This is a genomic window from Paenibacillus sp. PsM32 (genome assembly GCF_030433815.1).
GTDB lineage: Bacteria > Bacillota > Bacilli > Paenibacillales > Paenibacillaceae > Saccharibacillus > Saccharibacillus kyungheensis.
Map to the genome: position 1 here is coordinate 1 of NZ_JARUWY010000013.1, position 57,671 is coordinate 57,671.

58 protein-coding genes and 1 riboswitch (1 of these 59 running past the window's edge) are annotated in these 57,671 nt (G+C 38.9%); of the genes, 14 read left to right on the top strand and 44 right to left on the bottom strand.

Annotation, left to right across the window (positions count from 1 at the left end; genetic code table 11):
* Positions 1–383: 383 nt before the first annotated feature.
* The 18 genes from QCD85_RS19825 to yyaC all read right to left on the bottom strand — a co-directional run bounded on the left by QCD85_RS19825 (position 384) and on the right by yyaC (position 16,561).
* On the bottom strand, positions 384–1,268 hold the full coding sequence (locus QCD85_RS19825; protein WP_273613551.1) for a nucleotidyltransferase-like protein: 885 nt from the start codon (positions 1,266–1,268) through the stop codon (positions 384–386).
* A 209-nt stretch (positions 1,269–1,477) separates the two neighbouring features.
* Positions 1,478–3,100 carry a glycosyl hydrolase family 18 protein gene (locus QCD85_RS19830; RefSeq protein WP_441005635.1) on the bottom strand — a complete coding sequence of 541 codons (1,623 nt, stop codon included), beginning with the start codon at positions 3,098–3,100 and terminating at the stop codon, positions 1,478–1,480.
* A 209-nt stretch (positions 3,101–3,309) separates the two neighbouring features.
* Positions 3,310–3,744, bottom strand: coding sequence for a peroxide-responsive transcriptional repressor PerR (perR, locus tag QCD85_RS19835; RefSeq protein ID WP_204827141.1), 435 nt, complete (start codon positions 3,742–3,744; stop codon positions 3,310–3,312).
* 143 nt (positions 3,745–3,887) lie between these two features.
* Positions 3,888–5,294, bottom strand: coding sequence for a DUF4097 family beta strand repeat-containing protein (locus tag QCD85_RS19840; RefSeq protein ID WP_301263671.1), 1,407 nt, complete (start codon positions 5,292–5,294; stop codon positions 3,888–3,890).
* Positions 5,284–5,859 carry a hypothetical protein gene (locus QCD85_RS19845; protein ID WP_273613554.1) on the bottom strand — a complete coding sequence of 192 codons (576 nt, stop codon included), beginning with the start codon at positions 5,857–5,859 and terminating at the stop codon, positions 5,284–5,286. Before QCD85_RS19845 ends, QCD85_RS19840 begins: the two co-directional genes overlap by 11 nt.
* Positions 5,860–5,888: 29 nt before the next feature.
* A complete protein-coding gene (locus QCD85_RS19850; RefSeq protein ID WP_273613555.1) occupies positions 5,889–6,596 on the bottom strand; it encodes an MgtC/SapB family protein in 708 nt (235 codons plus the stop codon).
* Complete coding sequence (locus QCD85_RS19855; RefSeq protein WP_301263672.1) at positions 6,596–7,090, bottom strand: GNAT family N-acetyltransferase; 495 nt, start codon at positions 7,088–7,090, stop codon at positions 6,596–6,598. Before QCD85_RS19855 ends, QCD85_RS19850 begins: the two co-directional genes overlap by 1 nt.
* A gap of 116 nt (positions 7,091–7,206) precedes the next feature.
* Positions 7,207–8,640, bottom strand: coding sequence for an Asp-tRNA(Asn)/Glu-tRNA(Gln) amidotransferase subunit GatB (gene gatB, locus QCD85_RS19860; RefSeq protein WP_273613557.1), 1,434 nt, complete (start codon positions 8,638–8,640; stop codon positions 7,207–7,209).
* Between the two features lie 30 nt (positions 8,641–8,670).
* Complete coding sequence (gene gatA, locus QCD85_RS19865; protein ID WP_137226276.1) at positions 8,671–10,125, bottom strand: Asp-tRNA(Asn)/Glu-tRNA(Gln) amidotransferase subunit GatA; 1,455 nt, start codon at positions 10,123–10,125, stop codon at positions 8,671–8,673.
* Between the two features lie 48 nt (positions 10,126–10,173).
* Positions 10,174–10,461: an Asp-tRNA(Asn)/Glu-tRNA(Gln) amidotransferase subunit GatC gene (gatC, locus tag QCD85_RS19870; RefSeq protein ID WP_273613559.1), complete on the bottom strand. Its 288-nt coding sequence runs from the start codon at positions 10,459–10,461 to the stop codon at positions 10,174–10,176.
* A 129-nt stretch (positions 10,462–10,590) separates the two neighbouring features.
* Entirely contained in the window at positions 10,591–10,968 is a 378-nt protein-coding gene (locus QCD85_RS19875) for an ATPase (RefSeq protein ID WP_273613560.1), read from the bottom strand.
* 252 nt (positions 10,969–11,220) lie between these two features.
* Entirely contained in the window at positions 11,221–11,856 is a 636-nt protein-coding gene (locus QCD85_RS19880) for an MBL fold metallo-hydrolase (protein WP_373461988.1), read from the bottom strand.
* A 6-nt stretch (positions 11,857–11,862) separates the two neighbouring features.
* The gene (locus tag QCD85_RS19885; RefSeq protein ID WP_273613561.1) at positions 11,863–12,432 is read right to left on the bottom strand and encodes a thioredoxin family protein; all 570 of its coding nucleotides are present in this window, start codon (positions 12,430–12,432) and stop codon (positions 11,863–11,865) included.
* Positions 12,433–12,436: 4 nt separating this feature from the next.
* On the bottom strand, positions 12,437–13,048 hold the full coding sequence (locus QCD85_RS19890) for a DedA family protein (RefSeq protein WP_273613562.1): 612 nt from the start codon (positions 13,046–13,048) through the stop codon (positions 12,437–12,439).
* A gap of 235 nt (positions 13,049–13,283) precedes the next feature.
* The gene (locus QCD85_RS19895) at positions 13,284–14,465 is read right to left on the bottom strand and encodes a class I SAM-dependent methyltransferase (protein WP_301263673.1); all 1,182 of its coding nucleotides are present in this window, start codon (positions 14,463–14,465) and stop codon (positions 13,284–13,286) included.
* A 29-nt stretch (positions 14,466–14,494) separates the two neighbouring features.
* On the bottom strand, positions 14,495–15,148 hold the full coding sequence (locus QCD85_RS19900) for a DUF6483 family protein (protein ID WP_301263674.1): 654 nt from the start codon (positions 15,146–15,148) through the stop codon (positions 14,495–14,497).
* A gap of 19 nt (positions 15,149–15,167) precedes the next feature.
* Positions 15,168–15,965, bottom strand: coding sequence for an alpha/beta fold hydrolase (locus QCD85_RS19905; protein ID WP_274171894.1), 798 nt, complete (start codon positions 15,963–15,965; stop codon positions 15,168–15,170).
* A gap of 41 nt (positions 15,966–16,006) precedes the next feature.
* Positions 16,007–16,561 (bottom strand): spore protease YyaC, encoded by a 555-nt coding sequence (gene yyaC / locus QCD85_RS19910; protein WP_301263675.1) that lies wholly within the window; start codon positions 16,559–16,561, stop codon positions 16,007–16,009.
* 176 nt (positions 16,562–16,737) lie between these two features.
* Here yyaC and QCD85_RS19915 point away from each other — a divergent pair, with 176 nt between their 5' ends.
* From QCD85_RS19915 to QCD85_RS19935, 5 genes are all read left to right on the top strand, one after another.
* Positions 16,738–16,962: a DUF1128 domain-containing protein gene (locus QCD85_RS19915; protein WP_204827128.1), complete on the top strand. Its 225-nt coding sequence runs from the start codon at positions 16,738–16,740 to the stop codon at positions 16,960–16,962.
* Positions 16,963–17,078: 116 nt separating this feature from the next.
* Positions 17,079–17,807, top strand: a complete 729-nt coding sequence (locus tag QCD85_RS19920) for a phosphatase PAP2 family protein (protein ID WP_273613567.1) — start codon at positions 17,079–17,081, stop codon at positions 17,805–17,807.
* Positions 17,808–17,927: 120 nt separating this feature from the next.
* Entirely contained in the window at positions 17,928–18,185 is a 258-nt protein-coding gene (locus tag QCD85_RS19925; protein ID WP_273613568.1) for a GlsB/YeaQ/YmgE family stress response membrane protein, read from the top strand.
* A gap of 170 nt (positions 18,186–18,355) precedes the next feature.
* Entirely contained in the window at positions 18,356–18,922 is a 567-nt protein-coding gene (locus QCD85_RS19930) for a YtxH domain-containing protein (protein ID WP_273613569.1), read from the top strand.
* A gap of 118 nt (positions 18,923–19,040) precedes the next feature.
* Positions 19,041–19,412, top strand: a complete 372-nt coding sequence (locus QCD85_RS19935) for a DUF5665 domain-containing protein (protein WP_273613570.1) — start codon at positions 19,041–19,043, stop codon at positions 19,410–19,412.
* Between the two features lie 229 nt (positions 19,413–19,641).
* Here QCD85_RS19935 and QCD85_RS19940 read toward each other — a convergent pair whose 3' ends face one another.
* The 10 genes from QCD85_RS19940 to QCD85_RS19985 form a co-directional block, all read right to left on the bottom strand.
* Positions 19,642–20,418 carry a sigma-70 family RNA polymerase sigma factor gene (locus QCD85_RS19940; protein WP_069325602.1) on the bottom strand — a complete coding sequence of 259 codons (777 nt, stop codon included), beginning with the start codon at positions 20,416–20,418 and terminating at the stop codon, positions 19,642–19,644.
* Positions 20,415–20,867 carry an anti-sigma B factor RsbW gene (gene rsbW / locus QCD85_RS19945; protein ID WP_204827123.1) on the bottom strand — a complete coding sequence of 151 codons (453 nt, stop codon included), beginning with the start codon at positions 20,865–20,867 and terminating at the stop codon, positions 20,415–20,417. Before rsbW ends, QCD85_RS19940 begins: the two co-directional genes overlap by 4 nt.
* Positions 20,868–20,885: 18 nt before the next feature.
* Positions 20,886–21,224, bottom strand: coding sequence for an STAS domain-containing protein (locus QCD85_RS19950; RefSeq protein WP_069325604.1), 339 nt, complete (start codon positions 21,222–21,224; stop codon positions 20,886–20,888).
* Between the two features lie 213 nt (positions 21,225–21,437).
* Complete coding sequence (locus tag QCD85_RS19955; protein WP_301263676.1) at positions 21,438–23,108, bottom strand: response regulator; 1,671 nt, start codon at positions 23,106–23,108, stop codon at positions 21,438–21,440.
* Between the two features lie 18 nt (positions 23,109–23,126).
* Positions 23,127–23,960 carry a CheR family methyltransferase gene (locus tag QCD85_RS19960; protein WP_273616357.1) on the bottom strand — a complete coding sequence of 278 codons (834 nt, stop codon included), beginning with the start codon at positions 23,958–23,960 and terminating at the stop codon, positions 23,127–23,129.
* 164 nt (positions 23,961–24,124) lie between these two features.
* Positions 24,125–27,832: a response regulator gene (locus tag QCD85_RS19965; RefSeq protein ID WP_301263677.1), complete on the bottom strand. Its 3,708-nt coding sequence runs from the start codon at positions 27,830–27,832 to the stop codon at positions 24,125–24,127.
* The gene (locus QCD85_RS19970) at positions 27,829–28,998 is read right to left on the bottom strand and encodes a PP2C family protein-serine/threonine phosphatase (RefSeq protein WP_274172869.1); all 1,170 of its coding nucleotides are present in this window, start codon (positions 28,996–28,998) and stop codon (positions 27,829–27,831) included. Before QCD85_RS19970 ends, QCD85_RS19965 begins: the two co-directional genes overlap by 4 nt.
* 200 nt (positions 28,999–29,198) lie before the next feature.
* Positions 29,199–29,543 (bottom strand): general stress protein, encoded by a 345-nt coding sequence (locus tag QCD85_RS19975; protein WP_273616358.1) that lies wholly within the window; start codon positions 29,541–29,543, stop codon positions 29,199–29,201.
* An 84-nt stretch (positions 29,544–29,627) separates the two neighbouring features.
* Positions 29,628–30,206 (bottom strand): hypothetical protein, encoded by a 579-nt coding sequence (locus QCD85_RS19980; protein ID WP_273613574.1) that lies wholly within the window; start codon positions 30,204–30,206, stop codon positions 29,628–29,630.
* Between the two features lie 96 nt (positions 30,207–30,302).
* The gene (locus QCD85_RS19985) at positions 30,303–30,812 is read right to left on the bottom strand and encodes a DUF948 domain-containing protein (RefSeq protein ID WP_273613575.1); all 510 of its coding nucleotides are present in this window, start codon (positions 30,810–30,812) and stop codon (positions 30,303–30,305) included.
* 333 nt (positions 30,813–31,145) lie between these two features.
* Between QCD85_RS19985 and QCD85_RS19990 the strand changes: the two genes are divergently transcribed.
* Positions 31,146–31,310, top strand: coding sequence for a DUF1328 domain-containing protein (locus QCD85_RS19990; protein WP_083243274.1), 165 nt, complete (start codon positions 31,146–31,148; stop codon positions 31,308–31,310).
* Between the two features lie 95 nt (positions 31,311–31,405).
* Here the strand turns inward: QCD85_RS19990 and QCD85_RS19995 are convergent, their stop codons facing one another.
* The 11 genes from QCD85_RS19995 to isdC form a co-directional block, all read right to left on the bottom strand.
* Positions 31,406–32,002, bottom strand: coding sequence for a hypothetical protein (locus tag QCD85_RS19995; RefSeq protein ID WP_301263678.1), 597 nt, complete (start codon positions 32,000–32,002; stop codon positions 31,406–31,408).
* Positions 32,003–32,036: 34 nt separating this feature from the next.
* A complete protein-coding gene (locus QCD85_RS20000) occupies positions 32,037–32,912 on the bottom strand; it encodes a cation diffusion facilitator family transporter (protein ID WP_273613577.1) in 876 nt (291 codons plus the stop codon).
* Between the two features lie 349 nt (positions 32,913–33,261).
* Positions 33,262–34,887: an ABC-F family ATP-binding cassette domain-containing protein gene (locus QCD85_RS20005; protein ID WP_301263679.1), complete on the bottom strand. Its 1,626-nt coding sequence runs from the start codon at positions 34,885–34,887 to the stop codon at positions 33,262–33,264.
* A 323-nt stretch (positions 34,888–35,210) separates the two neighbouring features.
* Entirely contained in the window at positions 35,211–36,215 is a 1,005-nt protein-coding gene (locus tag QCD85_RS20010; RefSeq protein WP_273613578.1) for an MBL fold metallo-hydrolase, read from the bottom strand.
* A 127-nt stretch (positions 36,216–36,342) separates the two neighbouring features.
* Entirely contained in the window at positions 36,343–37,119 is a 777-nt protein-coding gene (locus QCD85_RS20015; protein ID WP_301263680.1) for an ABC transporter ATP-binding protein, read from the bottom strand.
* Complete coding sequence (locus tag QCD85_RS20020) at positions 37,109–38,173, bottom strand: FecCD family ABC transporter permease (RefSeq protein ID WP_301263681.1); 1,065 nt, start codon at positions 38,171–38,173, stop codon at positions 37,109–37,111. The genes QCD85_RS20015 and QCD85_RS20020 overlap by 11 nt, the downstream gene beginning before the upstream one ends.
* Before the next feature lie 24 nt (positions 38,174–38,197).
* Positions 38,198–39,094, bottom strand: coding sequence for a heme ABC transporter substrate-binding protein IsdE (isdE, locus tag QCD85_RS20025; RefSeq protein WP_301263682.1), 897 nt, complete (start codon positions 39,092–39,094; stop codon positions 38,198–38,200).
* 96 nt (positions 39,095–39,190) lie between these two features.
* Positions 39,191–43,195: an NEAT domain-containing protein gene (locus QCD85_RS20030; protein ID WP_301263714.1), complete on the bottom strand. Its 4,005-nt coding sequence runs from the start codon at positions 43,193–43,195 to the stop codon at positions 39,191–39,193.
* 109 nt (positions 43,196–43,304) lie between these two features.
* Positions 43,305–43,796, bottom strand: a complete 492-nt coding sequence (locus tag QCD85_RS20035) for an NEAT domain-containing protein (protein ID WP_273613583.1) — start codon at positions 43,794–43,796, stop codon at positions 43,305–43,307.
* A 122-nt stretch (positions 43,797–43,918) separates the two neighbouring features.
* On the bottom strand, positions 43,919–44,401 hold the full coding sequence (locus tag QCD85_RS20040) for an NEAT domain-containing protein (protein ID WP_273613584.1): 483 nt from the start codon (positions 44,399–44,401) through the stop codon (positions 43,919–43,921).
* A 28-nt stretch (positions 44,402–44,429) separates the two neighbouring features.
* Entirely contained in the window at positions 44,430–44,906 is a 477-nt protein-coding gene (gene isdC, locus QCD85_RS20045) for a heme uptake protein IsdC (RefSeq protein ID WP_273613585.1), read from the bottom strand.
* 393 nt (positions 44,907–45,299) lie between these two features.
* Between isdC and QCD85_RS20050 the strand changes: the two genes are divergently transcribed.
* The 7 genes from QCD85_RS20050 (at position 45,300) to QCD85_RS20080 (ending at position 52,579) form a co-directional block, all read left to right on the top strand.
* Positions 45,300–46,265, top strand: a complete 966-nt coding sequence (locus QCD85_RS20050; protein WP_301263683.1) for an ABC transporter substrate-binding protein — start codon at positions 45,300–45,302, stop codon at positions 46,263–46,265.
* 1 nt (position 46,266) lies between these two features.
* The gene (locus QCD85_RS20055; RefSeq protein ID WP_301263684.1) at positions 46,267–47,271 is read left to right on the top strand and encodes a FecCD family ABC transporter permease; all 1,005 of its coding nucleotides are present in this window, start codon (positions 46,267–46,269) and stop codon (positions 47,269–47,271) included.
* On the top strand, positions 47,268–48,098 hold the full coding sequence (locus QCD85_RS20060; RefSeq protein WP_301263685.1) for an ABC transporter ATP-binding protein: 831 nt from the start codon (positions 47,268–47,270) through the stop codon (positions 48,096–48,098). The genes QCD85_RS20055 and QCD85_RS20060 overlap by 4 nt, the downstream gene beginning before the upstream one ends.
* Positions 48,095–48,430 carry a heme oxygenase gene (gene isdG / locus QCD85_RS20065; RefSeq protein WP_273613589.1) on the top strand — a complete coding sequence of 112 codons (336 nt, stop codon included), beginning with the start codon at positions 48,095–48,097 and terminating at the stop codon, positions 48,428–48,430. Before QCD85_RS20060 ends, isdG begins: the two co-directional genes overlap by 4 nt.
* A gap of 158 nt (positions 48,431–48,588) precedes the next feature.
* A complete protein-coding gene (locus QCD85_RS20070) occupies positions 48,589–49,350 on the top strand; it encodes a DUF4253 domain-containing protein (protein WP_301263686.1) in 762 nt (253 codons plus the stop codon).
* A gap of 123 nt (positions 49,351–49,473) precedes the next feature.
* On the top strand, positions 49,474–50,619 hold the full coding sequence (locus QCD85_RS20075; RefSeq protein WP_301263687.1) for a virulence factor: 1,146 nt from the start codon (positions 49,474–49,476) through the stop codon (positions 50,617–50,619).
* 136 nt (positions 50,620–50,755) lie between these two features.
* A riboswitch (Lysine riboswitch) is annotated at positions 50,756–50,953 on the top strand.
* A 147-nt stretch (positions 50,954–51,100) separates the two neighbouring features.
* Entirely contained in the window at positions 51,101–52,579 is a 1,479-nt protein-coding gene (locus tag QCD85_RS20080) for an amino acid permease (protein WP_274171880.1), read from the top strand.
* Between the two features lie 190 nt (positions 52,580–52,769).
* Here the strand turns inward: QCD85_RS20080 and QCD85_RS20085 are convergent, their stop codons facing one another.
* The 5 genes from QCD85_RS20085 to QCD85_RS20105 all read right to left on the bottom strand — a co-directional run bounded on the left by QCD85_RS20085 (position 52,770) and on the right by QCD85_RS20105 (position 57,554).
* Entirely contained in the window at positions 52,770–53,702 is a 933-nt protein-coding gene (locus tag QCD85_RS20085; protein WP_273616359.1) for a glycoside hydrolase family 43 protein, read from the bottom strand.
* Positions 53,703–54,227: 525 nt separating this feature from the next.
* The gene (locus QCD85_RS20090) at positions 54,228–55,349 is read right to left on the bottom strand and encodes a transglutaminase domain-containing protein (protein WP_273613593.1); all 1,122 of its coding nucleotides are present in this window, start codon (positions 55,347–55,349) and stop codon (positions 54,228–54,230) included.
* Between the two features lie 241 nt (positions 55,350–55,590).
* Positions 55,591–56,688, bottom strand: coding sequence for an alpha/beta hydrolase (locus QCD85_RS20095; protein WP_301263688.1), 1,098 nt, complete (start codon positions 56,686–56,688; stop codon positions 55,591–55,593).
* 253 nt (positions 56,689–56,941) lie between these two features.
* Positions 56,942–57,271: a DUF3139 domain-containing protein gene (locus tag QCD85_RS20100; protein ID WP_273613595.1), complete on the bottom strand. Its 330-nt coding sequence runs from the start codon at positions 57,269–57,271 to the stop codon at positions 56,942–56,944.
* Positions 57,272–57,287: 16 nt separating this feature from the next.
* Positions 57,288–57,554 carry a hypothetical protein gene (locus QCD85_RS20105; protein ID WP_301263689.1) on the bottom strand — a complete coding sequence of 89 codons (267 nt, stop codon included), beginning with the start codon at positions 57,552–57,554 and terminating at the stop codon, positions 57,288–57,290.
* Between the two features lie 75 nt (positions 57,555–57,629).
* Between QCD85_RS20105 and QCD85_RS20110 the strand changes: the two genes are divergently transcribed.
* Positions 57,630–57,671 carry the start of a GrpB family protein gene (locus QCD85_RS20110; RefSeq protein ID WP_301263690.1) on the top strand. 216 nt of this gene lie beyond the right edge of the window, so the window shows 42 of its 258 coding nt (coding positions 1–42); the start codon lies at positions 57,630–57,632; its stop codon lies off the right edge, out of view.

Genomic DNA, 57,671 nt, shown 5'->3' on the forward strand with positions numbered 1-57,671 from the left:
AAACTGGCGAGAACCGAAGTTCTCTATTTTGTAAAGGTCGGCTAAGACCTTCATTCACTCACTCGTTGTTCAGTTTTCAAAGATCAAACATTTCGTTTGTTTTGCTTTTGTGCACCGACGCGTTATCGCATCAGCAACTCTTATAATATATCATGCTCATTTCATTTCGTCAACACTTTTTTTCAAGAAGTTTTTTTCTTCCTTCGTAATCTTTCATTTACTTATAGAAGAATATATAGTGTTAATCGCTGTATCCGTTGAAGCGGAACGTTTTATAATTTATCACAGATTATTGATACAAGTCAACTACTTATTTAGCAAATTATTATAGATTGGATATTGCCGTATTCCGCTTCGTTGGTGAACGTTGATTTCTTCAGTTGTTATCGGTTAAGCCAATAGCGAATTTCTCTTTCTCCACCTGCTTGTTCTGGTCTCCATGATACGACTTCATTGATCAATGACCGAAATACAAGTTTGCGAATAACCATAGGTAGCATATTGCCTACATGAGATAAGTCAGGATGCTGTAATAGTTCTTTGACACTCCATGGTTGCTTACGGCTGCGAAGCACTTGGAATAGTATAGATGAACATTCTCTCATTTTGGACATGACTGAAAATTCGCATGCTAGTAATACTAACTCTACTCGCTGCTCCATCGTCTCTGTACTGAATGCTAGTTGTTCATATAATTTGTAAACGTCTAGCTTGCATGTCCTTACTTGTTCCCATACTGCTGATTCAGGATAGATTCCTTTTTCAGATAGATCAATTCTTGCCCAGTGTTGTAATGCTTGAAAAATACTATTATAAGCATCCATGACTTGATTCTGTTTCATATGGTGCTTGGCTTCTACGTATTGTGTTAGAAATTGTGTAAATTCTAAAAATATACGACGCTCACGCAAAGGGCTGGAAAAGTGTATAAATTGTTTTCTTAAATGATCTACTTGTTCATTGGTATCCCAGAGCAATTCCCCTTTGAGGAAATGTTCGATCATAATACGGTTATCTCCAGTGATCATACATTGTTCTAGAATGTCTTGATCGACATAGATGACTTGTACATGTGTATTTGATCCATCAATACGATGTTCGATAACTTCTACCTGCTCATGATAACTGCATACTACAATAATAAGAACTTCAAAATCATGTAAAAGTGAACCATTGAATTGCTGGTTTTGGCCTTTCGATGCAACCGCCCCGATAATCTTATGGTTATTGGAATGTGCATGTAGAAAAGAAAGATTAGTTAATTCCACGTTGTCCTCCTTCATTTGGTTGAAAGTTGACTCATTGTTTTTATCGCTATAGAACTTATTTCTACAATTTGGAATCCCTTTCCTGCTTGAAATGTAAGTATTTCTATAAAAAAGGCTAGAACGCCTATAGATGGATACTCTATAGATGCTCTAGCCTTATAAAAGAAGATTACTTTATTGATGATGAAGTCTTATTGATTCACCATGATTTATTGCTCTATCTTGGATAATGTACTCCATGCGCGATCATCACCTAAGCTACGTGTCCATGAAGCGACTCCACCTAGATTAAGCTTTTGAGCAAGTTCTACTCTGGCTTGGAGTGACACTTCATCTTCGATCCAAATTCGCTTGAGCGCTCCATCTTGTTGATACTCTACATAATTCTGTCCTGTGCTAGAGTCTAACTTCGGTGATAATTTCTTTTCTTTGATTAATTCTGCAATGCCGTTCATGCCTAATGCTTTGGATGAGACTTTTGTTTGACCATCTTCAGTCTTTTCTGTCCATACACGCGCATATAAAGGAACACCCAGAATCAATTTGTTAGCTGGCACTTCGTCTTCTTCCAGAACACGATTTACTGCTTTTTCTACCCACGGTAATGAAGCTACTGAACCGGATTTGGGGCTTGCTGCCCAGTGTTCATCGTACGCCATAAGCATCATATAATCTAACGAAGGAGCTAATGCTTCACGATCTAAAAATTTCGACCATAGCTCACTATTGGACTTTGGTGTTACATCCATAGAAAGTACCAGGTCTTTTTGAAGAGCAAGTGGTCGTAGTTCACGTACAAATTGAGTTACGTTAGGACCGTCTTTGGTATGCACACTTTCAAAATCAATATTGATCCCGTCTAGTTGGTACAGATTAGCATATTCTAATAGTTGTGATATAACACGACTTCTATTCTCATACGTTGATAGTGCTTTTGTTGTCATATCAGCATCAAAATTGTTAGTGATCAATCCCCATACTTCTTTGTTGCGGTTGTGTGCCCAATTTACATAATGCATATCGGCTTTACTGCGTACATTTCCTGTATTATCAACAATCTCAAACCATGTCGGACTAACGACATTAACTCCTGGTAACTCGCCAATCTTTGTAGTATCAGGTTGACGTTCATATACTGCTTCCCATGTTAAATTCACTTTTTTACCAGCCCAGTCTCTATTGACTCGACTATCGGGCATCTGTGGCACTGATACCGTTTCTAAATCGTCTAGAACAACGTTATCGCTCTGTATATAACCAACATACCCATTATCTAACTGAACGGTATACCAACCTTCTCCAGTCTCCCAAATACGTAAACGTGCGTTATCAGGAACGTCTTTGTAAATACGAGAATGAATATCTGCTTCTGCTCGCAATGCTACTGTCTGGTCTGAACCTCCTGTGACTGTGTGAGCGTATTGAACTTTTTCGCCTGCTTTTAACAAAATCACAGCACCGGTAGTCGGATCTTCATATACATTAATGCCATACGTTTCTTTGAGTGGAGCTAGCGGTACATACAAAATGTCTCCTTCTTGTTGAGGAGCAAATCGCAATTGTACCAATTTCATATTCAGTTGTGCATCTTTACTTCCACTTTGTAATTGCACTAGATTGCGATCTGTTGTTAAAATGACTGATTGCGTTGCTTCTTCATAGCGAATCTTAGGATCTATCTGTTCTTGCAAAACAGGCAAAGGTAACTGTAAAGAATCTCCTGTACCTATTGCGGAATAAGGAAGGATCTCTCCTTTGATAAAAATAGGCTTGGTTAGGCCTTTCCAATCTGGGTCTTTATGTAAAGGGTTAGGGAAAATCTCAAATATCATCCAACCTACAACTAAAAAAGCAGCAAACCCTAGTATCCACCAACGACGTTTGTTTGATTTGCGTAGACGTGCTCGTTCTTTTCTATTCAAAGTATCCTCCTTGTGCTACGTGATTCAGGCTCATGCTGTTCTTTTCTACTTTTACCCTGCTAGTTGCACATCTAATAAAAAAAGCGCGAAAAACCATACGGTTTCTCGCGCTTTGGAAATTACTGTTGATTCAAGCCTCTGCAATGTGCGCAAGTTCCATAGAGCTCCATCCGATGCCCAGAAATCTGAAATCCTGTATGCCTGGCTGCTTGTTGTTCTACTGCTTCTAAAGAAGGATAACTAAAATCTTCGATTTTGCCACATTGCTGACAAATGACATGATAATGATCTGTGATATTCGCATCGAACCGACTGGAATTATCACCGTACGTTAATTCGTGCACCATACCTGCTTCAATAAACATTTTCAAATTATTATATACCGTAGCTACACTCATACTTGGAAACTGAGGTTCTAACGAACGATAAATTTCATCTGCTGTTGGATGTTCCATTGATTCTAATAAATAACTTAAAATCGCATGACGTTGAGGTGTAATCCGTACGCCACTGACTTTGAGTTGTTCTAATGCGTGTTGAACACTTGTCGTCATCTTATTCACCGCCTTATTGAACTTTCCGAAAAAAACTGTATGTCCGGTAAGAACTAATAAAAGAAGAAAGTGACCAGACAAGGCAGACATTCGTCAGCTTTAATTGTACGGTTAGATGAAGAGGATTGTCAACGCGACCTCTTTTAGTTGGCTGAGGTGGACTCTGTGACCGCTTCATCTGTGTTGGTTGTATTGCTTTTTGGTATATTGCTAGAAGATTTCGAATTGGTGGATGGATCAGTCTCTTCAGCATTGGATGGATCTATCGTCTGATCGTCATTATCTTTGATCATTGCATCACTGTTACGCATAATATTCAAATCACCATTACCATCTACCTGAATCGAATGATCTGCTGTACCAAATTCACCTGTGATTGTTCTTTTTTCAACTTTTAACGGTAAATCTGTATTGATCGTTCCATAACTATTAGATCCTGAAACTTTGTAATCGCCTGTAGGTGGTAAATACAGATGAATGACACCAACAGCGCTATATACCGACCAATCTCCGCCAATACTGACAGAACGAATCTCTATATTTCCATTTAACGATTCAGCTTTGACTGCAAAATTGGCTTCATCCACCATAACATTACCATTTCTTGTGTTGACATCAATATCACCAAGTCCACCGATTAATGAAACATCACCTACTTGGGTATACAATTTGGCAGCGCCGCTAATATCGCTAGCTTTATATGTGCCTTGCTTCGTATCTGCTTCGACATTACCTAAAATAGACGAAATGTCCATATTTCCATTAACCGTCTGAGCTTTGATATCCCCTACAAGGTTACGCATAATTAGACTACCATTTCCTGAACGTACAGCAATATTGCGTAATGCTTCAATATTGGTCATCGTGACTTTACCGTTGGTTGTCTGCACATTGATATCTAGCCGACTTTTTTCAGGTAATGTAATCTCCATATTGATTCGTGGTTGCCGATTGTTCGATTCTCCATACGTCTGGGTCTGTGGACGAATTGAAATCTCATCGCCTTCTGAAACTTCGATACTTGTAGCATCTGCAATTTTCTGTGCTTCCTCTGCTTTGATCTCATCGATCCAGACAACAGGGCGAACTTCGATTTTTTCGACATCCCCGCGATGAACGATTAAATCTCCGTTGATGCCTTCTACTGTTAATTCATCAGTATCTTTATCTATCGGAATCTCAACCGGCGTTAATTCTATTCGATTGCCAGATGCTTCGCTAAATTCAGAAGAAGCGGCGGTTAAATCTAAGCTTACTTTGCTCCATAAATATAAATACTGATTCTGCTCGGTCACGAAAAAAATAGCCGCAGTCGCAATCACAGCTGTCAGTATTCCTTTGATATCTAAACGGAATCTCATACGGTTACGCCGGGACAGCATATAAAAGATAATATATTCCAAACCCCAGCATACGAAAATAAGCGGCCACCATTGTAGAAGGATCATTAATTGGCTACCACCGCTCCATTGATCTATCCAGATTAATATACCCAATGCTATCCATAACAGGGAAGCTGTAATTCGTCCTACTCTAATTCTACCGGTCATTGCTAGCACCTCCTACCGCTTGAGATGTAGCAGAAGACTTGTGTTTCTGAATCGTACGATAGATACGTACCATTTGAAAAGCAAGCAGTCCTACTCCAATAACTATACAAACGACGGCGATAATATAACCGCCCCAAAAGCTTACGATATTGCGTAGCCAATACGGTCGTACTAAAAACATACAGATTAATAATCCTTCAGCCATCAATACTAAACCGAATGAAATGCCACGTACACCTGCAAATGACTTGCGGCGCTTGTACTTGGGAATCAATGCTTTTATATGATCGTTAATCCAATCTGTTGATTGCAAAACATCATATACATTATAAAAATAAATGACAGGAATCATTAATGCTAACAATATTAAAAGAGGTACGTTGATCTGAATGCCTTTCGATGTGAAATAAAAAAGGGCAGCAATATCAAGCAGTAAAACAGCAATAAACTGTATTCCCCTTTGCGCCAATCCTAGATACATATGACCAAATCCAGGAAGAATAGCAGCAATAAGAACAGCGATAAATTTACGTTTGAGAGGTAGCTTGGCAGGGGATTTCTTCACTGTTGATCATGCCTCCTTCTTCTTTGCTTTTACTCAATAGCAACTGCGGTGACTCCCTCAATCTTCTGAATACTGCCTATCAATTCTAATGAATCGTATTCGTGCTTGATCACTACGCTCAAACGAAGTTCAGTAACTAACAAATCAGATGTCATACTGATCCCGCCTCGTTCTTTAACATAAGTGACTTTTCTGATCTGGATATGTTCGCTATCCATAAAGCGAGAGATTTTATCTAATGTTAATGTCCCTGCTATGCCTTCAATCGTAATCTGATGATCTTTGCTACGACGAATATAACGTTGTTCTACGATATTAAGTACCCACAAATTCAAAAGAACGATCAATGTACAGACAAAAGCTGCAAAATAAAAACCAGCTCCAATCGCTAAACCAATCGCAGCTACTACCCAAAGTGAAGCGGCTGTAGTCAGACCAGTGATCGCTTTACCTGTAAATAAAATCGTACCTGCACCCAAAAATCCGATACCTGAAATAACCGCTGTAGCTAATCGAGCTGGATCAAGTCGTACATTCGGTTCTTTGACAAATTCAGCAAATCCATAGACTGAGAGCATCATAATCAAAGTAGAACCTACACATACTAAAATATGTGTTCGAAGTCCTGCTGCATGGCTAGAACGCTCTCGTTCCCAACCGATCAATCCGCCCATCAGCATAGATGCAACTAAACGAAGTAAAATATGAACATTGGTAATATACCAGGGATCAGACATTAGTCAACTGAGTCCTCCCTTACTTGAGAAAGAGAAGGATTTAACCGATGAAATGTTGTTAATTTCACTCCTGGTGCTACTTCAAATGTCTCTACCGGGCGAAATCCATATTTTTCATATAAAGCGACAGCAGGTTGATTTAACTTCCCTGTCGATACAATATATAAAGGAACATTAGGATATTGTGCAAACACATGCTCAATCAATTGACTTGCAATCCCTTGCCGAAAAGCAGTCGGATGCACCATCATTCGAGCGATTGTTAATGTATCATGTTCTTCTTGCTCTATAGAAATAACACCTTGAATTTCTTCGTACTCATTCACATACGCATAAAATGTTTCACCAGAACGACGAATACTTTCCACCGTATCCATTAATGGTGGAAGTTCTTTGAACCCGATCAATTCAGCTTCTAATCGATAAGCAATATGTTGTAACGCCCATATTTGTTGAACGGTATTGTCATCTTCTAATACACACTTTTGAATCACAAGATCACTCCTTGATCGCCAGATATAATGTATTCAAAAGCAAAAAAAGAACAATAAAAGAGACATGCCATATGGCATGCCCCTATATTCCTTTATCATTCCGGGATGATGCCAGATTAGCGAGGCAATAATTCAGCCAATAGTTTGTTAACCATACCTGGATTCGCTTTGCCTTTACTTTGCTTCATGACTTGTCCAACTAAAAAGCCAATCGCTTTGTCTTTGCCTGCTTGGTAATCTTCAACAGACTGCGGATTCGCAGCGATAACTGCTTCAACAATACCTTTGATTGCACCTTCATCACTAATCTGAGTTAATCCTTGCTCTTCTACAATTTGTTGCGGTAATTTGCCAGACTGTAGCATTTCTTTAAATACGGTTTTGGCAATTTTATTACTGATGGTTCCTTTTTCGATCAGTCCAATCAATTCACCTAGTGCTTGTCCTGTTAAAGGAACAGAGGCTAATTCAAGACTATTTGCGTTCAAATAACCTAGCAATTCCCCTTGCATCCAATTTGCTACCGATTTGGCATCACTGGTATACGTTAGGCTATCTTCAAATAGATCAGCTAAAGGTTTGGAAGAGGTGATAACACCTGCATCATATTCAGGCAATCCGTATTCTGAAGTATAACGAGCTTTACGTGCATCAGGTAATTCAGGAATAGAAGCTTGAATACGATCTTTCCATGCTTGATCGATATGCAATGTCACTAGATCTGGATCAGGGAAGTAACGATAATCATGCGATTCTTCTTTGCCACGCATCGATAATGTTTTGCCTTGAGCTTCATCCCAGCGACGTGTTTCTTGAATCACTTTGTCGCCATCATCCAAAATCTCAGCTTGACGATATTCTTCATACTCTAATCCTTTTTGTACACCACGGAAAGAGTTCATATTTTTAAGTTCAGCACGAGTACCAAATTCTTTTTGACCTGCTGGACGTAGACTGATATTCGCATCACAACGAAGTGATCCTTCTTCCATTTTCACATCAGATACATCGCAATACTGCATAATCGCACGAATCTTTTCCAAATAAGCACGCGCTTCTTCTGGTGAAGAAATATCAGGTTCCGATACAATTTCAATAAGAGGTGTACCGACACGGTTAAAATCAACCAAAGAGTCATATCCACCGGATGTATGTGTTAATTTACCTGCATCTTCTTCTAAATGCAGACGTGTAATCCCGATACGCTTGGTTGTACCATTCACTTCAATATCAACCCAACCATGTTCGCCGATCGGTTGGTCAAATTGAGAAATCTGATACGCTTTGGGAGAATCAGGATAGAAATAGTTTTTGCGATCAAACTTACTAACATCGCCTATTTTACAGTTAATCGCCATTGCTGCTTTCATTGCATAGTCAACAGCTTGACGATTTAGTACAGGCAATACACCTGGATGACCGAGACAAACAGGGCAAGTATGTGTATTGGCAGGTGCACCGAATGCTGTAGAACAGCCACAAAAGATTTTGGACTTGGTATGTAGTTCAACGTGAACTTCCAGTCCGATTACTGTTTCGTATTTGGACATACTGATAGGTTCCTCCTTCTTCATACGGTTTTAGAGCTGCGGCCGTTGTTGATGATTGGTATTTTGTTCAAAAGCGTGTGCCACGCGCAAAACCGTCTGTTCGTCGAAGGCTTTGCCGATAATTTGCATCCCTACAGGTAATCCAGAAGCAAATCCACAAGGAACACTGATTGCTGGAACACCTGCAAGACTTACAGGAATCGTCAAAATATCATTAAGATACATTGTCAATGGATCATCTAATTGCGAACCTAACTTAAAGGCTGTTGTCGGCGCAGTAGGTCCAATAATAACATCATATTTTTCAAATACATTATCAAAATCACGTTTGATCAATGTACGTACTTTTTGTGCTTTCAAATAATAAGCATCATAATAACCAGAACTTAACGCATATGTTCCAAGCATAATACGACGTTTCACTTCATCTCCGAATCCTTCACTACGCGATTGATGATACAACTCTAATAGATTGCCAGGATTCTCTGCACGTACACCATAACGTACGCCATCAAAGCGTGCTAGGTTGGAAGAAGCTTCAGAAGAAGCAAGCAGATAATATGTGGCTACTGCATATTCAGTATGTGGTAAAGATACTTCTTCCCACTCTGCACCCAATCCTTCTAACACAGCCAAAGCATCCATAATCGATTGCTTCACTTCTGCATCGACACCTTCACCGATGTATTCAGAAGGAACTGCAATTTTGAGACCTTTGATTTCACCGGACAATGCACTTACATAATCAGGAATATCCACTTTTGCAGATGTTGAATCTTTAGCATCATATCCTGCGATTGCTTGTAAAACGTAAGCCGAATCTTCTACATTTTTGGTCAAAGGGCCTATCTGGTCTAACGAAGATGCAAAGGCAACTAGACCAAAACGAGACACAAGACCGTAAGTCGGCTTCAATCCTACAACTCCACAATAAGAAGCAGGCTGACGAATTGATCCACCTGTATCTGATCCTAGCGTAAAGTAAGCTTCTCCTGCTGCTACAGCTGCTGCTGAACCACCACTTGAACCTCCAGGAACATAATCCAAGTTCCACGGATTGCGCACAGGTGCAAAGCTAGAGTTCTCATTAGAACCGCCCATAGCAAATTCATCCATATTTAGCTTGCCGATCGTAACAGCGTCTGCTTGACGAAGCTTGTCCGCTACGGTTGCGTTATAAATAGGATCATAATTTTTGAGAAATTGACTACCACATGTTGTGCGTAGCCCTTCTGTCACAATATTATCTTTAACCCCTACTGGAAGTCCAAACAGTAATCCGCGCGCTTCTCCGCTCACTAGCTTTTCATCTAGTGCTTTGGCAGACTCTGTTGCGCCTTCTTCGTTAAGTGTAAGGTATGCTTGTATTTTGTCGTCTTGTTCACCGATTGTCTTGAATGCTTGAGCTACAAGGTCGGTGACTGCCAAGTCTTTGGCATGAAGCCGATTATGTATTTCATTCAGACTCAAATCAAATAAAGTCAATGCAGGTTCCTCCTTCAATTCTGTTGATCACAGTGGTTGATCTATAGTCTATTCCAGTACAGCAGGTACTTTGAATTGTCCGTCTTCATCGTCTGGTGCATTACGCAACACTTTTTCAATCGGAAGACTTTCGTGAACTTCATCTTCACGCATTACATTACTTAAATGCAATACATGAGTAGTCGGCTCTACCTCTTCTGTATCTAATTCTTTTAATTTTTCTGCATATTTCAAAATAGCACTCAACTGCGCAGTAAACATTTCTTTCTCCTGCTCGCTCAAATCCAAACGTGCTAGCTTGGCTACATGCTCTACATCATTGATATTAATACTCAATTGTGGTTCCTCCCTCGCTGAAAATAACTTTTTTAATTATAGGGTAGATAAGGTGACAATTCAATTGAAGTTCTATAATAAATCGTTAGTTATTTGTAGATAATAAAAAAGAGCCGGCAAGCCGACTCTTTAAATCCATGCACGCAAATTAATTTGTTTTACAAAATCTGCTTGCGCTACAGTATCCGTCAAAGGTTCTTCCACAAACGGAAGTTCTTCGCCATTCATAATATGATAAAATAATTTCTCATTATGTGTCGCTAGAGCATAATCGATTAGCGCCTCGCGTCCGACTCGTTCAGCTTCCTGCCGGAGCAACCGTTCTTCTGGCTCAATATCACCGGAAGGAACAAAAAAATTACGATTGACCTTAGGAATACGAATGACATAATCGAAGGCATTATCAGGGTTACGGTCATATGCAATAACATATCCGTAATCTCCTACAGGCAGACTTTGCTCAAAGGTATCAGCGACAACTACGATTTTTTCTCCTAAATGCAGCATCGTGTAACTCCCCCTAGCTTTATCTACTTTATTTCTGTATCATACTAAAAAAAAATAACGATGTCCAATTTTATTACGAAAAATCAGGCTAATTACACTTGCATAACGTTTATTTCTATATCCAAAGTCGATTCATGTCATTTACTGGTCAATTATTAATCTTATTCAATAAAAAACACGCAAACCAGAGAAATGATCTCGATTTGCGTGTTGGAACTCTTTTCGAAGATTGTAATAGATTATGCCTTCAAATTAAGCAGGAACGTAAGGATTACTGGATTTCTCTGCACCGATTGACGTTTTGGGTCCATGACCTGGATATACCGTCACATCATCTGCCAAACGATATAGCTTGGTACGAATAGAATCAATCAATTGGCGTTCACTACCACCTGTAAGATCAGTACGACCTACACCCATACGGAATAAGACATCACCTGCAAATAGTTCTTTACCACAAAGGAAGCTTACACTCCCTGGTGAATGACCTGGCGTATGGTATACGGTGAAGGTATGACCGATTAACTTCAATTGTTGTCCTTCATCTAAAGCATATTCAGCAGGTTCGGCTGTAATCGGCGGTGTCACTTGAGACCAATTAGCAGAACCGTTTAATTTGGCATTGGTTAACCACTCTGCTTCTAGATCATGCAGGTATACAGGGCAGTTGCATAATGTACGCACTTCTTCTAGTCCACCCATATGATCAAAGTGAGCATGAGTTAGCAAAATCGCTTCTACGTTGAGGTTCAGTGATTGGATGCGGCGAACTAACGCGCCTGGATTCATACCTGGATCAATCACTATCGCATCGGAACTATTTTCAGCAATGAGTAAATACGCATTGGTCTGTAAAGGGCCTAACGAAAAACTTTCTATTTTGAACAAAATGTATTACACCCCCGATAAAATTTCACGCAATTCACGAATAATCATAGCGTGAGAAGCAGAACCTTCACCATACCGTTCAGCCATACCTTTACGGACAACAGCCATTTTTTCTTGATAGTCTGGTGCTTCACGATCTGGATTTTCCTGTTTGAAAGCGATCATTAATTCTTGTACGTGTTCTGGACGAGGTCCCCACTGAGCAAGCACATGTCCACCTGTATCTGTAATAATCACGACAGGTACAGAGCGACCACCCATTGTTAAATAGTCATCCATCGTATCAAAATGATCTTCCAAAATTAAAATTTTGGTTGGAATCTCTGCTTCTTCAAATGCACGGAATACGACAGGAACGTTACGAACGACATCTCCGCACCAATCTGCTGCTAGAATTAATGAGCGCAAATCATCACGATGAGCAAGCAATTTGAAAAACTCATGATCATCTAAATCCGTCCAGTTAAACAATTCGTATCCATGATGAAATTCGTCTTTATTTTGAGTCATCCCCTCCATAAATTCCTGAGGAGAAATTCCTTTTTCCCATTTATCTGCTAAGTTTGGTTTGTTCATAAGATTAGCCACCCTTCTTTTTGTTCTTCATCTTCCATTTAACCAAAAAGTAAGCTGCCAATAGCACAATAGCTGCAACAATCAATGGTACTGTATATTTGCTAGCGATATCATCAATATGTTCCCATTGACTTCCAAGTACCATTCCTAGATAAACAAATAGCGCAGACCATGGAATAACTGCAAGGGTAGTCAATAAAATAAAGCGCATATGTGACATTCTAGAAATGCCTGCCGGAATCGAGATCGCATGACGAACAACAGGAATAAAGCGTGCTGTAAAAATAACACCTGAACCATATTTATCAAACCATGCTTCGGCATGATCGATATGGCTTTTTTTGATCAAAATGTATTTGCCGTACTTTTCCAAAACAGGTCTACCGCCATACCGTCCTATCCAGTAAATAAATAGCTGAGCAACAACGCCCCCTACTGTTCCGAAAAAGACAGCTCCAAAATAATTGATCGCTCCTGTGGAGACGAGATATCCTCCATAAGCCAGTACAATCTCACTTGGAATGACTTCAATCATCAATCCAAGCATAATTCCAAAATACCCAAGTTGTTGAACCCAATGCAATAATTGGGCAATAATATCAGATATAATTTCCACCAATCCTCCTTAACCCATTGTTTGATGTGTATTGTTCTGTATCTTTGTATCCCATATTTATGTATTCCCATGTCAGTACAAGTAAGCCAGCTATCACGATGTTCTGTTATTTTAGCACAGCCCATAGAAGGCATTCCACTATGTACCAGAGTGACTGAATCCCCTCTGCCCATGAAAAAAGCTGAACTCGCTGTTAAACAACGAATCCAGCTTGGATTATACCATAAAATATAGATTATACTAATGATTTTTGATAATGCTGTAGCAGATCTTTGCATGCATTTTCAAGATATGGCTTGGCTTGAATCATATCCCGAAATGCTGTATATTCCTGCCACATTTCCGCCGATTGCTCTGTATCTGCTTTGACAGCACGAATTAAAATATTTTTGGGCGTATGCTCCATATCTATAAATTCAAGCAATTGCGTTTTGTATCCTAACAGATCAAGCAATTTGGCACGTATCGCATCGGTAGCTAGTGCAGAAAAACGCTCTTTTAAAATACCATGCGATAATAGTGGACTCATAGTATCGTTCTGAATCTGGCTGAATAATTCATGCTGACAGCAAGGAACCGATAAAATAACAGATGCGTTCCAGCGTACTGCTTTTTCTAACGCGGCATCTGTTGCTGTATCGCAAGCATGCAATGTCACTACCATATCGACTTGTTCTAGCTCATTGTAATCTGCAATATCACCGACTAAAAACTTCAATTGATCATAATGAAGTTTTTCTGCTAATTGGCTACAATGTTGGATCACATCTGCTTTGAGATCAAGACCGACAATATTTAGCGGACGATGTTGTTGGATATTCAGATAATGATAGAGCGCAAATGTAAGATATGATTTACCACATCCAAAATCAACAATCGTTAACTCTTTGTTAACCGGTAAAGAAGGAAGTACATCTTGTACCATTTCCAAAAAGCGATTGATCTGGCGGAACTTATCATATTTACGAGCCAATACTTTGCCGTCTGCATTCATAATACCTAGTTCAATCAGAAAAGGAACAGGTTCGCCATCTTCAAGAATATATTGCTTTTTGCGATTATGATTAAGATCGGTCGATGTTTTGGTTGGTGTTTTGGTCAAAATAGATACTTTATACTTTTTGCTAATCAGCACTTGATAATCCGCTTCTTTGGTACAGATAAGCCCCTGACGCATCGTTTCTTGTAATAATGCAAATAATGTCGTTATGGCTTCTGCTGGTAACAGATTATCATGAGTCACTTTGTTGCTGTAATGATATGCGAATTGGTAATGAAGTTGCTTTTTCAATTCGACAGGTTTGATGATGACTTTGGTAAAAGCATCATTATCTTTTTTACGAAGTTGGCTTAGAGTTGCTGTAATTAGCTCGCCAGCTTCGATACATTGAGTAATTAATCGTTGCAGTGAATCCATGGTGTACAGCTCGCTTTCTGTCTTTCAACTTAATTTGACTGGGCTTCAAGCTCGGCATGTGCTGTAGTCAGCTCTGCACGAGATACGCCACCTTCTTCTAACTGTTCATCGCTTAATAATAGTAGACGTTGATACAGCGCCTGACCTTCTGTATGACCTTGTGCAGGATAAAGCTCGGTAAGACGCTTCAAAGCATCTACTGCATTATCGTAGTAGCCTTCTTGCTCTTCATACTGGACAAATAGATGCTCAACCGCAGCCGGCAGTGCATAGTCTGCTAATTCATCGGTTAATTGATCGATCTGCTCTGGATAATCAAACATTGTCCGATCGGCATCATTAACTGCACAATATAAAAATAAATGTAAAGACTTAATTCGGCGTACGGCTGCTTCTTGTTCTTGCTCGCTTAATTCGTAAATATCTGCTTCTTCACGCATCAATCTTGCTAATGCTTGCAGACGATCGACTTCAACCACTGAACCGATACGGAATAGTTCTATTACTTCTTCTGCTGGCAATCGGTTAATCAATCCATTATTCAACTGGAACTTCTGGCGAACCATATCATCCAATTCCCAGAGCGCTTCTGTTAATTTCTTTTGTTGCTTTAATCCGAATACTTTCGAAATTACCGATGCCATATCTTCAATCATACCCATAAGGTAATCATTTCTGAACATTCCTATCCCGCCTTTAATATTAATCTTTTCGTTGATTTTCCATAAAATCATGAATAATATTGACCAATTGTTCAGGTGCTTCCATCATACTCATATGTGCAATATCTGGAATAACTGCTGTTGTAATATTCGTAGAATCTGCAATAAACATTCGATCAGGTGGAGCAATCGGATCATCTGCCCCGGCTACTAATAATACAGGAACATTTGCGTTTTGGATAATATGCAATCGTTCAGGACGTTCTCGCATCGCCGCCGCTGCTCCACATGCACCTTCTGGAGAAGTAATATAACCGATCTCTTTTACCTTTAATACAGATTCAGGTAATTTGTAGACTAAATGCGAAGCAAATAACCCTTCAGCAAATCCATCGACAAAGTCGATAATACCTGTTGTACGAATCTGTGTAATAGTATTCAAGCGCTTCTGCTTCGCTTCTTCTGTATCTTCGTATGCTGTGGAATGTACAAGTCCCCACGCTTTAATATATGAAGGATATAGATCGACCAACGCTAATGTAGTATATCCACCCATCGAGTGCCCCAGTACGGTCACTTGTTGTAGACCAAGTTCATCTAATACGTTCACCACATCAGCCGCCATGTCTTCTATTGTATAAGGATCTGTTGATACAGGGCTATGACCATGTCCACGCAGATCCGGCACAATACAACGATAATGTCTTGATAAAAGAGGAATTACTTCATCCCAATACGCTGAACTTCCTAGAAAACCATGTAATAATACAATCGGCTCTCCTTGACCAGTATCTGAAAAATGTAATTTGATCGGTTGCTGTTCTGTTGGTTGACTCATATCCTCATCTCCTATCAATAATGAAATAACGTTGATTCCTTTTATTTTAATATACCTAGCCCTTGAACAACAGCTTGGACAATATCTTGTGACATATTCATCACTGTATGCAGTGAAGTGGTCTGAAGTGTCCAATATGGTTTGGGGCCATTTTCATTGACAATCGCTGCGATACTATAATTGCCTACTCCAGGAAAACGTCCTCCTACCGATAATGCAGGAAATAGTGGAGTTGCTCCTATACTATACAACCCCACAGTATGATGTCTACCCAGACACGCATCAATAGCTATCACTTGGAGATGCTCTTCAATTTGGGGAATACGTTCATGAAGATTATGAGCATCACAAGGAAAGTCCATCGTACCTATAACATGAGGCAGTCCATAAGCGACTAGCCCGCTACCGGTTAAAGGCCCTAACGCATCTCCTGTAGAACGATCTGTACCAATACACACAAAAGCTAATGTATCTATAGCATGAGTAGCTCCTATATCGCGAAAAAAATCAGTCAGTCCATCTTGATTTACATTGCGACGATCTTGATTATCATAAGGAAGCAGACTGGAACGACGATTGATCATAATAAAAACCATGTCCCTCCTTTTATCAACATATATACGTACTTGAGGTACGATTCGATAGCGTATCTTATCGATACTCATTTTACCTTATGCAACAAGTTACCGCAAAATAATTGGTTCCCCATCATTATCCATGATACAATACAAAAAATAAGCTAATGCTTAATGAAGAAAGGAAGAACCCATTCATGGATTTGTCTCAACCTACCCAAGAAAATATCGCTTTTATGATTGAAGGCATCAAAACCAAACTTCGGATGGCCAGCGGAGCAGCAATGCAAGCTTCTGCTTTTTCAACCGAACAATACGAAGATATTCAAGAAGTATACGATATCGTGATCAATAAGCCGAACTTGAGTATTAGTGAAGTAGAAGCTTTAGTGTCTGAATTAGGACGTTTACGTAAAAAATAAATAAAATGAATGAGTCTTTCCTGAATAATAAGGAGAGGCTTTTTTTATATTCGATTCATTTGTTAAACTAGGGTTAAATTAAACATAACTCTATGTAAAGAAAGAAGGCGATACAGATGTCATCCGAGCAGTTCTCTAATTCCAAACATGAACAACCCCAACGATTTTCTTCTATTCCGATCTGGCTCCTTATTGTTATGGTATTGGTAGGTGGAGGTGTAGCTTCCTTCCTATTATTAAGAGGAATCGTATGGATTGTTGAATCGATAGCATTATATGATATACACACATGGGAAAAAGGGCTTCAAGCGTATGTACGTACATTCCATGAAGAACCTGTACGAACGATTATGTTATTTTTCACTTATATGGGTTCATTTTATTCTACAGTGTTTGTAGCATTATCATTTTCGATCTTATTTATGTTCCATAATATGTATCGTGAAGGATTGGCTCTGCTCGTTACAACAGCAGGCGCATGGCAAATCAATGTATTGCTCAAATCTTTCTTTATGCGTCCACGTCCTGATCTTGAATTTTGGACGCATGCTTCAGGTTATAGCTTCCCCAGTGGTCATTCTACAATTGCAGCCGCGATGTATGGTATGCTTTTTGTCATCTGGTCGATGCATCGTAGAAGACGTCACTTGTCGATTGCCCTTCCAGTCATTTGTGGTATTTTCCTCATTGTAGGTATAGGTCTATCTAGAGTATATTTGGGTGTACATTACCCTACAGATATTATTGGTGGCTATATTGCTGGTTCACTTTGGCTGTCTGCTTGTGCTTATTCTTTACACTTATGGAGACATTCCGATGAACAAAGGGCTTCGATTCGCTATTGAATAGAAGAAATGTAATGTTTCACCTTTTGGTACTGGGTTTATATACGAAGTAAGACAAACTGCTAACTGATTGATATTACGACAGGTGTTTTGACTTGTTCAGCAAAGGAGGCGATTACGATGTGGGGCATTATTATCAGTATTGTTATGGCGGTTATTATCGGCGTTATTGGTAATGCACTTGCAGGTAATGAAATGCCAGGTGGCATTATCGGGGCTGCTATTGCTGGATTTGTAGGCGCTTGGTTAGGCGCTCTCGTATTTGGTCATTTTGGACCAACGATTGGAGATTTTGCTATTATTCCTGCAATACTAGGAACTGCTATTTTTGTGTTTTTGCTTGGTCTGGTTTCCAGATTGTTCAGAAGAACAGCCTGAACCTTTACCAGCATCACATATATAAGCCATACTTAACGTGAGCTACACATAATACCTGAACTTCGAGAACAGCTTTATTAAGGAATAACATATGGCTAATTTTTTTCTTACTTACAAAGATTGATCTGTTCAGACAAATCGATCTAAATTAAATCAAGGAGTGATTAATAATGAATGAAGTCGAAAAACAGTACCCAGTCCAAACAAGTTCTACATTTGTAAAAGGTGTATTTATCGGAGGATTGTTGGGAGCAGCAGCAGCATTGTTGTTCGCACCAAAACCAGGTCGTGAACTACGCGGCGATATTTCTGAAAAATTTGTAGAAGCTTCTGATAAAACGAAAGAAGTTGCAGGTAATGTAACTGATCGTACGAAAGAGATTGCTACTACTGTAGCAGATCAAACTTCTCAAGTAGCTGGTCTAGTAAGCGATTCTGCTGTTTCTTTAGCTCAAACGGTATCTACTAAAGCTAAAGATGTAGCTAGATCTATCACTGAAAACAAAGAAACAGTAAGTAACTCTTTGGCTGATGCTGCTCAAAGCGTAGCTAAAGACGTTAAAGAAGCTTCTGATAATGTAAGCAAAGATGTAAAAGATGCTTCTAACGACGTTGCTAAAGACGTAAAAAGCGCTTCTAACGATGTAGCTAAAGAAGCTCAAAATAAAAGCAATGAAGTGAAAAAAGAAGTGAATTCTACAACGGGTAGCAACAACACAAGTTTCCCTACACGTTAATAGGTATTCACCAATAGCCGGCTCATTGCAGTCGGCTATTTTTATGTCCGGTTCATAGAACATCTGAAATATATACTTAATTGATCTTATTATTTATACGAAAGCGAGGGAATATCCGATGGCTCATGACACCAAAGACAAGGAAGTATCACCACGGTCTCCAGAACTCGTCAAACCTCCTAGTGAAATTGGAGAGCATCCTTTTGAATTACGCCATGAAGTAAAACGACTCAATGAACGTCTGGATCAGATTGCAGAAGCGTTGGATAAAGCAGAGATTCAGGACATTATTGAGAACTATAGTAGTGTCAAACGCAGACTGGTTGTTAACTTTATTGCGGGTGCAGCACGTGGTCTAGGGCTATCTTTAGGAACGATTGTTATTCTAGCGATTCTGGGTTTTATACTAAGCCAATTGGTTTCTCTTCCTCTGATCGGAAACTATATTGCTCAAATCCTAGATTATGTGAAAGCTTCCCAAGGTAGATAAGACGATATAATTTTCTATCAAAGTCAAAAAACCTCTATGTTCAATATATCCCCTACATAGTATAGGGATTGAATATAGAGGTTTTTTGATGTATTTAGCTCTATATACTTACAAAAAATGCGCTTTTACTATTCCATTGTTCGGAACAATAAAGCGCATTTTAACAATCTTCTATTTTCCAAAGTATCCTAGCATCATTGCTGCACTTCGTGGCATGTATAAAATGCATTTAGCCTGAAGTGGAAGCATTTGACATGATCTGCTTCAACTTTTCAGTTGCCCGTTTTTGGATACGGGATACACTCATCTGAGATACACCAAGCTTTTGAGCAATCGCGCGTTGAGATTGACCTTCCTGGAAAGCCAATAACAATACTTTTTGTTCTTGCTCTTTCAATTGACTAAGCGCTTGTTGTAAATCCATACGTTTCTCGACAGAATCGTAATCATTTACATCTGCACTAATCAATTCACCTAGTGTAGCCGCACTCTCCTCTTGTGAAAGTGGAGAATCCAAAGATACATAGTGATAGCATTCACGTCCAGCTAGAACCTCAATTGTTTCTTCTTCAGATAGATCTAGAAAATGAGCAATCTCACGCACATGGGGCGAACGTTCCAATTTCATGGTCAATTCATCGATAGCTTGTTGTACTAATGCTCCCTTTTCTTTAATACGACGGGGAACCTGTATGTACCAAGATTTATCGCGCAAGAAATTTTTCATATGCCCGATCATACTCTTCATCGCATATGGTTCGAAAGGAATCCCAAGTGAGATATCGTATTGCTGCAACAAACGGATTAATGCCATCTGACCTACTTGATACAAATCTTCGTACAAGTCCGGTCGGTTACGGGCAATTTTACCCGAAGCCATTTTGACCATAGGCTCGTACTTTTTGATCAGTACTGTAGCGATGTCATTATCTTTTGTTTGTTGATACTCCCAGATCATACTGATTGCCTCGTCCATAGACTCGGGGGGAGTTAATCTTTCACTCATACAGTTTCCTCGCTTAGAGCAAGGTTTTTAGATAATACTACACGAGTACCTTGACCAGCAGAATTTTCGATACTCACATTGTCCATCAATGCTTGCATCAAATAAAAACCTAATCCACCGATTTGTACATCGTTTAGGTCTTTATCATGAAGTGTATTGTTCTGTCCCATATCCTTTACTGATTCGAAGCTCTCCCCTTCATCTTCGACAATAATGGATAATGTTTCTTCACCAACTTCAAAAGTCACTTCCACATGTCCTCCCTCTTGTCCGTACGCATACAACACAGAGTTATTACAAGCTTCAGAGACAGCTACTTTCATATCTTCAATATCTTCATAAGAAAAGCCCATTTTAGAAGCAATTCCATACAAATTTAGTCTTACAACGTCCACAAATTCTGCCGTCGCAGGCAAATTAAGAACTACTTTTTGAGTATCAGCATTCATTCGATGTTCGATCCTTTCCTATTGGGAATTCTCCTGAGGGACAAAAAACTTAGCAATACCAGTCATTTCAAATAACTTTTGAATCTGTGGAGGAACTTCTTCAACAGTAAAGCTGGCATTCATACCGTGCCGTGCTTTTAGAATCGAAAGTAGAATACCAATACCAGTACTGTCAATATATTTCAGGTCTTTCATATTGATAATTAAATCTTGTTCTGCTTCCCCAACAAGCGGTTCCATAACAAGACGGAATTCCGGAGCAACCGATAAATCCATTTCCCCACTTAAAAATACGGTGCATGCTCTTTCATCCATTTCAGTTACAACATTAAATTTCTCATTTTTATTAGTAGTCATAGACATTCTCCCCTGAACAATGGTTTCTTTACTAATAACCCAACTGCAAAACTTCTGAAACATCCAAAATATAACATAAAAAATAGAGCAATAAAACTACTTTAATTCATTGTCTCAACAAATGTATAAATAAGAAAATAATTCTATCTCTTGTAAGTATACGCTCACTACAGGACATAAACATTATTTTCTTATCAGCAGATCTTATTTTATTTAAAAGACTGTTTTTTTGGTTTCATAATTATGAGGATTGGCAGAGTAATGTTCAAGCATATTTTTAACACTCATTAATTTGACAGGCTTGCTAATATAATCATCCATACCTGCTGCAAAGCAGCGTCCTTTGATACCTTCCATAACATCAGCAGTCATTGCAATAATAATAGGATTTTCTTCTTTTTGAATACTTCGAATCATTCTTGTTGCTTCTAGGCCATCAATATTAGGCATTTGAACATCCATAAAAATATAATCGTATTGATGAACCGAAGCCATTCGAATCGCTTCTTCTCCATCATCTGCCATATCCGGATTGTATCCTAGACGATTAAGCATACTTACCATTAATTTCTGATTGATAGGGTGATCATCTACAACAAGAATATTAGGAGCCGATGAATGTCTATTCGACCATAGATGCTCTGCACGCTCTTCTAACAATCCAAGCGTGGGATCCTCCATAACATATTCGCCTGTGCAAATCGTAAATACAAATACAGCACCTGAGCCTTCATGAAGCGGTGTATTCTCTAATCGAATATCGCCATCCATCATTTGAACCAAGTTTTTGCAAATAGCTAAGCCAAGACCTGTACCACCGTACTTTCTTGTCATCGAAGAATCAAGCTGTGAAAACGGTTGGAATAATTGTTCACGTTTCTCTTCAGCAATGCCAATTCCAGTATCTTTCACTCTAAATTCAAGTTCTAACCGATCTGCTAGTTTATCTTTGATCATGACTTCTAGATAAACTCCGCCTTCATCTGTAAATTTAATAGCATTCGCTGTTAAATTGATCAATACCTGGCGCAAGCGAGCCATATCTCCATACAGATAAGCTGGTACATCTTCTGTTACAGAATACATTAACTCTAGATTTTTTTTGCCAGCATCGACAGAGAACAGACTGAATACTTCTGAAATACAAGCTTCCAGTGAGAAAGGATGTTCTTCCAATTCCATTTTACCGGATTCCATTTTAGTAAAATCAAGAATATCGTTAATGACCATAACCAATGTATCTGCACTGCTTCGAATAATCGAAGCATATTCTTTTTGTTCTTCTTGAAGTTCAGTATCCATCAATAGATCAATCATGCCGATTACACCATTCATCGGTGTACGAATCTCATGACTCATCATTGCCAAAAATTCTGTTTTTGCTTTGGCTGCGATTTCTGCTGCTTCTTTGGCTATCGTTAATTCTTGATTGATTTTTTCCAATTCCAATGTTTTTTGTTGCAATAACATCGATTGCGTTTTATGACGTTTATTGGTCAAATACATACTTACAAATCCTTCAATTTTGGACTTGAGGATCTGTGGAATAAATGGTTTGACCATATAATCAATTGCACCCGCAGAGTAACCTGCGAATAAGTGCTCAGATTCTTTGCTATTTGCAGATATAAAAATGATCGGAATTTCTTTTGTTTTTTCACGCGCTTTGATTAGTTTGGCCGTTTCAATCCCGTCCATCCCTGGCATCTGTACATCGAGTACAATTACAGCAAATTCATCTTTTAGCAAACAGCGTAATGCTTCTTCACCGGATGTTGCTTTAACCAGATTATAACGTTCACTCTCAAGAACGGCTTCCAGAGCGAGCAAGTTTTCAGGTCGATCATCTACTAATAAGATATGAATCGGTTCATGAAACCTCATGGAATCCCCCTACAATCTCTAATTAATTTTGCGATATACTTTCTCTACGCGATCCAATAATTCATAACTATCACTGTATTCTGTAAATTGCATCGATTCTTTGGAGCCTAGTACTAATATGCCAAAACGACTCAAGCTCTCGTTAAACAATCCGTGAACTTGATCACGTAATTCATCATTAAAATAAATCATAACATTGCGGCAAAGAATAACGTTAAATTCGTTAAATGAACGATCTGTTGCTAGATTATGCTCAGCAAAGATCATATTTTTTCGTAAAAACGGTTGAAAGATTACAGAACTATATTTCGCTGTATAATATTCAGAAAACGAACGCTTCCCGCCCGCTTCTAGATAATTTTTAGTGTAAAGTTGCATACGTTCTATTCCAAATACACCTTCACGCGCTTGTTGCAAAGAACGGTTATTCATATCCGTCGCATAAATTCTTGCTTTATCTAACAAACCCTCTTCATGCAATAAGATTGCCATTGAATAGACTTCTTCTCCTGTAGAACATCCAGCATGCCAGATCCGAATATAAGGATACGTCCGTAATAAAGGAACGACTTTCTCACGAAACATACGAAAAAGAGAAGGGTCACGAAACATTTCAGTGACCGGTATCGATAAATTCTGTACTAAGCGTTCAAAACAAGCACGATCATGCAGTACTTTTTCTTGAAGTGCTGAGATAGATTTAAGATTCTCTGCATGCACATGATGCCAGATTCGTCTGGTTAAAGAAGCTCTGGCATAATTGCGAAAATCGTAACCATATAGACGATGAACTCCATCCATAAGCAAATCAACTTCGATATTTTCGCGTTCTGCCAGATTATTGACAATCATTTCATCCGCTTGGGGCGGTTCGGATTTGATTGGTAATTGGTCACGTTCTGTCTGTGTCATTATATTCAGCCCCGATTCAATATTTCTTGTATATTTTTCAAGTGTAAAATGTCTGTGAAAGATATAAAACTTCAGTATTACTATCCATTACCCAAATTATTCACTTACGAATACAACCATACACGCATTAATGATAAAAGTTGGTCCGTTTGAATCGGTTTTTTCACATAATCGGAAGCACCGGCTTCAATACATTTCGCTCGATCATCTTTCATCGCTTTCGCGGTCAGTGCAATAATTGGTAATTTCTCATAAGCTGGAATTTGGCGAATAATACGCATCGCTTCGTATCCATCCATTTCTGGCATCATCATATCCATCAATACCAGATCAAAATCATCCTGCTGTAAAAGTTCTATCGCTTCCCGTCCATTTTCAGCAAATGTAACATCCATCCGATATCCTTCTAACACACTGGATAAAGCAAATACGTTACGCACATCATCATCGACTAACAAAATGCGTTTGCCTTCAAACAATGTTTCTTTATTATGCAGCTTTTGTAAAATACGACGCTTATCTTCTGGTAAATCAGCTTCGACACGATGTAAGAACAACGTAGTCTCATCTAACAAACGCTCTGGAGATTTCACATCTTTAATAATAATAGACTCTGCATATTTGCGTAATTGTGTTTCTTCTTTATTATCGAGTTCTTTACCTGTATAAATAATAATCGGTAGATCACTCAATTGTTGATCATCACGAATACGATCTAATAATTCGAAGCCTGTCATATCTGTAAGCATTAGATCCAGTACCATACAATCATAACGCTTGCTTCGTAGTTCATTAAGAGCTTCTACGCCTGTAGATACAGCAGTGATCGCAACATCATCATGTCCTATCAATTCAATAATCGATTTACGTTGATTTTCATCATCTTCGACAATTAATAATTGTTTGAGGCTTTGATCTGTATAAGATTCCAAATGAGAGAATGCTTGTTCAAGCGATTCTTTGCTTGATGGCTTTTTGAGATAGGCAATCGCTCCCATCATTAATCCTTGCTTCACATCATCGACGACAGAGATCACATGAACAGGAATATGACGTGTATGAGCATTACTTTTCAGTTCACTCAAAATTGACCAACCATCCATAATAGGTAGCTGGATATCAAGAATAATCGCATCCGGAATATACGTTTTGGCCATATGCATACCTGTATCACCTTGCATAGCGACTAAAGCTTTAAATCCACGACCACGAGCCATTTCTAATAAGATTTTAGCAAAATTCACATCATCTTCGATAATCAAAATAACTTTATCGTTTTTACTCAAACGATCTCGATCATCTGCTAATGGTTGTGGAATAATCATTTGTTCTTCATTCATACTATTTTTGTTAGGTGTTAATGAACCTGGTGAATTGCGAAGCAATTGCTCTGTAAAGTCAGCTGGCGTATATACATCACGGTTCGCTGTATTTGTGTCCGATTCTTCTGCTTGTGTTACCTGTTCATCGGTCAGTGCATCTTGTCTTGGCAAATAAAGTGTAAAAGCACTGCCTTTATTTTCTTCCGATTCCAGTCCGATTCCCCCACCAAGTAGACGGGATAATTCACGACTGATCGATAATCCTAATCCTGTACCACCGTACTTACGACTGGTTGTACCATCTACCTGTTGGAAAGCTTCAAAAATAATATCTTGTTTATCTGCTGGAATACCAATACCACTGTCTTTTACTGTAATAGCTATATAATCATGCTTGCGATTCAGATAAGAAGGTACTTGTTCCGCAGCAGGAATTTTAATATTGACATCAATATGACCTTTATCTGTAAATTTGAACGCATTCGATAACATATTACGCAACACTTGCTTCACTCGATGATCGTCTGTCACTACAGCTTCTGGAACATTATCATCAATATTGATATTTAGATCTATTCCTTTTTGGATAGCCACCGGAGCAAAGTTCATATTTACAAATGTTTCGATCGCTTTCATCGGTACAGCCTCTAGATTAATATCCATTTTACCTGCATCTACTTTGGATAAGTCTAAAATTTCATCAATCATTTTCAGTAGATCCGCTCCGGACATATAGATCGTGCTTGCATACTCTACCTGTTTCTCGGTCAGATTACCGCCTTTGTTCTCTGTAAGCAATTGAGAAAGAATCAATAAACTGTTGAGCGGAGTACGTAATTCATGAGACATATTAGCAAGGAATTCTGATTTGTATTTACTGCTTATTGATAATTGTTGTGCTTGTTGTTCTAATCGGTGACGACTTTGTTCGATCTCTTGATTCTGCTCTTCCACTTGTTGTACTTGTTCTTGTAATTCACGTGTCTTCGCAATTAATTCCGTGTTGAAATGTTCCAACTCTTCTTGCTGACGTTGTAACAAATCTTCTGAACGCTTCAACTCTTCTGTTTGTTCTTCCAGATTTTCGTTGGTGCGTTTTAGTTCTTCTTGTTGCATTTGCAATTCTTCAGACTGACTTTGCAATTCTTCCGTCATTGCTTGCGATTCACGCAATAACTCTTCGATATGCAATCGACGATTAATATTATTCAAAATCACGCCTAAATTATGGCACAACAGCGCAAGTAATTGTTTTTGTAACTCTGTAAATGTGCCTAAAGAAGCTAATTCAATAACACCTAACAATTCATCATCAAATAAAATCGGATAGATCATAATACTTTGAGGTGGGTTCTGCCCTGTTGCTGAATGAACAGAAACATAATTATCAGGTACATGATCTAACATGATAGGGTGTTGATCAGAAGCACATTGTCCTGCAAGACCTTCTCCCAACATCAAAGTAGGCTTCGCTTGTAATATACCTTCGCCTGCATAAGATGCTTGCAAAGCAAGTTCATTAGGGTTGTTAATCTTACGTACATAAAGTGCACCAAAATGTGCGCCCAATGTCGGAGAAAATTCATTGATAAATGTCTGTGCACTCTGCTCTAATGTGCTAACGCCACGTAATAACTCTGTAATGCGTGCACTGTTCGAGTTGAGCCATGATTGATCTTGTTGTGCTTTTTGATAACGATGCTCTGCTTCTCGTTGCTGTTCCAGATCGGTTGCCATCTCTTGAAACACACGAGCTACATCGCCGATCTCGTCTTTGGATTGAACTTTAATTCGGCTGATCGCCCGCAAACGCCCTTCCGAAAAACCGTTGATCATTAAGGAAACTGTCCCCAGTCCTTTACTAATACTTGGAATAATCCATAACATAATCAGTAGACTCAACAAAATGCCACCTAACATCACAAAGGTGGTTGTCTGAATAGAGTTCTGATATGCTTGGTTCGCATTTTTTATTTCTTGATCGATAGCAAGGTCTTGATAGTCTGCTAATGCGTTCGCTAGAGCACCCAAATTATTCTGAGCAGCTAGCCCTGTGCCGGTACGATAATTGTTAGCTTGAGCAATCTGATTATCTTCTAATAGATTCAATACTTGATCGCCATAAGCATCAAAGTCTGTCCAAGCATCAGCGACTTCATTAACCATTTGCTTTTCTTCTAACGTTTGAGCACTCTTTTGTAATAAATCTACATTTTTTTGAGCATCATCACTTAACTTCTGTACAGTAGCACGACTTTCGGATACAGATTCTGATGAAGCGCTTAGCAATTGATTCGCTAACGCTTTGGCAATACTATTCATATCCCCGCGCAAGCTTGTAGAATATCTTACTTTTAAATACCGATCTTGATACACTTTATCTAACTGTGCATTCATGTAATTCATTCGATCATAACTGATAAAAGCCAGCGTCATCATTGTCAAAATGATAACGCTGAATCCTATAACCAGCTTCGTTCTAATTTTCATCCAAGCTCCGCTCCTTCAGCCAAAGAAATCCATACTAAGCATTTATCATCATCACGTTCTTGTGAAGATATCTCGTCAAAAAATACTTTTTCAATCTGTTGTTTATTGATGTGATGACTGGATTTCAATTCATTGATCAAGAATTCTAATTGTACATCTTGATCACCTTCAACCATTTCCAGCAAACCATCGGTATAAAGGACAAGGTGAGCAGCGCCTTCATATGAAAAGCTTTTCGGTTCTGCTTCAATACGATCAAATAATCCAACCGGGAATGTAGTGGTAGACAATTTGGTAATCTCCCCATCGTCATGGAAAAATAGTCCTGGTGGATGACCCGCATTTACATAATCTACCCGTTTGTATTTGGTATCGACAACCAGATAAATAGCGGTAAAGTAGTATTGCACCAGTTGATTTTCGATATGCAATTGATTAAAGCGTCGATTCAGCTCCTGGATTACTTTTTCTGGTTCTACATAAGTCGTTACTGTATCTTTCAATACAGAAGCGATAAACATACAGAATAAAGAAGAAGAAATACCATGTCCCATCATATCTAACAAAATAACTCCATATCGTCCTTCACCTAACGGATACCAGGCATACAGATCTCCTGCTAGTTCAAATGAAGGCTTGTAAAGTGCTTCAATTTGAATATTGGTTTCTTGAATAGGTACACTTAATACAGCATGCTGTACCTGACTTGCTAATTTCAACTCATCTTGAATATGTTGATCACGCTCTTTGTGCCAATCTTTTTCATGTTTTAGACGTAACGCAAGGCGAATTCTTGCTAACAGTTCCACTTTGTTAATCGGTTTGGTCACATAATCGACTGCCCCTGCATCCAAAGCTTCAGCTAACTTTTTAGAATCCCCTACAGCGGTAACCATAATAATCGGAATATCACGTAGTTCATCATGTTGTTGTACTATCCGACAAGCTTCAATTCCATCCATTTCCGGCATCATCATATCTAGCAATACCAGATCCACTTTGTTCATCTTCGGTACATTGACTACACCTGAATCTTCAATCCCTAAATATCCAAACATTTCACGTGCAGAAGAAGAAGTCGTTATATTTGTATATTTTTCTCGCTTAAGAATTTCACGAATAATAATCACATTAGTAGGGTTATCATCAACTATTAATATATGCATAATTTCTCCTTGTCGCCTTATTTCAGCTTTTTTAGACGTATACTGATTGATATACATTACCAAATGCAGTTTCTATTATAGATCAAATACCTCTTTTGTCCAAAAAGAAGCTGTATCAAAACTCGTCAAAAAACCTTCAATTCTACTAAAAAGTAAAATTGAAGGTAGACGATTCACTGTTATATTTTGATACAACTTCTTTATGATTTACGATTGGCAATAACAAGTACTTTGCCCAAATCGAGTTCACTTTCATAGAAATCAGCCTCTTCTTTCGTAAAGCCCATAGATGTAATTTTGGAGCGCAATTCGTCTCCCCGTGAACGGAAAAAGTTAGCTACAGAATCGAACATTCCTTCTTCTTTCACGCCAACTTCTTTGGCATTAGCTGTTTCTGCAATTTTTTCAGTACGGTCTTTTTGATGTGCAAGTACATAAATCTCTTCAACGCTATATCCTGTATTACGCAGGTTTTTAGCTTCTTCGACTGCTTGTACACCATTTTCGACTACTTTAGCATAAGCTTTGGAATCTGTTGAACTCATCATTCTCCACTCTCCTCTATATACTTATGATTGAATAGTATTAACCTTACTTATCATGGAATGAAACATTTAAACGATAGGCTGTTATTCTGAAGTTGCATCAAATATGTCTACGCTACGAATAGCGCCTGTGCTGGAATCATAAAACACTTTTAGAGCAGATATACCATTGGTATAACCTTCTCCATCTTCTGCTGAAAAATCAGGAGTACCTAGTTCTTGTCTGATCTCGGCTTTGTCTATCGTTAATGTCCGACCATCTAGTGTAAATCTGCCTGCTTGTTTAGGCACACTAATATAGGTAATCCATTGATCTTGAAAACCAACACTTACATCTTTGTATTGATATTCTTGATCTCCTAACTCGTTGGTCACAATATTCATCGGTTTCCCTTTGATCCGTAGAACATCTTCTCTGGTATCTGCCAAAGAAATTCCATTCAAACGGCTATATTGTTCATCATAAACAGAGTCAGTCGTTGAATACACCGCAGTCGAAGCTGTTAACTTAGGTGTCGCTACTTCAGTATAAGATACTGGTGTTGCTTCATAATCAGCAGTTTGTACAGCTGTAACAGCTTGTACTGGAGTAGCAGCGGATACTTGAGCAGAACCGGAGTAAGGGGACAATATGCCAGCAAGTAACATCATGAAAGTAATCATCGTCTCACCCTTTCTTACGGTATAAACTCTCAATACAATATACGTTGTTATCGGTTATACCTTTGGTTAATGATCTTAAAAATGTACAAATTCCTTTTATTTACGATATCTTTGCCATACTGTAGCCGCTGTATCTACCCATTTCATCCAGTTGGTAGCTTTACTGTGGCTATATGTAGCTGAGTACGATTGCAATGTACGTTGTTGAGGTGTAGAAGCAGTCGCTTGATTGCTTACGCCTGTTTTTGTAGAAGCAACCGGTTTTGGTTTACTTTCACCAATATGTTTTACTTTTTCAATAACACGTGTCGACAAATCTTTAGAAGACAATGTTACTTCGTTTAAGATTTCGCCCAAGTTTTTTACAGTTTCCATTAAAGGATCAACCTGTTTTAGTTTGTGTTCAACATCCACTGTAATATCGTTCACGTTACGGATCGTTTGTTTCACTTCATACGTTAACTCTTCGATCGTTTTTTGTACGTCTACCAAAGTAGAAGATACATTGTCTAAAGATTTTGCTGCGGATTGAAGCACTTTAATTAGGAAGATAACAAGTGCTACAAATGCTAATGCGATAACGGCTACACTAATCTCAATAATCATGGCATTCCCTCTCTTTTCTTCACAATATGATTTGGTGTTACTACATTTCTCTAGTAGAAAATGTATCTGTCAACATTTCAAGATGTTACTCAATAACTACCCTTCAGTTTTGTCACCGAAACATGATGGCGTTATGAGCATCAAGATACGCTTGCTTAAACAATGTAAATTGTTTCAAGCTAAACTTTGTCGGTTAAGATACAACTACCAACGACATCATAACATTGAGTCATCGTAGATTACACATACATATCTACTCAATAGAAGTCGTTTTACGATTATTTCAATCGTTATTTAATTATACTTAATATTGAAAAGGAATGGTGATTACTTATGTTGAAATGGTCTGTTATCCTACTAATCATTGCATTAGTAGCTGGTATCTTCGGATTCTTCGGAATTGTTGAAGCTGCTGCTTCTATTGCTAAAGTATTATTCTTTATCTTCTTAGTATTGTTCGTGATCAGCTTGTTTACAGGCAGAAAACGTAGTTTCTAACAAAGCACTAATCGGTTAGAAATGACTATAATACACCAAAAAACGCTTATCTCTTCAAGAGATAAGCGTTTTTGTTATGTAAGTACCCGTTATCATTATCGCAATAACAATCGGGGTAGACTCATCAAATTGAGCTTGAATGATACTTGAATATGATCTTGTTCAAATTCCATCTGGCTTACATTTGCTATAGCAGGGAAATATTTAGTTAACGATATTCGAATAGGAGAAATCAGTGCCCCTTGCACATTTCCATGACGAACATGAGTCGCTTGATGATCCAAAATCAAAAAATTATCTTCTCGTCTAATATGAAAATCAAGTATTGCTCCAAAAGGAATACCAAAATATGTTCCTGTTAGATCAGCTTTGACCGTATCATGATACAGAGTGAATTGCGCTCCGGTCATTTTCAGACCGACCGGAAATTCATCTTCACGATCTATCAATTCCTTTTTGGCTAATTGATTAAATTCATCTTCAGAAATAGTCGTCTGTAACTTTTTGGTCTCGATCATTGCTAAAATTTTGGATGTTGTATCTATATCTGTATAGTTCAGATTAAGCTGGCGTTCAGGCGCTGCTGCCCAATATAATGTAGCTGCTCCTGCAATCCCTATTACCAAAATGATGCTGATTATCCAAATGATCCACAAATGAATACGCCGAGTGGTAGAACGTGTACCGGACATGTAAGCTGCCCCTTTATACAATATAATGTAGTGTTTATTTGATCGTTTTTGGTTCTACATGTACATGAACATATCGGATATTATGAACTAATTCCATTTTGGCTTCAATCTCATCCGTAATATCATGACTTTCGATAATCGTTAAATCCGGCTGTACCTCGATCACTACATCTAACAACGTCTGACTTCCATTCACACGAGCTTTGATATCTTTGATATGCTCAACTCCATCAATCGATTCGATCGTTTGACGCAGTCCAGGTAATTCTTTTTCGTCGAATCCATCAGTTAAGCGATGCATTGATTCACTTAGAATTTCCCAGGCAGTTTTGCAAATAATTAATCCGACGGCAAGAGCGGCTACAATATCTAACCACGGCATACCAAATTGAGAACCGATAATCCCTACTGCTGCTCCTATACTCACCATCGCATCAGATAGATTGTCTTTAGCCGCCGCTTTGAGCGCTTGACTGCCCGTTTGTCTTGAAAGCTTAATATTATAGCGATATACGAAATACATCACTACAGCGCATAGTACAGCTACACCTGCTGTCCATAAAGCCGGAGATTCTTCACGTCCTGCGAACAGGGATTGTACACCATCTACGAGCACCTGTATGCCTACCATCGCCATAATAAAAGAAGCAATTAACGCGGCAACTGTCTCTGCGCGGAAATGTCCATACGCATGATCAGAATCAGGCGGTTTTCTCGAAATTTTCAACCCGATCAGCACAGCTAATGAAGCTACAATATCTGTTAAGTTGTTAAGCCCATCGGCTTTGAGTGCACTTGATAAAAAAAGATAACCAATAACTAATTTGAAAGCAGACAATACCAGATAGCTAATAATGCTAACCCATGCTCCGCGTTCCCCTGCCTTAATATTTTGATATACATCAACCATTTTGTTCCCCCTGCTATAAATTAAGCATTCAAAAATGCTGAGATTATCTTTTTTAAATATCCTGTGTACATATACGTCTGTAGAGCTTGTTTATCTTATCAAACGAATACATAGTGGGTCTAGAGAAACGTTTTAGGTTAGGTCAAACGTTGTGAGACCAAGCAAATGTTGTATGACAGACGAAATCTTGTAACGACTATACAACATTTTTGCCCATAGGAAAAATGAGCCGAATTTTTCTATATAGATCACTATCTTCTACACAAAAAAATCCTTCTCTGAGCGCAAATAAAAAACGGCTCTCCGTAAAGAGCCGCTGTTTCACTCTAATCTTATCCTTTTGCTATCCTTATACTTGTACAGGGTACATCCGTTCACGCATTTCTTTAACTTCTTTGTTTTCCAAGTATTCATCATAGCTCATCATACGATCGATCAGACCTGTTGGTGTGATTTCGATAATACGGTTTGCAATCGTTTGGATAAACTGATGGTCATGAGACGTTAGAATAATCGTACCATCAAAATCAGTCAAACCGTTATTGAGTGCTGTGATAGATTCCAAGTCCAAGTGATTGGTAGGTTCGTCTAGTAGCAATACGTTACCGCCCATTAACATCATACGGGACAACATACAACGTACTTTTTCTCCTCCAGATAGAACGTTCGCTTTTTTCAGCGCTTCGTCACCAGAGAACAACATACGTCCTAAGAAACCACGTAGGAATGATTCGTCTGGATCTTTGGAATACTGACGTAACCAGTCTACTAATGTATCTTCTACGCCATCAAAGTAAGCCGAGTTATCATTCGGGAAATAAGCTTGAGAGGTGGTAATTCCCCATTGGAATGTACCTGAATCCGGTTCAATCTCACCCATCAACAATTGGAATAACGTTGTTTTTGGTAATCCATTTGGACCAACCAAAGCAATTTTATCGCCTTTGTTGACTGTGAATGTTAAGTTGTCGATTACTTTTTCGCCATCAATAGATTTCGTCAAACCATCTACTAACAATAACTGTTTACCTGCTTCGCGTTCACCTTTGAAGTTGATAAATGGATATTTACGGTTCGAAGGACGAATATCATCAAGCGTAATTTTGTCGAGCATTTTTTTACGAGAAGTCGCTTGTTTGGACTTGGACTTGTTCGCACTAAAACGCAAGATAAAGGCTTGTAGTTCTTTGACTTTGTCTTCTTTTTTCTTATTCTGTTCACGACCCAATTGTAGAGCAAGTTGACTGGATTCGTACCAGAAATCATAGTTACCCACATACATTTGAATTTTACCAAAGTCGATATCGGCAATATGCGTACATACGGTATTCAAGAAGTGACGATCATGGCTGACTACGATAACTGTACCATCATAATCGGCTAAGAAATTTTCTAACCAGTGAATCGAATCGATATCCAAATGGTTGGTAGGCTCATCCAGTAACAGGATATTCGGATGACCGAACAATGCTTGCGCCAGCAATACGCGAACTTTTTCGTTACCGCCAAGCTCTTTCATTAATTTGGATTGCATATCGGTTTTGATATCCAGACCGTTTAGCATTTCTGCTGCTTCGGATTCTGCTTCCCAACCGTTCATTTCAGCGAATTCAGCTTCCAATTCGCCTGCACGCATACCATCTTCATCTGTAAAATCAGCTTTGGCATACAATGCATCTTTTTCTTTCATAATATCGTACAGACGCTTGTGACCCATCATAACAGTCTCTAGCACCGGAAATTCATCATATTCAGATTGGTTCTGTTTCAAAATAGCTAAACGTTCGCCCGGTGTAATATGGACTTCACCCTGGTTAGGCTCAATTTCACCAGAAAGAATTTTTAAAAATGTAGATTTACCTGCACCATTCGCACCGATTAGACCATAGCAGTTACCCGGTGTGAACTTGATATTAACATCTTCAAAAAGCGCGCGCTTACCATAGCGAAGCGTGACACCTGTTGTATTGATCATGTATTCATTACCATCCTTATCGTTAGTGAAGTATTTGTTGTAGACGTGTTGACCTCTATGAAAATAAGCATCGCTGTTTTCATAAAATTGCCGATGGCAATAGTATACCACACAACACCATCTAATCGAACAGCAGTATTGAGGAAACTGGAAAAAATGTGCTGGAATATTTGAAGTGAGTTGCTCAGTTAAAATATCACTTGATATATCACGATCATCCAGCAAAGCAAAAAACCGTTTAACTTCAACTCAGTTAAACGGCGAAATATGCCATATTTATTGCTATCTTATCAATACATGTATTCTTTCTACATCTTATCTGTTTATAGCTTAGACTGAGCATTACCATGCACAATTAGAGTCTCGCCATGAGCCAGTACACGAATACGTTCTTCAGCGATCTCCAGACGTTGTCGTTCGGCTTCTAATCGATCTAATGCTTCGCGGGCAGTATCGTCAGCCAGACGGAATGTACCGTAATGCATCGGAATCATCGTTTCGGCTTGTACATCGCAAAAAGCACGAATTGCTTCTTCTGGTGTCGTATGTTGAGAGCTCATAAACCATTCAGGTTCATAGGCTCCTATCGGCATCAATGTAATATGAATCTTGTAGCGTTTACCAATTTCAGTGAACCCCGGGAAATAACCGCTATCTCCAGCAAAATAGATCGTTGGCGGCACTTTCTCTTCAATAGAATGATGAGTAGGATGTTCCGCCTGCTCTGAACTCACAGGATGATGCACAGGTTCTATAATATACCCGCCCCAGTGTGATGTATTGGTATCTAACAATGTACGCCGACTCCAGTGCTGAGTGGGTACAAACGTAATATTGATCTCGCCTACTTTAAACGTTTCCCACCACTGCATTTCATGGCAACGTGCAAATCCTTTACGTTTCATTTTGGCTTTGAGCCCTTGTGGAACGATAATCAGTGTAGAACTACGGTAAAGCTGACGAATCGAACTAATATGCATATGATCGTAATGAGCATGAGAAAGTAAAATAATATCGATTGGAGGAACATCTACAATCGGAATTCCGGGCTGTCCTATTCTTTTTTGAAAGCCCATTCGACTTGCCCATACAGGATCAGTAACGATATTCAATCCTTCGTATTGTATAAAAAAGGTAGAATGCCCTACCCATGTAATCGAAGCATCTTCACGATTATGATGTAAATAATCCATCTCAGGTGGATGATTAGGCACTACATAGGAATAGTCTTTATTTTTGAGTCGTCGTTCTTCACGCCATTGCCGTAGTTGTTTGAGGGTCTTATCCGTACTGACATTATCCATATTGTTATAGCGAATCTTCGGCATGTGCTACTCACTCTCCTCAGTGCTTTTCTTTTTCCACTATTACCCTATTTTCAAAAAAGCGTATCAAGCTACACTTCGTCAAGCCTAGATCCAATAGACAAAAAAGCACTACTTACAAGCGATCCTATTACTGCCCTATCCCTATCGGAATTAGATGCAGACCTGCTTCAAGATCGCGTCTAACAAGCACTTCGACTCCATAAATATCACGAATAAGATCGGTAGTGATCATATCTGTCGGCAATCCACTGGCGACAATCGCGCCTTCTTTCATCGCAATCAGATGATGGCTGTATCGAATCGCTTGATTGATATCATGTAATACCATCACAATCGTCAGTTGATGTTGTTCATTGAGATCGTGAATCAATTCCATAATTTCTAATTGATAATACATATCCAAATAGGTCGTTGGTTCATCAAGAAAAAGAATCGGTGTTCGCTGTGCAAGTGCCATAGCAATCCAGACCCGTTGCTGTTCGCCACCAGATAATTGATCAAGTGTACTGAACCTTTTACTTTGTAAATTCGTACAGTCTAGCGCCCACTCGATCGCTTGTTCATCTTCTTCTTGAGAACTGCTAAATAATGTACGGTGTGGTAATCGCCCGAAGCTAACTAGCTTTTCGATCGTAAGATCTGCTGGTGCTTCATTTTGCTGATGCACTACAGCTAATTTACGTGCTAATTCTTTGGGTTTGTACTGAGCAATTTGCTTGCCATCCAGTATCACTTGCCCGAGACGGGGTACAGCATTGTTAGACATCACATGCAGTAATGTAGACTTGCCACATCCATTAGGCCCAATAATGGTAGTGATTTTACCTTCCTGAATCTGAGCATTCACTTGATGTAGTCGATCAATACGACTATCATACGAAAAAGTAATATCGTTAACGTCCATAGATACGGTCACTCCTTGTAATGAGGAAAATCAGAAAAGGGCCGCCAATGACCGCCATAATAATCGAAGCTGGAATTTCATTAGGAGCCAGTACGGTTCGACCTAGTGTATCTGCTAGTAGTAATAATAAGGCTCCTGCTACTGCTGAAAAAGGAATCAACCATTTATGATCTGATCCTACCAGTTGCCTTGCAATATGAGGAATCAATAGTCCGATAAATACAATCACTCCAGCAATAGCTGTTGCCGTGGCTGCCAAAATAACAGCAATCACTGAAATGATAAGCCGTGCACGAGTCACATGCAGACCTAAGTTTTTGGCTGTTTTTTCTTGTAACGCTAGAAAGTTACACCATGAGTAAACAAGCATTGCTAGAATCAGCCCGAGTCCACCATACATCAAAATAATCTCAACATCGACCCACTTTTTCATCGCTAATGTAGAGGTGGTCACCTGATTAATACTGGTGACTGCATAACTTCCCCGATAATTAAATGATTGCCCGAGCCCTGAAAAGATCGCATTAACCGCTACACCGATCAATATTAAGCGAATCGGATGCAGTCCAGATTTCCATGAAAATCCATATACCATTAGACATGCCAGCGCACCGCCAAAAAACGAAAACAAAGGCATCCAGAAATATAAGGTTGGAAATACAGTCACAGCAATCAAAGACACCAAAGCCGCTCCAGAAGATATTCCGATCACACCAGAATCGGCTAACGGATTCTTCATCACAGCTTGTAACAACACCCCTGCTACTGCCAGTGCCGCTCCTGCCATCATCGCTACAATAATGCGAGGCAGACGCAAATCTCGGACTACATTGACCTGATTATCAGTACCTGTCCATAGACCGTGTACCAATTGCCATGCCCCTACTTTAAGACTACCGGTCATTGCTGAAAATAAAACAACCCCGATCAGTAGTAAACATACGACAATAAAGCTCCATAGTCGTTTGCGGTTTTGACGAGAATACACAGGTTGGTGAGATACATTATATTCAGTTTCTTGTTGCACATATTCAGTAGATGGTTTAGTTATCATTAGTAACATCCTTCATATGATCGATTAGGAGGAAGGGTACATCATTTTCAATAATTCATCAAAAGCTTGCGGAGCAGAAAGACTTGCGGTCGTACCAAATAACGGTTCAGGCAGATCATACACTTGCCCTGTTTGGACTGCATTAAAATGCTTCCAGATATCATTACTTTTGAAATCTTCGTCAAACATCTTCACGACTTCTTCTGGCATACCATGAGCAGCACGCAAAATAATGTCTGGATTAGACTTTTGCAAATATTCAGTATTTGAAGCTAAATATTCTACACTTTCTCCTTGTACAATATTGGTTCCACCTGCAATTTTGACTAGATCGCCAATATACGAATGTTCGGTAGCTACTAAATAACTGCCCGGTACGCCGAGAAGAATTAATACTTTAGGTGATTTTTTGCCTGCGGTTGCCTTTTTTACTGCGGCTACTTTGGCATCTAGCTGACCTGTAATTTCTTTAGCTTTAGCTACGCGATCAAATTTGGTTCCCATTTTCAAAATTTCATTTTCCATTTTTTGCAGACTTTCAAAATTTAAAAATTCAGCATTCATATTTAAATCTTTAAATTTGGGTTCAAGATCATATTGAAGCGTAGTTACAGACAATACATCTGTCGGTTGTAGAGATAATACTTTTTCCATATCAGGGCTCATCGGGTTACCGACATCTGGAATATCTTTATATTGTTCAGGTAATGTTTTGGTACTGGTTGGTTTACCGACTAAAGGAAGATCTAACGCAGACATAATTTCGGTAATGGCTACAGTGGTAGCGACAATTCGTGCAGATGAAGCTGAATCGGTTGCAGATGGATTAGCGGATGTAGATTGTTCTGCTCTAGCACCTGTTGAACACCCGGCTAATACAAGAACAATGACCCACAACCATGCTGTATATTTTACATTCACTGATTTCCCCTCTTTCTATCGATTGTCCCTTACATGCCTACAAGTCCTGGCACAATCGCACCAAGACTCACAGACATGATCATTAGATTGATCGAGTTACTGCTCTTTTTTGCTTGCTAGATCAAACTGGAATTGTACGGTGTACCAGTGATCATAAGCGACACCGCCGATAACTAATCCAGGCACAATCACATGGGTGTATGCACTGATTTTTTGAGATAAATCACCTACTTCAAATTGCACTACACGCTGATCACCTGATGTTGAGATCACTTCAACATCTTGCAAAGTACCGTTTTGCTTCACTTGCAATACCGGCATCCAGCTACTTTTATCCAGTGTAATTTGAGCAAATGTTTTACCGTCTTTTTCGATTAAGGTCGCTTTTTTGTTTACATAGTCATTCATCACGGATAGTTCGTTACTTTGATCTTTGTATACTTTATAAGCAATCGTGTATTTTTGTTCTGTTGTAGCTTGTGGTTCTGTTACTTCTGTTGTCGGATGGCTTGGTGTTGATACTGTTGGTTGTGTGTCTTGAGCAGGTGCTGTTACTGTTTCTTCGATTCCATTTGCTTTGAGTGTATTGCGATCAAATATAATTTGTCCGCCCATTTTCTCATTGTTCATATAACGATCTGGAATAGACACTTGACTGAAAATACTTAGCTTTTGATCCAGATTAGGCACTTCAAATGTAATCGTACGAGCGTTGTCTGTTGCTGTGTTTGTCACAATCGTTGGATCGGTATATTTCCCTTCGAAATCAGTCTGGAATGTAGGTACAGCCTGACTATTTTTGATCGTAATCGTGGCATAGACTTTGCCATTTTTCGCAGTCAGTTGAGCCGTCTGATCTACATAATCAGCCAGTACAGAATCTTGTTCACTACCATTTTGTAAAATGCGATATTGAGCGGTATACTCACCATCTTCGATGGTATTGGTTCCTTTTTCTACTGTTGTGGTCGTCTCGGTTGTATCTTTGGTGACTTTGGCAGTATCAAATTTAAATTCAAAATCATAGACTGTCTCGTTCTTATTGTCACTATCTGTCGGAGTACTCGCTATACTCACTCCACTGCTTGTGACTAATTGCGCAGCAATATTCTTTTTAAAATCAGCTACACTGAAACGTACTGTTTTGGTGTTGGCTTGCTCATCGGTTGCTGTTACTTCTGCATCTGTATAGACTCCATTATTGCTAACACGTAATGCTTTTACTTCTTTGGCATCTTGAAGAGTTACGATCACATACCGTTGATCTCCTTCAACTACGAATTGAGCAGGTTCATCTTTAGATAGAAAACGTTGCACAGGAGACACTGCATCTGAAGATGAATTAGGTACAAGAACCTGGAAAGGCATTTTGTACTTACCATTGCTTAATTTATCGTAATCCAATGGAATAACTGGCGTAGATGTGGTGGATGCTTTTGGTTCTTCATAAGGTCCTAGCGGGCCAAATTTGAAATCAACATTGTACGTATGATCATAGACACCTAAACCTGCAACTTCACCTTCTGGAATAAAAACATGTGTATTAACAACGATCGTCTCTGACAAGTCTTTCACTGGAAATTGAACTACACGTTGATTACCACTTGCCGAAATGACTTGCGCATCACTTCCGCCTACTTTAAATGTTTTGATCCAATCGCTTTCTTTTAAAGTAATTTGCACATATAGCTTACCTGAACGTTTGATGACTGTTGCTGGATGTAATACATATCCATTCATCACCGATTCTTCTTTTTCTTTAAATTTATAAGCTACAAAGTTAGCACTATATTTCCCGTCTGCCACTTCACCCGGATTCGTAGGTACTGTTGGTGTAGTTGGCTCTTCTGGCGTAGTAGGAATCACTGTCATATTATCTAGATCGAATTGAAGACGAATAGCATAGTCAGCTTCATATACGGAGCCTGCATATGCTGTTTTGATATGCACTTGAGCATTTAGTGGACGGCTCGGATCAGTCACAGGGAATGTAACGATTCTTGTGTTGTTGATCTTATCTTCGCTAACGATTTGAGTATCTGTAAGTGTGCCTTTTTGCTCTGTTTTAAAAGCCGTAATTACTGAACTATCTTTAATCACTTTTAGCGTAGCTTGATAGTTACCATCGACTGCGGTCAATGTCACTTTGGAATCGAAATAACTACCCATTGTCGATACCGCATCTGATGTTGATTTTAACGTAGACATCGGAATACTATACGTTCCATTGTCCAGTACTACAGGTGTAGGCACTGTTGGTGTTGTCGGTTCTGGTAATTGCATACTGTCAAATTTGAATTGAATCGTATAGTAATGATCATAATCAGGTGTAACTTCAGGTGGAACCACTACATGTGTATAAGCATTTAAAACAGGATTCGTTTTGGATAAATGTTCTGCTTCAAATTGAATGACTCTCGTATTTTTTGCTACATCCGTCGAAATAACAGTCACATCGGTATAATTTTTCCCACCGTTGCCGTCGACTTGTAATGACTTGATCCAAGCACTATTTTTAAGTGTAAGTTGGATATACTTTTTCTCATCTTTGATAATGAATGTAGCTGGTTTTTCTACATAGTCATCCATGACGGATATTTCGCTACTGTTATTTTTGAATACTTGATAATTAATTGGAGTCGTTTGATCTGGAACAGGCAGGACTACCGGGCCAACACTGTTTGTATCCCATTTAAAACGAATTGGATAATCGGCTTCATACACTGAACCTGCATATGCTGTTTTGATATGCACTTGGGCTTTGACTATCGATTCTAAATTAGCGATCGGGAATGAAACGACTCGCGTGTTCGCTGTGGCGTCTGTACTGACGATACTCGTCTCGGTCAATGCTCCATTGTATTCTGTTTGAAAAGAAGTAATCACTGAACTATCTTTGACAATATTCATAATGACTTGATACTTACCATCTTTAGCTACTATTGTTGCGGGATTACCAAAATAGGCAGCCATTGACGAAGGATCATCTGTTTTTTCTTTTAATGTCGCAACCTTGAGACTATACTGCCCATCGGGTAACGATAACGGAATCGAAACTTTGTCAAAATTAAATTGAACCGTATACCATTGATCATAAGCTCCCATATTGGGAATCGTACCTGCTGGCATTACAACATGCACTTTGGCATTGATAACCGGATTGGTTTGGGATAATGAATCTGCTTCAAACTGTACCAAACGTGTATTGGCTGTTTCATTTGCAGAGATCAATCCTACATCCGTATAGGTTCCATCTTTATCGATATCTGTCTGTAATGCTTTGATCCAACTGCTCTGATTTAATGTCAGTTGAATATACTTTTTGGTTCCATTGGTGATTAATTTAGCTGGCTTTTGCAAATAGCTATCCATCATCGATGTTTCATTTGTTCCATCTTTTAATACTGTATATGCAATAGAAGTTTCCGTTCCTGTCGCAGGTTCAACTGGAATAACAGGCGGTGTTTTGTCTATAACTTTCAAAGTGGAAGGATCAAGTGTTAACCGTTCATTATAAGAAGATCCGTTAAATGTATAAGCAATATTGATTTCTTTGGACATGTCATATACATCAAAAGCAACTGTCCCTTTAGTCGTACTTCCATCATCTAAAGTTACTTTGGCATCTTGAGTCTGATCGTTCTCAGTAGCTTTGAATTGGGTAAATAAATAGGCATTTTCGCTTGCAAATAAGAAATGATATTGACCATTTTTGATAATCATTTGTCCTGGAGTCTTCGCATTGGAAGGATATTTAAATATATTAGAAGCAACAACTTTTCCAGAAGCATTCGTGCGCGTCACCTGGTAAGCAATAGTGTATTCACCGTCTGCATAAGTGTCATATGTAGCGGTAGTGACTGAATTTTGACTCGATTGTACTGTAAATAATGGCTTTTCTGTAGCAGGGGTTGTTGCCGGACTTGTTGCTTCAGACGTTGCGCCTGAAGAAGAATACGTATCGTCAGTTACACTTGATCCTGAAGCACTGCTTGATGAAGGGCTTGTCTCTTCTGCAAAAACAGCCGATAACGTCGGAGATACCAACGATAACATCATCAAAAATACAGTACATACGATCAAATAAGTTCTAAATTGCATTTTCAAAGTTCATAATCCCCCTGTTAATAAAATAGACTTCTCTAGAACATAAAAGCTCCAGAGAAGTACGTTGTATTTTGGAATACTTTTTTACATAGATGAAGATATGTTAGATGCTATCTTCGTCAAACAAATATTGCACTGTGTACGTATGGTCGTAAGGAACGCCAGCGATTTCGGCAGGAACTACGACATGAATTTGCGCGTTCACTTTAGCAGATAAGTTGCTTACCGGAAATTCAAAGGTTTTAGTATCGCCACTTGTTGTCGTGGTCGCTTCTACATACGTACCATTTTGTTGTGTTTTAAATGATTTGATCCAGTCTTTGTGCTTCAATGTTACTTTGACTTTAGCTACACCATTTGTAACGACAAGAGTCGCTGGTTTGACTGAATACTCGGAGCTATCCATATACGAAGCATTAGTAGTTCCATCTGCATATACAACGTAATCAATAGAATACGTACCATTAGGAATAGCAGCATGTGCTGATTTTGCAGAAAATGGAGATAGTCCTGCAAATACTAGAGCCGCCATCATCAACATCATGACTACTTTTTTGAATGAAAATTTTTCTACTGTATTTATCATCATATTCATCGATATATCCTCTTTTCTACAGGTAGTGGTCTACATATTTGAAGCCATACATCTAACCATTCAAGCCAATCCGTACTCATCTATCGCACCCCACTGCCAATAGAATAGTATAGCGTTCTAAATTAGATACTGTCTGTGTCAAATTGCAGTTGTACGTTATATTTACCTGTGTAATTAATCACAGGGATTTTGATTTCTGCATACGCATTTACTTTGCTATCCAAGTTAGCTACAGGGAACTCAACTACTCTTGTGTTAGCAGACGTATCTGTACTTACTACAGTCGCATCTACCAATTGTCCATTTTGTTCTACTTTGAATGCTGTAATTAAATTACTGCTTTTGATCGTTAAGCGAACAGTGTTCACGCCATTGACTACTGTTACTGTAGCTGGCTTCACAACATAACTATCTAGACGAGACGTATTTTCTGTACCATCTGCTAATACTTTATAATCTACGCTATATGTTCCGTTTGCTAGAGCTGCATGTGCTGATTTGGCTGACAATGGAGCCAGTACTGCAAATGCTAAAGCTGCCATCATCAAAACGATTAATACTTTTTTCAAATCCCATTTTTCCATACGGTTCATTACTGCGTTCATTATTCAACACACTCCTATTAGTTTTATTTTATTTTTTGATCGCTTTCAGACTTTTTGAATCTAAAGCTAAGCGAATCGTATAGTCATGATCATAATTGTATGAACTCACTGTTACATGAATTTTAGATACAATAGGATTTTTGAGATCGGCAATCGGAAATTGCACAATCCGTGTATCTTTTTTGCTATTGCTTTGAATCACTTTCGTATCCACAATCTTGCCTTTGTATTTCACTTTGAATTGCGTGGTCCACTCACTATGATTGAGTTGTACCTGCATCGTCATTTTTCCATTTTTCACGTATAACTTGGCAGGTTTCTCAAAGTAATCATTTGCCATGGAGACTGAATTATTTTCCGCTTTTAATACGTCGTACTTGAGGGTATATGTACCGTTAGCCAATTTGGAAGAAGCCGCTTGTATCGTATTGATAGGCGTTATCCCTATGACGAACAGACTAACCATCAAGAGCGAAAGTATGATTACGGAATATCGTTTATACATATGGACAGCATTCCTCCTAAAATCTTTAATTTTAAATGATTATCATTCTCAATTAAGATTAAAAAAATAAGCTCTTACCGAGCGATTCATTCTCTCCTTTCACGATAAAAGATCGCAAATCAAAGTGGATACAACTCCGATATTAGAGCAACCTTCCAGTGGTTGTCAATACGTTAATATCATCATAAAATCTGTGATATATGAATTTTAATTATCTTTTTTCAAATTCCTTTTCCTATATATGCCTTCAAATTCAATATCCAATTCATCCTAAAATTTAACTAAAATATTTTATTTTCAATTGACAACTCAATTGATATTCATTATCATTTAGTTACAATTTAATTGAAAATGATTATCATTTGCAACGAAAGTAATTATAGGAGGATACTCATGAAATCATCATTGCTCTGGTCATCTGCTCTGCTCTTATTTGTAATGACCGGATGTAGTTCAGCGGCATCAACGAATGTTACTACTCCTTCTGCTAATGCTGCTACAGCACAACAGGCTTCTATCACAATTACTGATTTTGCCAAAAGACAGATCGCTCTCACTCAGATCCCACAGCGTATTATTGCACTCAGCAATGGCGATATGGATATTATCTATGCACTGGGCGGAACTGTAGTCGGTCGACCGAACTCTAATGGCCCTGCTGTTGTAAGCGCTGCTGAACAAGTAGAACAAATCGGTTCCACCCATGAAGTCGATCTGGAAAAGATTACTTTTTTACAACCTGATGTAGTGCTCGGGAATTATCCTATGAATGAAAAAGATATCCCTGCGATTGAAGGTATTGGTTCTAAGCTGATCTTAACAGGAGCTAACTCTATTCAAGATATTCAGACTCAAATTACATTGTTTGGACAACTATTGCAACAAGAAACAAAAGCCAAACAACTTAACAAACAGATACAAGATCATATCCATACATTGAACTCCAAAACCTCTACTGCCAAACCTAATGTATTGCTTGTGTATGGAGCACCCGGAACGTATATGGCGGCTTTGCCTAATTCATTAAGCGGTAATATTCTCGAAGTAGCAGGTGGTCATAATATCGCTGCTAATCTACCCGGTCTGCAAAACTTTCCGCAGTATGCACAGCTCAATACAGAGCAGGTTGTACAAGCGAATCCTGATTACATTATGATCATGACTCATGGTAATACCGATGAAGTCAAAGCTGGCTTTTTGAAAGAAATGCAAAACAATCCGGCATGGAACAGTATCAAAGCAGTACAGAACAATCAAGTGGAAGTCCTTCCATCTACGCTATTCGGCACTAACCCTGGAACTAAAGTCACCGATGCTTTGGACTTGATTCATCAAACATTGTATCCGGAACGTTCATAAGATGAACAAACAGCAACGTAACCGCAGACGATGGCTTGTCGCTATTAGTCTGCCTTTGTTATCGATTATCGCTTGTCTGTATGGTGTCTTATATGGCTCTATCTCTATTCCACTGAGTGAAGTGATACCGATATTATCGGGTCAGGAGCCATCTGCATATCGTACGATTTTGATAGATTTGCGCTTACCGCGTGTGATGATTGGCTGGTTGGTCGGAGCTTGTCTGGCTACTGCTGGAGCACTGTTACAAGGTGTAATGAAAAATCCGTTAGCGGATCCAGGCATTATCGGTGTCTCTGCTGGTGGCGGGATCACAGCGATGATCACGATGGTGATGTTACCGCAGTTAAGCTATCTACTTCCGATAACTGCTTTTTTAGGCGCTTTTGTTACAGCGGTATTGATCTATTTACTGGCATGGGATCGCGGAGCTTCACCTGTAAAAATTATTCTAGCCGGGGTCGCTGTTAATGCGCTACTAGGTGCCTTAACTAACGGGATTATGGTCATTTATAGTGATCGAGTACAAGCTGTTCTTCCCTGGTTATCCGGCGGACTGAATGGACGAAGTTGGTATCATCTTGAATTTATGGCGCCTTATGCGGTATGCGGGTTGATCCTGTCACTATTAGCTATCAAGCCAGCCAATCTATTATTGCTTGGCGATGATGCTGCTCAATTGTTAGGGCAACGGGTAGAAATGAATCGCTTGCTTATTATTTTATTGTCGGCTTTTCTAGCAGGGGCTGCTGTAAGTGTAGCAGGATTGGTCGGATTTGTCGGGCTGGTCGTTCCTCATATGATTCGGTTGATGATTGGAGAAGATTATCGCTTTTTACTCCCCTTCTCGATGATTGGCGGTGGCACACTCGTTGTTTTTGCAGATACTGTCGCACGTTCGTGGTTCGGTTCGATTGAATTGCCTGTTGGTATTTTGCTTGCTGTAATTGGAGCACCATTCTTTTTATTCCTATTAAAACGGAAAGGAAGGTTCGGTCTATCATGATACAGTCGATTCATCCTTCTACAATAACAGCAGCGATTGAAAGCAAGCAACTCAGTCTGGATAATGGTCATTTTCGTCTGGATCAGATTGATATTTCTTTGCCAAAAGGTCAAATAACCGCGATTGTGGGACCTAATGGGTCTGGCAAATCCACCTTATTGCGATTGCTTACAAAACTGCTCAAGCCAGATCAAGGGCAAGTACATATTGGAGATCGTGAGATTACTAGCTATTCTCTACGTGAATTATCGACAACGATTACGATGCTACCACAAATGAAAGAGATGCTTCCTCAATTGACAGTGCATGAACTGGTCGCTTATGGTCGATCACCGTATAGACGAAGCTGGCATACCGCTCACAATACAACAGATACAGCAATTGTCGATCAGGTGATGCAATGGACAGGGATAGAACAGTATCGAGATCGTATGTTCCATACTTTATCTGGAGGTGAACAACAGCGTACACGAATAGCGATGGCACTGGCTCAACAGACCGATATTTTGCTACTGGATGAACCGACCACTTTTCTCGATATTGCGCATCAATTTGAAGTCATGGATATGCTAAAACGGATTAATGCGCAATCTGGATTAACTATTGTTATGGTGCTACATGATCTGCAACAAGCAGTCGCTTATTGTGATTATATGATTGCACTCAAGCAAGGCAAAGTCGCTACGTCGGGTATTCCACAACAGATTCTTACGACTGAGTTTATTCAGGACATTTACCATATGAAAGCTCGAATACTATTTGAGGGTGGTTATCCGCTTATTTTGCCGGTTATCCCCCATCATCAATCAGGAGGTCATTTGATATGATTATTGTAACCAATACTTCTAAATTAACTAAAGGTAGTGCACATTTACTTGTGGAGCGTTTTGACAAGGTAGGCAAAGTGGAATACATGGAAGGCTTTTTGGGACTTGAAGTGTTAGTTAATCAAAATAGCAAAGAGTTCGAAGAAGTTACGATCAGTACGCGTTGGGCATCAAAAGAAGCTTTTCAAGGATGGACTAAAAGTGACGCTTTCCGCGAATCCCATGCTCATGGCTCTACACCAGATTATATTATCGAAAATAAAATTTCTTTTTATGATGTAAAGATTGTTCGTGATCCTCTTCAATCTTCCAACGATCAAGCTGTCGTCTAATACCAGACTTATTTTAGAAATAAGATTGAGCTTTCAAACAACCCCTTCTTTCATAGAACGGGTTGTTTTTGATTTGTTTTGATAGGAGTGATTACGTTATATTTAAAAGCAGATAGTACTCAGATACATACTTAAGATGATAAAGGAGCACGATATTGATGAGTTCAGAAATACTGAATTATTTGCAACCATATAACCCGTTATCTATAGAAGCAAAAGAAATCACATTTCCTATCCAACCTAAAGGAACACCCTATTCATTACTTGTTATTCCTGATGATAATATTGAGGAAGTGATGGAAGATACGCTAGATGATTACGACTCCTTAACCGATTATGTCGATCAACAGTTAGCATTACTGCAACAGATGGATGTATTGGATACATTCAGAACATTGGTCAGTCATCAATTACTCGATACCGATCTAGCTGAACAAGCTAAGTCGATACAACATATGAATTGGGCATCATTGTATGAGATGTATAGCAGATTATGGGAAGGACATGCGTGGTTAGATGAGCGATTGATTCCATATCAACAAGTGGATTCGTTATGGCCTGATTTTCATGCGGCAAGTGAACCAACAGATCAATGGATTACACTTCCTTTACCTGATAGCAGAGAATATATCGCTCCATTGATGGTTCCTATGGGTGGGTTCAATGAATGCCCTGCTCCTATACTTCAAGCTTCTCTTTTCCAGTACTGGCATCAACAATATAAGGCTATTCCTATTATTGTGAATGAAAGTATTTGGATTTTACAAGCCTCTATCAGACCTGTCACTGATGAAGAAGCTTTATTACTCGCTCAAGAACACTTTATGTTCTGCTCGTATGTTTTGGAATCATTTGAGTCGATTGGACAATATGCTACTTATCTTCAAAAGCAAGAGTTCTGGTATTTCTGGTGGGATTAACAAACGAGCAATCATCTATACCTCTTTTGGGGTACAATATGAAGATGGTAGTATATTAAATTTAAAACAAATGGCTATAGCTGTATCAGTCATTTGATTCCTAAGGAGGGTATCTACAACATTATGAAAATCACATCTATTGAACCTACGCCAAGTCCGAATACGATGATGTTGCATCTTGATGAGCAATTACCTCATGGTATCCGTAAAACATATACATTAGCGAATGAACGCTCTGCTCCTCTTTTTATTCAGCAAATGCTTCATATTACAGGAGTCAAAAGTGTATTCCATACCGCAGACTTTGTAGCGTTGGATCGTAAAGCAAGTGCCGACTGGTCGGATATCTTAAATGAAGTACAAGCACAGATGGGTCAAGAAGGTGTAGAAAATAAATTTGAAGTACCGACAGATCTCTCAGGTGAGCACTTTGGTGAAGCAGAAGTATTTGTGCAATTTTTCCGCGGGATTCCGATGCAGATTCGGGTGAAGTCTGGAACAAAAGAAGAACGTATTGGGCTAGCAGATCGATTTGTACAGGCAGTGACAGAAGTAGCAGTCGCTACGATGATCAAAGAACGCAAATTGACTGATTATGGTGTTCGTTATGGTGAACTTGCTGATATTGCACGCGAAGTCGAACAAGAGCTTGAAGCGGCTTTTCCAGAAGATCGGTTGAAAAAGATTATCGAACAAGCGATTTCTCATGGCGCAAGCCAGGAAGAATTTGTAGAACAGCGTCGTAAAATGAACGCAGACGAAATTGCTGTAGCACTTAAAAATCCAGATTGGCGTGTACGTTATGCGGCTTTTGATCTGTTGCAACCAGATGCAGATAGCTTACCTTTAATCGAAAAAGCTTTATTTGATGAAAAAATGCAATTGCGTCGTCTTGCAGTCGTCTATCTCGGTGATCTCAAAACACCTGCGGCGATGGAACTATTATATCAAGCACTACAAGATAAATCAGCCGCGGTTCGTCGTACAGCAGGTGATACTTTATCAGATATTGGTGATCCTGCGGCAACACCAGCAATGCTAGCTACACTCAAAGACAGCAGTAAATTGGTGCGCTGGCGTGCTGCTCGTTTCTTGTATGAAGTCGGAACTGAAGAAGCACGTGACGAATTAGAATTAGCTGTTGATGATCCTGAATTTGAAGTGAGTTTGCAAGCCAAAATGGCTCTAGAACGAATCGAATCCGGGGAACAAGCCGCAGGTACAATCTGGCAACAAATGGCGAAAAGTCGTGCCAAAGATAACGGCTAATGATTACAATCATTTGTTCTTCATGAGAGATTCATGATATAAGTAGTTGTCAAATCAAACGACTACACGTATACTGGAAAACAGTCATCTTATCCATGACACTAATTTCATAATAATTGCCTCATCACACAATATCCGATGAGGTAGAGGTCGCAACTATAATGAGTCTATTTGGAGAAAGCGTAAGAGCCGCTGTTGATCCCAAATAAAAAGGTATCGTTGCCGAAGTATAACTAATGCTCTGTTGTTAGTTATGCTGGGGCTGTCTCCGAAAGGAACAGAACTGTCACAGTGAACCATCTACAGATGATTCCTGTGTTGAGCTATCTTTACAAAGGAAAAGTATGGTGCGGATCATAATTAAAGGATCACGTATATATACGTGGTCTTTTTTGTTGTGTTCTTGCGTGTATGTCCTTCCTTTATTTATTCACAGCATAAATTCATATGCTTAATTCAGTAAGGAGTGTATATAACTATTATGGCATCTTCATCTTCTCCATCTTCACCACCGCGTGAACTCAAAGCAGGTCTACGGGCAAGACATATGACAATGATCGCTCTCGGCGGTTCGATCGGTACTGGTCTATTTCTCGCCAGTGGCGGCGCCGTTGCTCAGGCAGGCCCTGGCGGTGCATTACTCGCGTATGCTTGTGTAGGTATTATGGTGTATTTTCTAATGACCAGTCTAGGGGAAATGGCAACGTATCGTCCTGAATCCGGTTCGTTCAATACGTATGCGGCTCGTTATGTTGATCCTGCTTTTGGATTCGCAATGGGTTGGAATTTCTGGTACAACTGGGCGATTACGATTGCAGCGGAATTGTCTGCGGCAACGATTATTATTAAGTACTGGTTCCCGGAAAGTTCTTCGTTTATCTGGAGTCTATTGTTTCTAGCGGTTATCTTTTTACTTAATGTTCTGTCTGTTAAAGGTTACGGAGAATCGGAATACTGGTTCGCGATGATCAAAATTGTAGTTGTTATTCTTTTCCTTGTTGTTGGGGTGTTAATGATCTTCGGGATTCTCGGTGGTAAAGCGGTAGGATTCAGCAACTTTACTGTAGGGGATGCTCCGTTTAATGGAGGACTGTTAGCCTTTATCGGTGTATTTATGGCGGCAGGATTTTCATTTCAAGGAACAGAGTTAATCGGGGTTGCAGCCGGTGAAAGTGAAAATCCACGTGAACATGTACCGAAAGCGATTCGTCAGGTATTCTGGCGTATTCTTATTTTTTATATTTTAGCGATTTTGGTGATTGGATTAATTATTCCTTACACCACACCTTCTCTTTTGAATGGTGAGCTAACCGATATAGGTGTTAGCCCATTTACACTGGTATTTGAAAAAGCAGGGCTTGCGTTTGCAGCAGCAGTCATGAATGCTGTTATTCTATCTTCGGTTCTATCGGCCGGTAACTCGGGGATGTATGCTTCTACTCGTGTATTGTATGCACTGGCGAAAGAAGGCAAAGCGCCTCGTATCTTCGGACGACTGAATCGTCGCGGGATTCCACAAAATGCGTTATTGTTAACGACTGCTGTAGGAATGTTAGCTTTTCTAGCTTCTTTGTTCGGGGATGGAATTGTGTATCAATGGTTACTTAATGCTTCAGGAATGTGCGGCTTTATCACCTGGCTTGGAATCGCAATTAGTCATTACCGCTTCCGTCGTGCTTTTTACGCACAGGGTAAAAGTATGGATGAGTTGCCTTTCAAAGCAAAATGGTTCCCATTTGGCCCATTATTTGCTTTTGTGTTATGTGCTATTGTTATTCTGGGTCAAAGTCTATCGTATATTACACCGGAAGCTATTGACTGGAAATCGATTTTCGCTTCATATATCAGTGTGCCTTTATTTCTTATCTTATGGTTAGGATATAAGTTGATCAATCATACAAAAGTGGTTCCACTGACAGAATGTGATCTCAATAGCGGGCATTCTTTAGACAAAAAATAAAGTCATCCGCTATAACATTAAACAAAACAGCTATACCACTCAATCCAAAAACACCTTCTACACTCTATGCTTATCCAAGCACTATAGAGGTAGAAGGTGTTTTTTTAGTTAGGGATCCGTCTATTTATGATTTGAGCTGATGATTGGTAGGAAGAGTAATCGTGATCAGCTTGCCTTGTATTGATGACTACTAATACGTAGGCCAACCACTGGAATCCCAGTTGAGATCACTAATTAACAGCTTGGGTGCTCCATTATCATTGGCATCATACGCATGACGAGCAATAATATTATTGCCAACGATGTCTTCACCACCCGGGCCTTTCCATTGAGCGTTACCACTATCTAAAATCGTACCGCCACCATTAAGCATATTAACACCATTTTTATCTACATAAGGACCGGTAATACTTGTAGAGCGTCCATAGACAATTTTGTACGTACTATTTACACCTTTACAGCAGTTATCAATAGAAGCGAACAAGTAGTAATATCCGTTACGGTACGTGATTGATGGTGCTTCAATTGCTCCACCATTGTTAGGACGAGCCGCAATCGAAGTGATACTGCCTGTTGGTTTCATTGTATTTTTGTCCAGTTTGGTTAATTTAAGACCGCTCCAGAATGAACCGAAAGCTAACCATGGATTACCAGAAGCATCGATTACCAATTCAGGATCGATCGCATTGTAATCGTTAGAACCTGAAGTTGTGCGTAATACTAGACCATCATCACGCCAGCTACCTGCACCAATACTACTTGCTGAAGCTAATCCAATAGCCGATGTATTGGAACCAAAAGAAGAAATCGAATAGTACAACCATGTACGGCCATTATATGTTTTTACATCAGGCGCCCAGACATCATTTGTTGCTTGTTTGGGTACATATGTTTTCCACCATGCTGGAGGAGATAAGAATACTTGCGGTACACGATACCAGTTGTTGCCATTATCGGATTTTAAAACTTGAATACCTTGTCCGGTCGAAAAAGTGTACCAGCTATTTCCTTCTTTAATTAAAGAGGGATCATGGACACCGACATCTCCTGATAATGGCCAGGCTGCCGCAAAAATTTTACCGTTAGGTACAACAGAAAAAAGAAGTGCTGTTAAGGTCAACATTAAAACTAATTTGCTTTTCAGCTTCATATGAATGATGTTCGCCTCCTGCTTCCGAAGTCCGCTATCTGTTACTGTTACAACGTTTAGCGCCTACATTTAATTATAAAGCGCTTTCAATTATGTACAATATAATATTAAAGCATCTTTACACCAATCAATTTATTGATATTTTTATGTATATTTAATTAATATATTTGTTTATTAAGTAGCATTTTTATTAATTTATAAATAGAAATATACATTATCAAAAGGTATATTCATCGTTTAAAATTTATATACATTTTTAGATGTATAACAATATCGAATTAACGTTTATCTTTTTATATACGATATCCCTCTTTATTTTTTTGAGAATATTGGTTTATTTGCTAAATAAGATGAGTATATCTATATGCTTATAAGGTGTGAAAATGATATGAATAATGCGTCGATAAAGAATAATAAAACAGCAAAAAGGATCGGATATAATATCCGACCCTTCTTTTAAAAATAATAAATGTAGTCTATCGACCTTTTATTTAGATCTTATTTCCAAGACAAGTTAACTTTAAGATCGTTAGAACTTCCTAGCGATTGTACAGTGTAGGAGATTGATTTGATCCCTACAGAAGATAGACGACTTAGATCACTTTTTAAACTAGTGATATTACCGCTATAACGGAATACCAATGAAGATTGTCCGCCTGCTTTAGCATTTTTCACTTGTTCTTTTAAAGCTGTTGCTGAGTCTACTGCCGCTGGAGAGTTATCTACAGCATAATTTAAGTTTTGTTCCAATTGTTTGTAAAATCCTGAAGTGTCGCCACCGGAAGCAATTAATGTGTTCAATGTATCCTTGTAAGCTACATTTGCCGCAGGATACGTTTTGGTCCAGTTATGATCTTGTTTCATCTGAGCATCGGTACGTAGATAATAATTCGTATCTACTCCATCGCCTTGATCGGGTAATGGATCATCCCATGTTGTATCCATGTGGTACCAATTTCCATCGATATTCACAAGGTTCCAAGCATGAAGCTCGCCGCCTGCTGTACCTTCTACAATTTTGTTCTCTACGCCAGCTTGTTTGAGCAATGCATACGTCAATAACGCATAACCCTGACATACAGCTGTACCATCATGCAACGCTTCATAAGCCGTATAACGTGTATACGTTTCATCATATTTCAGATGTTGGACTACCCAATCATGAATCGCTTTTACTTTCTGGTGATCGTTCATACCCGGTGTAATAATTTGAGCGACCGTCTGAACGACTTGATCATTTACATATTTAGTCTGAGCGACTGTCTCGCGGTACTTCATATCTACCGTTACCAGAGCAGAATACGCATTACTGCGCCATGTTAGACCATAGCTATCCAAGATATACATTGTATATGGATCTTTTTCCAATGCTGTCTCAAATGAGTCTTGTAACATTGCTTTTAATTTGGCTGTACTGCCTTTGTACGTAAATGTTACTTGTGCACTACGATTCATTAATCCTTTGTACAATTGATCAACGATATCTGATGTGCTGTTTACAGTGATCTGTGAAGTAGCCGCGTATGCAGTATTACCACTAAACGAAATCGCTGGAACTGTAGAAAATACTAATGTTCCGGCTAAAAGGGTCTTCACCCAAAGTTGACTTGATCTATTCATGCAGACGTAACCGCCCTTCATCGTGTAGGTAATAGGTAAACATAACTATAGTGAGTGAGCAACTTAGCAATGATAAGCGTTATAATCTGTAGGACGATCTGTCGATTATATTTACTTATTTATAGAGTATAAGCTTAATTATAGTCGTTATAAACTGGATTGTACACAACCGCATATTTTCATGAGATATATGTATCCATTTTGATATTACTAACGAATAATATTACTTTATCACTATATTTTAATTATCGGTTGCAGATGCTTTTTCATTTACTGATTTGAGCCAACTTATTGGACTTTTCCATACACGAATATTCATTTTTTTAGCGGTCGTCTTATTTACGATAGGCGATTGAGTAATCGCTTTGGTTCTAGGTTGAGCATGCTTTACATGTTCATCCAAAAACGGCAACACTTTCGCCCAGAAATGAGGATCTTTTTGTGAAGAACTATGTCCATTCGTATCTACAAATAATGTCTCAATCGGTGGTGTGACTTGCCCCATAACAAATTCTAATTCAGTCGGTGGAATAAAAGCGTCTCCGCGCGAATGGATCATCAGAATCGGCAAATCGGCTTCTTTACGTGCTTCATTGATCGAGAATACGGTATTTTTCTGTTGATATTCTTTGAGCGAAATATGAGAACGATAAAACCAGATTCTTGGAATAATATTAGCCATCGGAAATAGTGGTAGCCCCCGACGCTTAAATTCAGCTTCAAGCACACTCTCAAATTGAGCAGGCATCGAATCAGTAATAACAGCTCGTACAGGCAATCCATAAGGAAGTGACAAAATAGTACCCAGTCCACCCATAGAATGCCCTAACACTCCAATCCGCTGAGGATCAATCTCTGGAATATGTACAGCATAATCCAGTGCCGCCAAAATATCATCCCGAAATGTATATGCAGAAGGTGCTTCGATCGGTTCACTATGTCCATGACTACGCGCATCATACATCAAAAGGGCATATCCTGCTTCCCATAATGGCTCAATATAGCGCAGTACCCGGGAACGATTAGAACCCCAACCATGAGCAATAATCATCAATGGTGCAGACGTTGTAGAATCCATATGATCTGTTGGATCTTTGATCGTGTTGTGATCTGTAGGATGTTGTTGATCTTCTTGTATTTTAGAAGGAATAAACCACCCTTGAATACGTAGACCGTCGCTCAAAAATTCAATATCTTGATAAGGCATCGCAGGCTTACGCTCTACCGGAATACGTTTGGGTGTTTGCGCTTTGACCGCTGTATTCCACACCATTCTTGTTCCTGCAAGTGCTAATACTGCTCCACTTACGCCACCAATTAACCAATATCGTTTATCCATCAGGGTTCCTCCTTTTTTAATGTAAAAATCATGTATCTTATATTTGAAATGTATAATAGAATCCATTCCGCCGACACTTATTTAAACATATGTCTATTATTACACATTTGTTCTGAGATACTAAACAATTTTATTATTTATGAAGGATATTTATAGTGGAGAATGATTAATGTCGAAATAATTAGTTCAGATTTTACTATATTGTAGGTTATCGCGACTTCCTATTATTTATTATTGCTTACTACTATGTAGATTACGGATTTTCTGCATGAATATATTTTTGCTTCAAATCATTAATAGCAGGGATACAATGATACTGCTCCATTTGTCCATTGTCTGATTTATACATATACATTGCATTTCTTTCGTCTTTGAATATTACACTTGTGCTGACTACAGGTGCTTTACTAATATACGTTTTGATTTCAGCAATATCTGTACTTTGATATCCTTTTTCCAGTACCAGATAGTTGATGACTTTTTGAGTCACTTGTTTTTTGTAATACTCTACTCCAAAATGAAAAAGAAGAGCGCTAATAACGACTACAATACAGATTTTGAGCGAAATATTTTGGTTTTTCATCTCTTTTACTCCTTTCTTAAATAAACATATTTACTACATATGACCAATCTTGAAGTTCTACTAAGGAACCTGCAAATACAGCAGATATTCCTATAACTATCCCTACCAATCTATTCACTTTTCGTTCACTCATCTTTGTTTTTTCAAATAAAAAGATCAAACCTACAACCGATAAAAGATAAGCAATTTGTTGAGTACTATCTCCCCAGATCAAGCCGATACTATAAGACAAACAGAAAGCCATACTTAACGATAACAGTAGTAAGGGGATACGTAATTTCATATGAATTGTCCTCCTTTATTTGTTCACAACAAGTTATAATACAACTTCATCATTTCTATAAAAGGATGTGTATATATGCCAAAAAATGAATTAGGTATTGCTAAAAATCAAATCAAG

Bases quoted from the DNA above. Each gene is read 5' to 3' on its own strand.
- QCD85_RS19830 (WP_441005635.1), bottom strand. From the start codon at position 3,100: ATGATATTTGAGATTTTCCCTAACCCTTTACATAAAGACCCAGATTGG.
- perR (WP_204827141.1), bottom strand. From the start codon at position 3,744: ATGACGACAAGTGTTCAACACGCATTAGAACAACTCAAAGTCAGTGGC.
- QCD85_RS19840 (WP_301263671.1), bottom strand. From the start codon at position 5,294: ATGACCGGTAGAATTAGAGTAGGACGAATTACAGCTTCCCTGTTATGG.
- QCD85_RS19850 (WP_273613555.1), bottom strand. From the start codon at position 6,596: ATGTCTGATCCCTGGTATATTACCAATGTTCATATTTTACTTCGTTTA.
- gatB (WP_273613557.1), bottom strand. From the start codon at position 8,640: ATGTCCAAATACGAAACAGTAATCGGACTGGAAGTTCACGTTGAACTA.
- QCD85_RS19875 (WP_273613560.1), bottom strand. From the start codon at position 10,968: ATGCTGCATTTAGGAGAAAAAATCGTAGTTGTCGCTGATACCTTTGAG.
- QCD85_RS19885 (WP_273613561.1), bottom strand. From the start codon at position 12,432: ATGAACAAACCAAACTTAGCAGATAAATGGGAAAAAGGAATTTCTCCT.
- QCD85_RS19895 (WP_301263673.1), bottom strand. From the start codon at position 14,465: ATGGATTCACTGCAACGATTAATTACTCAATGTATCGAAGCTGGCGAG.
- QCD85_RS19900 (WP_301263674.1), bottom strand. From the start codon at position 15,148: ATGTTCAGAAATGATTACCTTATGGGTATGATTGAAGATATGGCATCG.
- QCD85_RS19905 (WP_274171894.1), bottom strand. From the start codon at position 15,965: ATGAGTCAACCAACAGAACAGCAACCGATCAAATTACATTTTTCAGAT.
- yyaC (WP_301263675.1), bottom strand. From the start codon at position 16,561: ATGGTTTTTATTATGATCAATCGTCGTTCCAGTCTGCTTCCTTATGAT.
- QCD85_RS19915 (WP_204827128.1), top strand. From the start codon at position 16,738: ATGGATTTGTCTCAACCTACCCAAGAAAATATCGCTTTTATGATTGAA.
- QCD85_RS19920 (WP_273613567.1), top strand. From the start codon at position 17,079: ATGTCATCCGAGCAGTTCTCTAATTCCAAACATGAACAACCCCAACGA.
- QCD85_RS19925 (WP_273613568.1), top strand. From the start codon at position 17,928: ATGTGGGGCATTATTATCAGTATTGTTATGGCGGTTATTATCGGCGTT.
- QCD85_RS19930 (WP_273613569.1), top strand. From the start codon at position 18,356: ATGAATGAAGTCGAAAAACAGTACCCAGTCCAAACAAGTTCTACATTT.
- QCD85_RS19935 (WP_273613570.1), top strand. From the start codon at position 19,041: ATGGCTCATGACACCAAAGACAAGGAAGTATCACCACGGTCTCCAGAA.
- QCD85_RS19940 (WP_069325602.1), bottom strand. From the start codon at position 20,418: ATGAGTGAAAGATTAACTCCCCCCGAGTCTATGGACGAGGCAATCAGT.
- rsbW (WP_204827123.1), bottom strand. From the start codon at position 20,867: ATGAATGCTGATACTCAAAAAGTAGTTCTTAATTTGCCTGCGACGGCA.
- QCD85_RS19950 (WP_069325604.1), bottom strand. From the start codon at position 21,224: ATGACTACTAATAAAAATGAGAAATTTAATGTTGTAACTGAAATGGAT.
- QCD85_RS19955 (WP_301263676.1), bottom strand. From the start codon at position 23,108: ATGAGGTTTCATGAACCGATTCATATCTTATTAGTAGATGATCGACCT.
- QCD85_RS19960 (WP_273616357.1), bottom strand. From the start codon at position 23,960: ATGATTGTCAATAATCTGGCAGAACGCGAAAATATCGAAGTTGATTTG.
- QCD85_RS19965 (WP_301263677.1), bottom strand. From the start codon at position 27,832: ATGAAAATTAGAACGAAGCTGGTTATAGGATTCAGCGTTATCATTTTG.
- QCD85_RS19970 (WP_274172869.1), bottom strand. From the start codon at position 28,998: ATGCATATATTAATAGTTGATGATAACCCTACTAATGTGATTATTATT.
- QCD85_RS19975 (WP_273616358.1), bottom strand. From the start codon at position 29,543: ATGAGTTCAACAGATTCCAAAGCTTATGCTAAAGTAGTCGAAAATGGT.
- QCD85_RS19980 (WP_273613574.1), bottom strand. From the start codon at position 30,206: ATGATTACTTTCATGATGTTACTTGCTGGCATATTGTCCCCTTACTCC.
- QCD85_RS19985 (WP_273613575.1), bottom strand. From the start codon at position 30,812: ATGATTATTGAGATTAGTGTAGCCGTTATCGCATTAGCATTTGTAGCA.
- QCD85_RS19990 (WP_083243274.1), top strand. From the start codon at position 31,146: ATGTTGAAATGGTCTGTTATCCTACTAATCATTGCATTAGTAGCTGGT.
- QCD85_RS19995 (WP_301263678.1), bottom strand. From the start codon at position 32,002: ATGTCCGGTACACGTTCTACCACTCGGCGTATTCATTTGTGGATCATT.
- QCD85_RS20000 (WP_273613577.1), bottom strand. From the start codon at position 32,912: ATGGTTGATGTATATCAAAATATTAAGGCAGGGGAACGCGGAGCATGG.
- QCD85_RS20005 (WP_301263679.1), bottom strand. From the start codon at position 34,887: ATGATCAATACAACAGGTGTCACGCTTCGCTATGGTAAGCGCGCGCTT.
- QCD85_RS20010 (WP_273613578.1), bottom strand. From the start codon at position 36,215: ATGCCGAAGATTCGCTATAACAATATGGATAATGTCAGTACGGATAAG.
- QCD85_RS20015 (WP_301263680.1), bottom strand. From the start codon at position 37,119: ATGGACGTTAACGATATTACTTTTTCGTATGATAGTCGTATTGATCGA.
- QCD85_RS20020 (WP_301263681.1), bottom strand. From the start codon at position 38,173: ATGATAACTAAACCATCTACTGAATATGTGCAACAAGAAACTGAATAT.
- QCD85_RS20030 (WP_301263714.1), bottom strand. From the start codon at position 43,195: ATGCAATTTAGAACTTATTTGATCGTATGTACTGTATTTTTGATGATG.
- QCD85_RS20035 (WP_273613583.1), bottom strand. From the start codon at position 43,796: ATGAATATGATGATAAATACAGTAGAAAAATTTTCATTCAAAAAAGTA.
- QCD85_RS20040 (WP_273613584.1), bottom strand. From the start codon at position 44,401: ATGAACGCAGTAATGAACCGTATGGAAAAATGGGATTTGAAAAAAGTA.
- isdC (WP_273613585.1), bottom strand. From the start codon at position 44,906: ATGTATAAACGATATTCCGTAATCATACTTTCGCTCTTGATGGTTAGT.
- QCD85_RS20050 (WP_301263683.1), top strand. From the start codon at position 45,300: ATGAAATCATCATTGCTCTGGTCATCTGCTCTGCTCTTATTTGTAATG.
- QCD85_RS20055 (WP_301263684.1), top strand. From the start codon at position 46,267: ATGAACAAACAGCAACGTAACCGCAGACGATGGCTTGTCGCTATTAGT.
- QCD85_RS20060 (WP_301263685.1), top strand. From the start codon at position 47,268: ATGATACAGTCGATTCATCCTTCTACAATAACAGCAGCGATTGAAAGC.
- isdG (WP_273613589.1), top strand. From the start codon at position 48,095: ATGATTATTGTAACCAATACTTCTAAATTAACTAAAGGTAGTGCACAT.
- QCD85_RS20070 (WP_301263686.1), top strand. From the start codon at position 48,589: ATGAGTTCAGAAATACTGAATTATTTGCAACCATATAACCCGTTATCT.
- QCD85_RS20075 (WP_301263687.1), top strand. From the start codon at position 49,474: ATGAAAATCACATCTATTGAACCTACGCCAAGTCCGAATACGATGATG.
- QCD85_RS20080 (WP_274171880.1), top strand. From the start codon at position 51,101: ATGGCATCTTCATCTTCTCCATCTTCACCACCGCGTGAACTCAAAGCA.
- QCD85_RS20085 (WP_273616359.1), bottom strand. From the start codon at position 53,702: ATGTTGACCTTAACAGCACTTCTTTTTTCTGTTGTACCTAACGGTAAA.
- QCD85_RS20090 (WP_273613593.1), bottom strand. From the start codon at position 55,349: ATGAATAGATCAAGTCAACTTTGGGTGAAGACCCTTTTAGCCGGAACA.
- QCD85_RS20095 (WP_301263688.1), bottom strand. From the start codon at position 56,688: ATGGATAAACGATATTGGTTAATTGGTGGCGTAAGTGGAGCAGTATTA.
- QCD85_RS20100 (WP_273613595.1), bottom strand. From the start codon at position 57,271: ATGAAAAACCAAAATATTTCGCTCAAAATCTGTATTGTAGTCGTTATT.
- QCD85_RS20105 (WP_301263689.1), bottom strand. From the start codon at position 57,554: ATGAAATTACGTATCCCCTTACTACTGTTATCGTTAAGTATGGCTTTC.